This is a genomic window from Micromonospora sp. NPDC049004, from assembly GCF_040649315.1.
GTDB lineage: Bacteria > Actinomycetota > Actinomycetes > Mycobacteriales > Micromonosporaceae > Micromonospora.
Genome location: NZ_JBEZFG010000006.1, coordinates 119,732 through 176,465, shown reverse-complemented (window position 1 = coordinate 176,465; position 56,734 = coordinate 119,732). Strand labels below are relative to the sequence as shown.

The 56,734-nt window shown below is 72.9% G+C and carries 48 protein-coding genes and 2 pseudogenes; 26 read left to right on the top strand and 24 right to left on the bottom strand.

The genetic code is table 11. The features are described from left to right. Window positions 1-183: 183 nt before the first annotated feature. From mmsA to AB0B97_RS19520, 4 genes are all read left to right on the top strand, one after another. A complete protein-coding gene (mmsA, locus tag AB0B97_RS19535; protein WP_357495212.1) occupies window positions 184-1,731 on the top strand; it encodes a multiple monosaccharide ABC transporter ATP-binding protein in 1,548 nt (515 codons plus the stop codon). After that, complete coding sequence (gene mmsB / locus AB0B97_RS19530) at window positions 1,728-3,026, top strand: multiple monosaccharide ABC transporter permease (protein ID WP_357495210.1); 1,299 nt, start codon at window positions 1,728-1,730, stop codon at window positions 3,024-3,026. The genes mmsA and mmsB overlap by 4 nt, the downstream gene beginning before the upstream one ends. A gap of 54 nt (window positions 3,027-3,080) precedes the next feature. Continuing rightward, complete coding sequence (locus AB0B97_RS19525; RefSeq protein ID WP_357495208.1) at window positions 3,081-4,184, top strand: sugar-binding protein; 1,104 nt, start codon at window positions 3,081-3,083, stop codon at window positions 4,182-4,184. A 171-nt stretch (window positions 4,185-4,355) separates the two neighbouring features. Continuing rightward, complete coding sequence (locus AB0B97_RS19520; protein WP_357495692.1) at window positions 4,356-5,546, top strand: ROK family transcriptional regulator; 1,191 nt, start codon at window positions 4,356-4,358, stop codon at window positions 5,544-5,546. Between the two features lie 90 nt (window positions 5,547-5,636). Here AB0B97_RS19520 and AB0B97_RS19515 read toward each other — a convergent pair whose 3' ends face one another. Genes AB0B97_RS19515 through AB0B97_RS19505 form a run of 3 tightly spaced genes read right to left on the bottom strand, consistent with a single transcriptional unit; the run spans window position 5,637 to window position 7,932 of the window. Continuing rightward, window positions 5,637-6,617 carry a transporter gene (locus AB0B97_RS19515; RefSeq protein ID WP_357495206.1) on the bottom strand — a complete coding sequence of 327 codons (981 nt, stop codon included), beginning with the start codon at window positions 6,615-6,617 and terminating at the stop codon, window positions 5,637-5,639. Then, the gene (locus AB0B97_RS19510; protein ID WP_357495204.1) at window positions 6,614-7,504 is read right to left on the bottom strand and encodes an ABC transporter ATP-binding protein; all 891 of its coding nucleotides are present in this window, start codon (window positions 7,502-7,504) and stop codon (window positions 6,614-6,616) included. Before AB0B97_RS19510 ends, AB0B97_RS19515 begins: the two co-directional genes overlap by 4 nt. Before the next feature lie 20 nt (window positions 7,505-7,524). Next, window positions 7,525-7,932, bottom strand: a complete 408-nt coding sequence (locus tag AB0B97_RS19505) for a GntR family transcriptional regulator (RefSeq protein WP_007457663.1) — start codon at window positions 7,930-7,932, stop codon at window positions 7,525-7,527. Window positions 7,933-8,111: 179 nt separating this feature from the next. On the opposite strand from AB0B97_RS19505, the gene AB0B97_RS19500 reads away from it, so the two are divergent. Continuing rightward, window positions 8,112-9,380, top strand: coding sequence for an Nramp family divalent metal transporter (locus AB0B97_RS19500; RefSeq protein WP_357495201.1), 1,269 nt, complete (start codon window positions 8,112-8,114; stop codon window positions 9,378-9,380). Window positions 9,381-9,518: 138 nt separating this feature from the next. On the opposite strand, the gene AB0B97_RS19495 is transcribed toward AB0B97_RS19500, so the two are convergent. The 8 genes and pseudogenes from AB0B97_RS19495 to AB0B97_RS19460 form a co-directional block, all read right to left on the bottom strand. Then, on the bottom strand, window positions 9,519-9,791 hold the full coding sequence (locus AB0B97_RS19495; protein WP_357495199.1) for a hypothetical protein: 273 nt from the start codon (window positions 9,789-9,791) through the stop codon (window positions 9,519-9,521). A 117-nt stretch (window positions 9,792-9,908) separates the two neighbouring features. After that, complete coding sequence (locus AB0B97_RS19490; RefSeq protein ID WP_357495197.1) at window positions 9,909-12,761, bottom strand: hypothetical protein; 2,853 nt, start codon at window positions 12,759-12,761, stop codon at window positions 9,909-9,911. Further along, entirely contained in the window at window positions 12,758-13,870 is a 1,113-nt protein-coding gene (locus AB0B97_RS19485) for an AAA family ATPase (RefSeq protein ID WP_234582269.1), read from the bottom strand. The genes AB0B97_RS19490 and AB0B97_RS19485 overlap by 4 nt, the downstream gene beginning before the upstream one ends. 14 nt (window positions 13,871-13,884) lie before the next feature. Further along, window positions 13,885-14,967: pseudogene (locus AB0B97_RS19480) on the bottom strand (VWA domain-containing protein); the annotation flags it as partial. Between the two features lie 153 nt (window positions 14,968-15,120). Beyond that, a pseudogene (locus AB0B97_RS19475) lies at window positions 15,121-15,366 on the bottom strand (VWA containing CoxE family protein); the annotation flags it as partial. Beyond that, window positions 15,363-16,754: a hypothetical protein gene (locus AB0B97_RS19470; protein ID WP_357495195.1), complete on the bottom strand. Its 1,392-nt coding sequence runs from the start codon at window positions 16,752-16,754 to the stop codon at window positions 15,363-15,365. The gene AB0B97_RS19470 and the pseudogene AB0B97_RS19475, both read right to left, overlap by 4 nt. After that, entirely contained in the window at window positions 16,754-17,221 is a 468-nt protein-coding gene (locus tag AB0B97_RS19465; RefSeq protein ID WP_234582301.1) for a hypothetical protein, read from the bottom strand. Before AB0B97_RS19465 ends, AB0B97_RS19470 begins: the two co-directional genes overlap by 1 nt. A gap of 123 nt (window positions 17,222-17,344) precedes the next feature. Further along, the gene (locus AB0B97_RS19460; protein ID WP_357495193.1) at window positions 17,345-17,467 is read right to left on the bottom strand and encodes a hypothetical protein; all 123 of its coding nucleotides are present in this window, start codon (window positions 17,465-17,467) and stop codon (window positions 17,345-17,347) included. 85 nt (window positions 17,468-17,552) lie between these two features. On the opposite strand from AB0B97_RS19460, the gene AB0B97_RS19455 reads away from it, so the two are divergent. The 5 genes from AB0B97_RS19455 (at window position 17,553) to AB0B97_RS19435 (ending at window position 22,899) form a co-directional block, all read left to right on the top strand. Further along, a complete protein-coding gene (locus AB0B97_RS19455) occupies window positions 17,553-18,662 on the top strand; it encodes a lectin (protein ID WP_357495191.1) in 1,110 nt (369 codons plus the stop codon). Window positions 18,663-18,830: 168 nt separating this feature from the next. Continuing rightward, entirely contained in the window at window positions 18,831-19,952 is a 1,122-nt protein-coding gene (locus AB0B97_RS19450) for a hypothetical protein (protein ID WP_357495189.1), read from the top strand. An 84-nt stretch (window positions 19,953-20,036) separates the two neighbouring features. Next, window positions 20,037-21,086 carry a nitronate monooxygenase gene (locus tag AB0B97_RS19445; protein WP_357495187.1) on the top strand — a complete coding sequence of 350 codons (1,050 nt, stop codon included), beginning with the start codon at window positions 20,037-20,039 and terminating at the stop codon, window positions 21,084-21,086. A gap of 67 nt (window positions 21,087-21,153) precedes the next feature. Continuing rightward, entirely contained in the window at window positions 21,154-22,251 is a 1,098-nt protein-coding gene (locus tag AB0B97_RS19440; protein ID WP_357495185.1) for an SRPBCC domain-containing protein, read from the top strand. A gap of 15 nt (window positions 22,252-22,266) precedes the next feature. Next, window positions 22,267-22,899, top strand: a complete 633-nt coding sequence (locus AB0B97_RS19435) for a hypothetical protein (RefSeq protein ID WP_357495183.1) — start codon at window positions 22,267-22,269, stop codon at window positions 22,897-22,899. A 40-nt stretch (window positions 22,900-22,939) separates the two neighbouring features. On the opposite strand, the gene AB0B97_RS19430 is transcribed toward AB0B97_RS19435, so the two are convergent. Further along, entirely contained in the window at window positions 22,940-24,976 is a 2,037-nt protein-coding gene (locus tag AB0B97_RS19430) for a glycosyl hydrolase family 28-related protein (RefSeq protein ID WP_357495181.1), read from the bottom strand. Window positions 24,977-25,195: 219 nt separating this feature from the next. Here AB0B97_RS19430 and AB0B97_RS19425 point away from each other — a divergent pair, with 219 nt between their 5' ends. Then, window positions 25,196-26,299, top strand: a complete 1,104-nt coding sequence (locus AB0B97_RS19425; RefSeq protein ID WP_234582260.1) for an NYN domain-containing protein — start codon at window positions 25,196-25,198, stop codon at window positions 26,297-26,299. A 113-nt stretch (window positions 26,300-26,412) separates the two neighbouring features. Continuing rightward, window positions 26,413-29,079, top strand: coding sequence for an AAA family ATPase (locus AB0B97_RS19420; RefSeq protein WP_357495178.1), 2,667 nt, complete (start codon window positions 26,413-26,415; stop codon window positions 29,077-29,079). A gap of 65 nt (window positions 29,080-29,144) precedes the next feature. Here the strand turns inward: AB0B97_RS19420 and AB0B97_RS19415 are convergent, their stop codons facing one another. Continuing rightward, window positions 29,145-30,107, bottom strand: coding sequence for a hypothetical protein (locus AB0B97_RS19415; RefSeq protein WP_357495176.1), 963 nt, complete (start codon window positions 30,105-30,107; stop codon window positions 29,145-29,147). Window positions 30,108-30,111: 4 nt separating this feature from the next. On the opposite strand from AB0B97_RS19415, the gene AB0B97_RS19410 reads away from it, so the two are divergent. From AB0B97_RS19410 to AB0B97_RS19395, 4 genes are all read left to right on the top strand, one after another. Then, window positions 30,112-31,179 carry a hypothetical protein gene (locus AB0B97_RS19410; RefSeq protein WP_234582257.1) on the top strand — a complete coding sequence of 356 codons (1,068 nt, stop codon included), beginning with the start codon at window positions 30,112-30,114 and terminating at the stop codon, window positions 31,177-31,179. Between the two features lie 158 nt (window positions 31,180-31,337). Continuing rightward, complete coding sequence (locus AB0B97_RS19405; protein ID WP_030335934.1) at window positions 31,338-31,559, top strand: hypothetical protein; 222 nt, start codon at window positions 31,338-31,340, stop codon at window positions 31,557-31,559. A gap of 250 nt (window positions 31,560-31,809) precedes the next feature. Continuing rightward, complete coding sequence (locus AB0B97_RS19400; RefSeq protein WP_357495174.1) at window positions 31,810-32,040, top strand: winged helix-turn-helix domain-containing protein; 231 nt, start codon at window positions 31,810-31,812, stop codon at window positions 32,038-32,040. A gap of 129 nt (window positions 32,041-32,169) precedes the next feature. Further along, window positions 32,170-32,328 carry a hypothetical protein gene (locus tag AB0B97_RS19395; RefSeq protein WP_234582256.1) on the top strand — a complete coding sequence of 53 codons (159 nt, stop codon included), beginning with the start codon at window positions 32,170-32,172 and terminating at the stop codon, window positions 32,326-32,328. 50 nt (window positions 32,329-32,378) lie between these two features. Here the strand turns inward: AB0B97_RS19395 and AB0B97_RS19390 are convergent, their stop codons facing one another. The 4 genes from AB0B97_RS19390 to AB0B97_RS19375 all read right to left on the bottom strand — a co-directional run bounded on the left by AB0B97_RS19390 (window position 32,379) and on the right by AB0B97_RS19375 (window position 36,207). Next, window positions 32,379-32,906 (bottom strand): DUF1062 domain-containing protein, encoded by a 528-nt coding sequence (locus AB0B97_RS19390; RefSeq protein WP_357495171.1) that lies wholly within the window; start codon window positions 32,904-32,906, stop codon window positions 32,379-32,381. A 196-nt stretch (window positions 32,907-33,102) separates the two neighbouring features. Then, complete coding sequence (locus AB0B97_RS19385) at window positions 33,103-34,164, bottom strand: Gfo/Idh/MocA family oxidoreductase (RefSeq protein ID WP_357495169.1); 1,062 nt, start codon at window positions 34,162-34,164, stop codon at window positions 33,103-33,105. A gap of 100 nt (window positions 34,165-34,264) precedes the next feature. Then, window positions 34,265-34,930 (bottom strand): response regulator transcription factor, encoded by a 666-nt coding sequence (locus AB0B97_RS19380; RefSeq protein WP_234582253.1) that lies wholly within the window; start codon window positions 34,928-34,930, stop codon window positions 34,265-34,267. Next, a complete protein-coding gene (locus AB0B97_RS19375; RefSeq protein ID WP_357495167.1) occupies window positions 34,918-36,207 on the bottom strand; it encodes a sensor histidine kinase in 1,290 nt (429 codons plus the stop codon). The genes AB0B97_RS19380 and AB0B97_RS19375 overlap by 13 nt, the downstream gene beginning before the upstream one ends. Window positions 36,208-36,370: 163 nt before the next feature. On the opposite strand from AB0B97_RS19375, the gene AB0B97_RS19370 reads away from it, so the two are divergent. From AB0B97_RS19370 to AB0B97_RS19350, 5 genes are all read left to right on the top strand, one after another. Then, on the top strand, window positions 36,371-37,066 hold the full coding sequence (locus AB0B97_RS19370) for an SDR family oxidoreductase (protein ID WP_357495165.1): 696 nt from the start codon (window positions 36,371-36,373) through the stop codon (window positions 37,064-37,066). Continuing rightward, a complete protein-coding gene (locus AB0B97_RS19365; protein WP_357495163.1) occupies window positions 37,060-38,694 on the top strand; it encodes an MFS transporter in 1,635 nt (544 codons plus the stop codon). The genes AB0B97_RS19370 and AB0B97_RS19365 overlap by 7 nt, the downstream gene beginning before the upstream one ends. 96 nt (window positions 38,695-38,790) lie before the next feature. Then, a complete protein-coding gene (locus AB0B97_RS19360) occupies window positions 38,791-39,333 on the top strand; it encodes an SRPBCC family protein (RefSeq protein ID WP_357495161.1) in 543 nt (180 codons plus the stop codon). Next, window positions 39,330-40,505: a zinc-dependent alcohol dehydrogenase gene (locus AB0B97_RS19355; protein ID WP_357495159.1), complete on the top strand. Its 1,176-nt coding sequence runs from the start codon at window positions 39,330-39,332 to the stop codon at window positions 40,503-40,505. Before AB0B97_RS19360 ends, AB0B97_RS19355 begins: the two co-directional genes overlap by 4 nt. A 94-nt stretch (window positions 40,506-40,599) precedes the next feature. Further along, window positions 40,600-41,367, top strand: coding sequence for a TetR/AcrR family transcriptional regulator (locus AB0B97_RS19350; RefSeq protein ID WP_357495157.1), 768 nt, complete (start codon window positions 40,600-40,602; stop codon window positions 41,365-41,367). A 15-nt stretch (window positions 41,368-41,382) separates the two neighbouring features. On the opposite strand, the gene AB0B97_RS19345 is transcribed toward AB0B97_RS19350, so the two are convergent. Continuing rightward, window positions 41,383-42,213 (bottom strand): helix-turn-helix transcriptional regulator, encoded by an 831-nt coding sequence (locus AB0B97_RS19345; RefSeq protein WP_357495156.1) that lies wholly within the window; start codon window positions 42,211-42,213, stop codon window positions 41,383-41,385. Window positions 42,214-42,345: 132 nt separating this feature from the next. Here AB0B97_RS19345 and AB0B97_RS19340 point away from each other — a divergent pair, with 132 nt between their 5' ends. Together AB0B97_RS19340 and AB0B97_RS19335 are read left to right on the top strand one after the other, a co-directional pair. Then, window positions 42,346-43,296: an SDR family NAD(P)-dependent oxidoreductase gene (locus AB0B97_RS19340; RefSeq protein ID WP_357495155.1), complete on the top strand. Its 951-nt coding sequence runs from the start codon at window positions 42,346-42,348 to the stop codon at window positions 43,294-43,296. An 8-nt stretch (window positions 43,297-43,304) separates the two neighbouring features. Further along, a complete protein-coding gene (locus tag AB0B97_RS19335; protein ID WP_357495154.1) occupies window positions 43,305-45,452 on the top strand; it encodes a hypothetical protein in 2,148 nt (715 codons plus the stop codon). Between the two features lie 17 nt (window positions 45,453-45,469). On the opposite strand, the gene AB0B97_RS19330 is transcribed toward AB0B97_RS19335, so the two are convergent. From AB0B97_RS19330 to AB0B97_RS19320, 3 genes are all read right to left on the bottom strand, one after another. Beyond that, window positions 45,470-45,865: a hypothetical protein gene (locus tag AB0B97_RS19330; RefSeq protein WP_357495153.1), complete on the bottom strand. Its 396-nt coding sequence runs from the start codon at window positions 45,863-45,865 to the stop codon at window positions 45,470-45,472. Then, window positions 45,862-46,311, bottom strand: coding sequence for a hypothetical protein (locus AB0B97_RS19325; RefSeq protein WP_234582242.1), 450 nt, complete (start codon window positions 46,309-46,311; stop codon window positions 45,862-45,864). The genes AB0B97_RS19330 and AB0B97_RS19325 overlap by 4 nt, the downstream gene beginning before the upstream one ends. Window positions 46,312-46,642: 331 nt before the next feature. Continuing rightward, a complete protein-coding gene (locus AB0B97_RS19320; RefSeq protein WP_357495152.1) occupies window positions 46,643-47,521 on the bottom strand; it encodes an alpha/beta hydrolase in 879 nt (292 codons plus the stop codon). A 137-nt stretch (window positions 47,522-47,658) separates the two neighbouring features. On the opposite strand from AB0B97_RS19320, the gene AB0B97_RS19315 reads away from it, so the two are divergent. The 3 genes from AB0B97_RS19315 (at window position 47,659) to AB0B97_RS19305 (ending at window position 54,190) form a co-directional block, all read left to right on the top strand. Next, entirely contained in the window at window positions 47,659-51,063 is a 3,405-nt protein-coding gene (locus AB0B97_RS19315; RefSeq protein WP_357495150.1) for a BTAD domain-containing putative transcriptional regulator, read from the top strand. Between the two features lie 72 nt (window positions 51,064-51,135). Further along, a complete protein-coding gene (locus AB0B97_RS19310; protein ID WP_357495148.1) occupies window positions 51,136-52,758 on the top strand; it encodes a Na+/H+ antiporter in 1,623 nt (540 codons plus the stop codon). 136 nt (window positions 52,759-52,894) lie between these two features. Further along, window positions 52,895-54,190, top strand: coding sequence for a hypothetical protein (locus AB0B97_RS19305; RefSeq protein ID WP_357495146.1), 1,296 nt, complete (start codon window positions 52,895-52,897; stop codon window positions 54,188-54,190). Window positions 54,191-54,199: 9 nt separating this feature from the next. Here AB0B97_RS19305 and AB0B97_RS19300 read toward each other — a convergent pair whose 3' ends face one another. From AB0B97_RS19300 to AB0B97_RS19290, 3 genes are read right to left on the bottom strand one after another with little or no spacing between them, the layout of a single operon-like run. Further along, on the bottom strand, window positions 54,200-54,946 hold the full coding sequence (locus AB0B97_RS19300; RefSeq protein WP_357495144.1) for an amino acid ABC transporter ATP-binding protein: 747 nt from the start codon (window positions 54,944-54,946) through the stop codon (window positions 54,200-54,202). Then, window positions 54,943-55,722, bottom strand: coding sequence for an amino acid ABC transporter permease (locus AB0B97_RS19295; protein WP_357495142.1), 780 nt, complete (start codon window positions 55,720-55,722; stop codon window positions 54,943-54,945). Before AB0B97_RS19295 ends, AB0B97_RS19300 begins: the two co-directional genes overlap by 4 nt. A gap of 39 nt (window positions 55,723-55,761) precedes the next feature. Next, complete coding sequence (locus tag AB0B97_RS19290) at window positions 55,762-56,613, bottom strand: ABC transporter substrate-binding protein (protein WP_357495140.1); 852 nt, start codon at window positions 56,611-56,613, stop codon at window positions 55,762-55,764. Window positions 56,614-56,734: the final 121 nt, after the last annotated feature.

Genomic DNA, 56,734 nt, shown 5'->3' with positions numbered 1-56,734 from the left:
CTGCGGGGGCGGCTGTGACGGGCGAATACTCTGCAACGTCGATATTGCCGGATTGTTACATTTTCAACAGGCCCTCGCCTTGCGGATGGCCTGTTCGCCGCAATACGTTGCCGTCAACAACAAAACCAAGTGAAGGTTCAACCTTCCGGAGGCAACGATGACGTTGGCGAGGTGGTACGAGCGATGAACGACGTGCCCACCCTCCTTGAGATGCGCTCCATCACCAAGGAGTTCCCCGGAGTCAAGGCCCTCTCCGACGTCAACCTGGTGGTTCGCGCCGGCGAGATCCATGCCATCTGCGGCGAGAACGGTGCGGGCAAGTCCACGCTGATGAAGGTCCTCAGCGGGGTCTACCCGTACGGAAGCTACGACGGCCAGATCATCTACCAGGGGTCGGAGAGCAGGTTCTCCGACATCCGGGCCAGTGAGAACGCCGGAATCGTGATCATCCACCAGGAGCTCGCGCTCATCCCGGGCATGTCGATCGCCGAGAACATCTTCCTCGGCAACGAGCCGCGCAAGCACGGCGCGATCGACTGGAAGGCCGCGAACCGGATGGCGCTGGACCTGATGGCCCGGGTCGGCCTCCAGGAGGACCCGGACACCCTGATCAAGGACATCGGTGTCGGCAAGCAGCAGCTCGTGGAGATCGCCAAGGCGTTCGCCAAGGACGTGAAGCTGCTCATCCTGGACGAGCCGACGGCGGCGCTGAACGAGGCGGACTCCAAGCACCTGCTGGACCTGCTGCGCGGGTTCCGTTCGCGCGGCATCACCTCGATCATGATCTCGCACAAGCTGAACGAGATCGAGGCGATCGCCGACCAGATCACCATCCTGCGCGACGGCCGGACCGTGGAGACCCTCGACGTCAAGGCGGACGGGGTCGACGAGGACCGGATCGTGCGGGGCATGGTCGGCCGCGAGCTGGGCAGCCGGTTCCCGGACCACACCCCGAAGATCGGCGAGGTCTTCTTCGAGGTCCGCAACTGGAACGTCCGGCACCCGATCTCCGCCGAGCGCCAGGTCTGCAAGAACGAGAGCTTCGTGGTGCGCCGCGGCGAGATCGTCGGCTTCGCCGGCCTCATGGGCGCGGGCCGCACGGAACTCGCGATGAGTGTCTTCGGCCGCTCCTACGGGGTGTACGAGTCGGGCACGATCATCAAGGACGGCAAGGAGATCGTCCTGAAGTCGGTCGCGGACGCGATCGACAACGGGCTCGCGTACGTCAGCGAGGACCGCAAGGCGATCGGCCTCAACCTGCTCGACGACATCAAGGCGTCGACCGTCGCCGCCAAGCTGTCCAAGATCTCGCACCGCGGCGTCCTGAACGAGGTCGAGGAATACCAGGCGGCCGAGGCGTACCGCAAGGAGTTGCGGACCAAGGCCCCGACTGTCGACGAGAGCGTCTCCAAGCTCTCCGGCGGCAACCAGCAGAAGGTCGTCCTGGCGAAGTGGATGTTCACCGACCCGGACCTGCTGATCCTCGACGAGCCGACGCGCGGTATCGACGTGGGCGCCAAGTACGAGATCTACGGCATCATCCAGCGGCTCGCCGACCAGGGGAAGGGCGTCGTCGTCATCTCCTCGGAGCTGCCTGAGCTGATCGGGCTCTGCGACCGCATCTACACCGTGTTCGAAGGCGCCATCACGGGTGAGATCGCCCGGGCGGACGCCACCCCGGAAAACCTCATGAAGCAGATGACCTCGACGAAGAAGATGGCCACACGATGAGCCGATTGAAGGACCTTCAGAAGAATTTGTTCGGAGGTACCACCTCCAACGCGCGCCAGTTCGGGATGATCTTCACCCTGGTGGCGATCGTCGTCCTGTTCCAGATCCTGACCGACGGCCTCACCCTGCGGTCGGACAACCTGATCGCGCTGTTCCAGCAGAACTCGTACATTCTGATCCTGGCCATCGGCATGCTCATGGTGATCGTGGCCGGGCACATCGACCTCTCGGTCGGCTCCGTCGCCGCCTTCGCGGGCATCCTGGTCGCCAAGTCGATGGCCGAGTGGAACCTGCCCTGGCCTGCCGCCATCCTGTTCGGTCTCGTGATCGGCGCGGCGATCGGCGCCTGGCAGGGCTTCTGGGTGGCGTACATCGGGGTGCCGGCGTTCATCGTCACCCTGGCCGGCATGCTGCTGTTCCGCGGCGGCAACCAGTTCATCGGTAACGCGCAGAGCATTCCGGTGCCCGAGGGCTTCCGGGAGATCGGCGCCGGCTTCCTGCCGGAGTTCGGCCCGAACACCGGCTACAACAACGCGACGCTGCTACTGGGTCTGGCCGCGGCGGTGGCTGTGGTGTGGCGCGAGCTCCAGGCCCGCAAGACCCGTCGGGAGATGGACGCCGACCCGGCGCCGATGTGGATCTCGATCCTGCGGATGGCCATCATGGTCGGGGTCATCGCCTTCGCGTCGCTGCGCTTCGCCAGCGGTCGCGTCGGCACCAGCTTCCCGATCTCCGGGATCATCCTGCTGGTACTCGTGATCGCGTACTCCTTCTACACCCGCAACACGGCCGGTGGCCGGCACATCTACGCGGTGGGCGGCAACTCCCGGGCGGCCGAGCTGTCCGGCGTGAAGCTCAAGCGGGTCAACTTCTTCGTCATGATGAACATGTCCGTCCTGGCCGCGCTGGCCGGCATGATCTTCGTGGCCCGGTCGGCGGCTTCCGGACCGCAGGACGGCAACGGCTGGGAGTTGGACGCCATCGCCGCGGTGTTCATCGGTGGCGCGGCGGTCGCCGGCGGCATCGGCACCATCAGCGGCTCGATCGTCGGTGGTCTCGTCATGGCCGTGCTCAACAACGGCCTGCAGTTGATGGGCGTCGGCACCGACCGCGTCCAGATCATCAAGGGCCTGGTCCTGCTGCTGGCCGTCGCCATCGACGTCTACAACAAGAGCCAGGGGCGCTTCTCCATCATCGGGAGCCTGATGCGGCCGTTCCGCCGCGACGACTCCGCCCCACCCGCCTCACCGCCGGACGCGGAGCGCAAGCCCGCCACGGCAGCGGTGTCCGGCTGACGGCCACCGACTCTCTCCACCCGGTTCCACCTTCCAGAAAGGCAAGTCCTCACCATGCGTAAATTCTTCGGCACGTCGGTGGTCGCGGTCAGCGCCGCCGCCATGCTGGCCCTCGCTGGCTGCGGCTCCGGCCGCGACGGCGACTCCGGTAGCTCCGGTGGCGAGGCCAAGGGCTTCGCGGCGAACTCCCTGATCGGTGTCGCCCTGCCGGCCAAGACCTCCGAGAACTGGGTTCTCGCCGGTGACCTGTTCACCAACGGTCTCAAGGAGGCCGGTTTCCAGGGTGACGTGCAGTACGCCGGCGCGTCGACCACCGTTGCCGACCAGCAGGCCCAGATCACCGCCATGGTGACCAAGGGCGCGAAGGTCATCGTCATCGGCGCGACCGACGCCGCGCAGCTGTCGACCCAGGTCGCCGCGGCGCACCAGGCCGGCGTGAAGGTCATCGCCTACGACCGTCTGATCAAGAACACGCCGGACCTCGACTACTACGTCGCGTTCGACAACTTCAAGGTCGGCCAGCTCCAGGGCCAGGCCCTGCTGGACGGCATGAAGGCCAAGAAGCCGAACGGCCCGTACAACATCGAGCTGTTCTCCGGCTCGCCGGACGACAACAACGCCGGTGTCTTCTTCGACGGCGCGATGAGCGTGCTCAAGCCGGAGATCGACAAGGGCACCGTCGTCGTCGCCTCGGGTCAGAAGGACGTCAAGCAGACCGCCATCCAGGGCTGGAAGGCCGAGGGTGCGCAGGCCCGCATGGACCAGCTGCTGACCTCCACCTACGGCGGCAAGACGCTGGACGGCGTCCTGTCCCCGAACGACACGCTGGCCCGCGCCATCCTGACCTCGGTCAAGGGTGCCGGCAAGCCGATCCCGGTCGTCACCGGCCAGGACTCCGAGGTGGAGTCGGTCAAGTCGATCGTCGCTGGCGAGCAGTACATGACGATCAACAAGGACACCCGCAACCTGGTGAAGGAGACCATCAACATGGTCAAGGCTCTCCAGGCCGGTAACACCCCGCAGGTGAACGACACCAAGTCCTACAACAACGGCAGCAAGGTCGTGGACACGTTCCTGCTCCCGCCGGTCGCCGTCACCAAGGCGAACGCGGCCGAGGCGTACGCGAACGACCCGAAGCTCGCGCCGCTCACCAAGTAATCACCACACGGTAGGCAGCAACGCCGATGGGTCCCGGGATCTCCTCTTCCGGGACCCATCGTCGTCCGTGCCTCCTCGCCACCCGGCACCGATCCTTAAGGAGGTCTGACCGTGGAGACACCCGTGCGGTCCAGGCCAGCCGGCGCCGGCCGTAACCCTGATTCCCCGCTGCTGCCCCCGCTCCCCGGTGCGAGCCAGGAGGAGATCCGGCGGCAGAACCTCGGCGCCGTGCTGCGCTACGTGCACCTGCACGGGCCGACGTCGCGGGCCGAGCTGACCAGCCGCCTCGGCCTCAACCGCAGCACCATCGGCGCGCTCGCCGCCGACCTGACCGCCAGCGGCCTCGTCACCGAGGAGGTGCCGACCACCGCCCGACGGGCCGGCCGCCCCTCCCTGGTGGTCAGCCCCCGCTCCGAGCGGGTCTACGCGCACGCGCTCAGCATCGACGCGGACCGGCTGCGCGCCGCGCGGGTCGGCCTCGGCGGCCGCATCCTCGACCGGCGCGAGGTCGCCCGTCCCAGCGGCATGTCGGCGGTCGACGCCGTCGGCCCACTGGCCGATCTCGTTCGCGACATGGAACAGGGCGTCGCCCCCGGCGCGCTGCTGGTCGGGGGAGCGGTAGCGGTTACCGACACCACCCGCGACGCGGACGGCCGACTCCGGATCGTCGGCGTCGACGAGGGCCTCAGCGTGGCGCTGGAGGCCGAACTCACCGCCGGCCCGGGGTTCGTGGCCGGCGACCTCGCCGACATCGCGGGCCTGGCCGAACACATCCGGGGCGTGGCTCCCGGCATCGACGACCTCATCTACCTGCACGGAGACCTGGGCATCAGCGCCGGCATCGTCGTCGGTGGCCGCCTGATGATCGGCCACCGGGGTCACAGCGGCAAGGTCGGGCACATGGTCGTCAACCCGAACGGGCTGCCCTGCGGCTGCGGCTCTCGTGGCTGCTGGGAGACCGAGATCGGTGAAGCCGCGCTGCTGCGCCACGCCGGGCGCGACCCTGACGACCGCGCCGCCGTGACCGAGGTGCTGCGCGCGGCGGCGGACGGCGATCCGGCCGCCCGCCAGGCCGTCGAACAGGTCGCCGACTGGCTCGGCTTCGGCGTCGCCAACCTGGTGAACGTGGTCAATCCCGACGCCGTGGTCTTCGGTGGCTCGCTGCGCGACATCTTCATCGCCGGCGCGGACACGGTGCGTCGGCGGCTGGACGCCATGCCGCTGCCGGCCTCCCGCGAGCACCTGCGGCTGCGCGCGGCGGCGCTCGGCCGCGACGCCGTCCTGATCGGCGCCGCCGAGTTGGCCTTCGACAAGCTGTTGGCCGATCCGCTCAACGTCGGTGTCGCCGGCCAGTCGGCGTAATCCGTGATCGTTTGGCGGCTGAGCAGCACGACCATCCGCGTGTCGTGCGGCTCAGCAGCCAACGATCGACTCGACCGTCACCCGTCCGGGCTACGCGATCCGGCGGACCCGACGCACGGCGAGGTAGAGCAGGAGCACGGCGAGGGCGACGAAGATGCCCGTCTCGATGCCCTGGAACAACCAGAACCGGTCCGCCGGCTGGTACAGCTCCCAGTTGTACGCGCCCGGTCCCAGGCCCAGCTCGGCGCCGCAGGTCTGGCCGGTCGGGCCCTTGCCACCGGGCGGGCACTGGATCCGGGTGTTCTCCGCCGCCATCGTTCCGTCCGCGTTGCGGATTCCCACGGCGAGCACCCAGTTGCCCCGGTCTCCCTCCGGAATCCCGGGCCCCTCGATCGGGAAGGTCTGGGTGCGGGCGGGCTGGTAGTGCGGTCGGGCCAGGATCTCCACCGCCGCCCGTACGCCGATGAACCCGGCCAGGGTGATGCCCATGGCGGGCAGCATCCGCTTGAAGATGGTGCCGGCGAAGATGCCGAGCGCCACGGCGAAGAGGGTGTAGCCGATCGGCACGATGCCCTGCAGGTCGAAGACGATCACACCGAGTCGACCCTCGTGCGCGGCCTTGGTGAGCGGGTCGACCCACCACGACACGCCCAGTCCGTAGCCGGCCGCGAGGAGCACGACGGCGCCGCCGACCAGCCCGAACTTCACCAGCGCCCAGCGGGCGCGGCCGACGCCCTGGGTCCAGACGAACCGGTGCGTACCCTGCTCCACCTCGCGAGCCACCAGCGGTGCGCCCCAGAACAGGCCGACCAGCACCGGCAGGGTGATCAGCAGCACCGCCACCAGGTTCAAACTGTCGTACCGGTCGGTGAAACGGCGCAGTCCCACGTCGCAGGTCTGCGCGGCAGCCTCGCTGAGCTCGGACGGACGAAGGCAACCCGCAAGCCCGAGGTCGGCGAAGGTGTGCCGCATCGACAGGCCGATCGGCACCAGCACGGCGGCGAGCACCAGGAACCCCAGGAGGGTGTAGAACGCCAGCTTGCGGTGTTGCCGCCAGGTCAGCCAGATCATGCCGCCACCCCCCACTCGCTGTGACTGGTCTGCGCGACGCCGTCGGCCAGGTAGGCCAGGACGATGTCCTCCAGGCTGACGTCGCGCACCGTCCAGCCGGGGTCGGTGACCGGGCCGTCGGTACGCACCAGCAGCGTGGACTGCCGGTCGGTGTGGCTGGCCCGGACCACGTGCGCGACGCCGCCGATCGGACCGCCGTCGTGCCGCGGGCCGACGAGCTGCCGGTGCGCGGCCACCAGGTCGTCGACCGAGCCAGTGAGCTGCACCTGGGCGGCGTTGAGCACGATCAGGTAGTCGCAGACCCGCTCCAGGTCGGCCAGCAGGTGCGAGGAGAGCAGAACCGTGGTCCCCGAGTCCGCGACACTGCCCATCAGCGACTGGAGGAACTCCCGCCGGGCCAGCGGATCGAGGCTGGCCACCGGCTCGTCGAGCAGCAGCAGCCGGGGTTGCTTGGCCAGCGCCAGGGCGAGCGCCACCTGGGCCCGTTGGCCGCCGGAGAGTTTGCCGACCGGCTTGTCGGGCGGTATCCCGAGCTGCGCCAACCGGGTCCGGGCCAGCGCCGCGTCCCACCGCCCGTTCAGCTTGCCGCCGGCGATGACCAGCTCGGCGGCGGTGAAGTCCCGGTACAGCGGGGTGTCCTGGGCGACGAACCCGATGTCGGCCAGCCCGTCCGTGTCGCCGTACGGCGACCTGCCGAACACCCGCACCGCGCCCTCGTCGGGCTTGAGCAGCCCGACGGCCAGGTGCAGCAACGTGCTCTTGCCCGCGCCGTTGGGCCCGACCAGCGCGGCGATCCGGCCGGCGGGAAGGTGCAGCGAACAGTCCCGTAACGCCCACGTTCTGCCGTACCGCTTGCCCAGCCGGTCGGCCTCCAAGACCATCTCCATCCTCTGTCCTCTCGTACCGCTCACGCGGGTTCCTTCTGTGGGGTGTCGTCGGTGAGGGTGGCGCGCAGCGTGGTCTCCACCAGGGCGACGACGTCCTCGGCCGTCAGACCGGCTGCCTGTGCCCGGTGCAGCCACGCCACGAGGTCGTCGCGCAGCTCGGCCTGATTGGGCAGGGACGCGCCGGCGAGGGTGCGCTGGACGAACGTGCCCACCCCCGGTCGGCCGCCGACCAGGCCCTCGATCTCCAGCTCCCGGTACGCCTTCAGCACCGTGTTCGGGTTGATCGCCAGTGACTGGGCGACGTCCCGGACCTTCGGCAGCTGGTCCCCGGGTGCGAGCAGACCGACGCGCAGCGCCTGCTTCACCTGCTGCACGAGCTGCATGTAGGTGTTCACCTTCGACCGGCTGTCCAGCACGAACTCGATCACTCGTGATGATCCTTCCTGTTGTCCTACGACAGTAGGACTAATAGACAGCTTGGTGGGACGCGGGACCCCTGTCAAGCGGCTGACCCACCTGTCACCGCGGGGCCAGCGATTGGCACCGACGGGCCAACCGGCCGGGAAGGGAACAGGCACGCGATCCGTGCGCAAGGGGGAGGTGCTCGGTGGTCACCAACGAACTCACGACGACGAGGGCGACGCCGTTGCAGGTCGCCCGCGCCCGGGGTCGCGTACGCGGGCGGCTGATCCTGCTCGGCCCGGCGTTCGTCGCCGCCGTCGCGTACGTCGACCCGGGCAACTTCGCCACCAACTCGGCTGCCGGCGCCCGCTACGGCTACCTGCTCGTCTGGGTAGTGGTCGTGGCCAACCTGATGGCCATGCTGGTGCAGACCCTCACCGCCAAGCTGGGCCTGGCCACCGGCCGTAGCCTGCCCGAGTTGTGCCGCGAGCGCCTGCCCCGCCCGGTGAACGGGATGATGTGGGTGCAGGCCGAACTCGTCGCGATGGCCACCGACCTGGCCGAGGTGATCGGCGGCGCGGTCGCCCTGTACCTCCTCTTCGGCATCCCGCTGCTGCCCGGCGGGCTCATCATCGGAGCCGCCGCCTTCGTCGTGCTCGCCCTGCGCTCGCGCGGATTCCGCGCGTTCGAGATCGCCATCGCCGTGCTGCTCGGCGTCATCGTCCTGGCCTTCGCGGCCAACCTGCTCGCCGCCGGCGCCGATCCGGGCTCCGCCCTGGCCGGCCTGGCGCCCCGACTCCAGGGCACCGACAGCGTGCTGCTGGCCGCCGGCATCCTCGGCGCCACAGTCATGCCGCACGTCATCTACGTGCACTCCGCGCTGACCCGCGACCGCATCCCCGCGACCGACGACGTCGAGCGTCGGACCCTCTTTCGTGGCCAGCGCACCGACGTGCTGCTGGCCCTGACGGCGGCCGGCGCGGTCAACCTCGCCATGCTGCTGATCGCCGCGGCCAGCTTCCGGGGCGGCGGTCCGGTGGGGGCCGACAGCCTCCAGGGGGTGCACGCCGGCCTCGGTCAGAGCATCGGCACCGCCGCCGCGTTCGGGTTCGCGGTCGCGCTGCTCGTCTCCGGGCTCGCCTCCACGAGCGTCGGCACCTACGCCGGTGAGGTGATCATGCAGGGCTTCCTGCGCCGCCGGGTGCCGCTGCTGCTGCGTCGGCTGGTTACCCTGGCACCCGCGCTGGCCGTGCTCGCCATCGGCCTCGACCCCACCCGCGCCCTGGTACTGTCGCAGGTCATCCTCAGCTTCGGCATCCCGTTCGCGCTGATCCCGGTGGTCGCCTTCACCCGCCGCCGCGACCTCATGGGCAACCTGGTCAACCACCCGCTCACCACCGCCGCCGCGGCCCTGGTCGCCGTTTTGGTCGTCGCGCTCAACGCGTTCCTGCTGTGGCAGGTCGTCGCCGGCTGAGCGGGCCGGCCGCCTGGGTCCGGGCACTCCTGCGAGCGTGATGCCTGTGAGTCATCTTGATGACCCACAGGCATCACCGGCAACGCCGTCTCGGGCCGGCTGTGGCGGGGGCGGCTACCTGGACGGGAACGGGAAGGGTCAGGTGCGACGACCCTCGTCGCGGGCCGGGATGTCCTGGCGCTGTTCGAGGGCGTCCGCCGCGTTGGCGTCGGCCGGTAGCGACGTCACCTCCTCGAGCGTGCCCGCCGGGAAGGCGCCCTGCTCGGCAAGGTCCGCCTCGGCCGCCTCCGGGTCGACGTCACCAGACACCCGGTCCGGCGGGCCGACGTCGAACGCGTCCTGTCGTTGCTCAAGGGCGTCCGCCTCCGGAGGAGGAATCGTTGCGCCCTGTTCATCCCGGTACGTGCTCATCGGAGCCTCCACCCGGCGGGTGTCGACAGGCCGCCGGGCCGCTGCCTACCCGCCGTCGCGGCACTCACGCCTCGCCCCGCCATCCACGCCTCAGCCGTGGCATGCGCCGGGAGGCGGTCACACCCCCAGGAGAACGGACACCGCGGCAGCGGTCTCGGGATGCCCGGTCAGCAGGGCGGACGATCCGGACCGGTCGACGGGCGGGTCGGGCATCGGCTGCCACCGGCCGTCGTGACCGAGCAGGGCGGCGACCGCGTCGACCGCCTCCGGGTGGGCGGCGAGCAGCACGCCCACGCGCCGCCGCGGCACGGAGACGGCGGCTGCTGGCACCGCGGACGGAGGCGCGGGGGACGGAGGCGCCACCCACGGGGGCACCCAGGAATCCAGCTCCGGCAGCGCCTCCGGAAAGGTCCGCCCCGCCTCGCGGATCAGCAACGGGACCAGCTCCGGCCCCTGGTCCCGCAGCGTCGTGATCAGGGTCGGCAGCCACGGCAGCAGCACCGGATCGGGCAGCCGGGCAAAGGCGGTCGACATCGTCTCGACGACGAACGGCGCCAGCGTGGGCACCGGCTCCAGCGCGTGCACGAAGCCCGCCAGATACTGCGGGAAGGCCGGCACCACCAGCGGGTTGGCCAGCAGCTCGGCACACCGGGCCCGCAACTCGGCAAGCGGCAGCAGGCCGAGCTGGTGTCGGGCCGCCCAGAGCAGGGCGACCTTCGCCGGCGCCGTCGGGTGCGACTGCCCGACCGCCAGCTCCAGCTGAGAGCGGTCGCAGCCCAGCGACAGCGCCAGGCCCTCCATCGAGAACAGGAAGCCGAGCATCGCGCCGACCTGCCGGACGCCCGTCTCCTCGGCGGTGATGGCGGTCGGCAGCAGGGTGCAGTAGTGCGCGTACCCGGTGGTCACGAAGGCCGCGCACCAGCTCGGGAGGGTCGGCGCGGTGGCCCGGTAGTGGGCCAGCAGGCGCCGGATGCGGCGCAGCACGTCCGGGGCGTCGTCGACGGTGCGCTCGGCGGCGAGCAGGTCCACCGCGCGCGCCCCCAACTCGTCCACCAGGCGAGGGCTGTCGAGCAACCGGATGGCGTCCTCGACCGCGGCCAGCGCACCCGCGGCGGTGGCGTCGGGGCCGCGTACCGCACGCCGCAGTCGCTGCTCCAGGACCTGCTCGACCGTCACGCCCTCGTAGCCCAGCTCGATCAGCGCCCGCTGGTGGCGGCCGAGCGCCAGGTCCCAGCTCTCCTGGACCGAGCGGTGCCCGAGCCGCCGCTCGCCCATGATCGGGCGGACCGCGGCCGGGGGCAGCAGGTGCCGCAGGATCCACAGCAGGTCCGAGCAGCGGCCCAGCTCCGGCTGGGCGGCCAGATCCAGCAACGCCCGCTGCACCGTCCGCTTCTCCAGGGCCAGGCCGAGGGGCTGGAGCCGATCGAGCACGTCGCGGGCCAGCGGCGGGAGGGCGTCGTAGCCGACCTGACCGATCCGGTCGCCGCCCAGCAGGATCTCGCAGAGCCGCCGGACGTCGCGCCGGCCGGGCACCACGTCCTTCTCGATGCAGGTGACCGCGGCGTCGGCGAAGTCATACGGGGTGGGCCGGGCCCGGTTGCGCATGCCGGCCAGCAGGACCGAGGTCTCGAAGACGGCGATCGCGTCGGCGGTGCTGGCCAGGTATCCGTTGCGCCGGGCCAGTCGGACGATGTCCACGCACCAGCCGCGCAGCTCCGCCTCGTCCAGGCCGTCCAGGTCGGGCGCCGCGGCGAGGAAGCCGGTGAGCCGGTCACTGACCGGCCCGGTGGGGACGGGCGCCGTCGGTGCCCGGCCCCGCCGCCCCCGGCTGGTTTCGGTGCGCTGGCCGTCCAGCCGGTACGGGGACAGTTTGTGCCGGCTCACCGCCTTCGTCCAGGTCGCCGCGGCGATCGACACCGAGCCCGGTGCCAGCCCGAACTGGGCCTCGATCGCGGAATGGCTGGACGGGATCAGCCCGTACCGCCAGCGGGTGTCGGTGCGCGGGGTGATCTCGAAGTCGGGCGCGGCGGAGCCCAGCCCGAACTGCTCGACCCGGCTGGCGGCGTGGAACGCGCCGCAGACGTAGAGGCAGTCGGCCGGATCGACGCCGGAGGTGGCGAGGTGCTGGCGCATCCTCGTCCACATGTACCGCTCGCGATCCTCGTCGCGGTCCAGCCGATCCTCGCCGGCCGGGCGCAGCCGCCGGAACAGGCTGCCGATCAGCACCATCACCTGCCGGTAGGTGTCGTGGTCGGCGTCGGCAAGCGGGCGTTCCACGTACTGGTCCCACCACTCCGACCAGTGCCGCACCTTGCCGTGGTGCAGCAGGTACGCCTCCAGCTCCGCGAACCGCGGCCGCAGGTCGCCGATCTCCACCCCGACGGCGTCACCGTGCAGCCCGGACTCCTCGCCGGTGGCGGTCGGACCGGCCGTGCCACCCCCGTCGGTAGCCCCGGCCGTGCCGCCCCCGTCGCTCGGTCGATCGCGCGGCGACCACTGGAAGACGTGGTCGGTGGAGCGGTCCACCAGCACCAACTCCACGCCGGGGGTCTCCAGCGCGTACGCGATGGCCTGGTATTCCGCCGACGCCTCGGTGACGGGCGCGACGACACTGAGCGGCCCCCAGTCGGCGGGAAAGCCGGACAGCTCCGACGCGAACGCCTGCACCGCGACGGGCAGACGGCAGTTGCGCAGCTCCCCGAGCAGCGGCTGGAGATCCTCGCACAGCTCCAAATAGATCACCCGGGGCTGCTTGGCCCGCAACCGGCGCACCATGGCCAGCGCGGAGGCCGGTGAGTGGTGGCAGACCGGGAAGATCTCCAGCCGCTCGCCGAGTGCCCGGTCGACGTCGTCGACCATGCCGGCGAGGATCGCGCCGAGCGCGTCGGCGGAGCCCGCGAACGCTGCCGCCGCGTCGCTGAGCTGCTCGCGGAGCGCGCCGAACGGGCCGGCGACGGTGGGCGCGGTCACGACAGGGACGCGATCGCCTGACGACCGCCGTCGAGGAAGCCCGCCCACCCGTCGTCGTCCTTGCGGGCCCGGGGCTCCACCACACCGTGCAGGTACTTGTTGAGGATCGCCAGGTCCTCCGGACTGCGCCGGGCCAGCGACCCGACCAGCGACCCGGCGAGCGTCGCCGCGCGCAGCGTACGGTCGCCGAAGAACTGGCTGTGCAGGATGGCGTCCTCCAGCACACCGATCTGCTCGGCGGTGGACAGCGCCGACTCCAACTTCTCGTCGTCGCTGGTCGCGGCGGCCGCACCGGCGCGCAGGTCGGCGAAACTCTGCAACAGGATGTCCAGGAGGGTCGGCGGGACGTCCAACTCGATGCGGTGCCGGCGTAGCAGCTCCTCGGTGCGGAACCGGACGATCTCCGCCTCGCTGCGCTTGTTGGTCACCACCGGGATCCGCACGAAGTTGAACCGCCGCTTGAGTGCCGAGGAGAGGTCGTTGACGCCCCGGTCGCGGCTGTTGGCGGTCGCGATGATCGAGAAGCCGGGTTGGGCGAAGACGATGTTGTCCTGGTCCAGTTCGGGGATGGCGACGTACTTCTCGGACAGGATCGAGATCAGGGCGTCCTGCACGTCGCTGGTGGAGCGGGTCAACTCCTCGAAACGCCCGACCACGCCACGTTCCATCGCCGTCATGATCGGTGAGGGGATCATCGACTCGCGGGACTGGCCCTTGGCGATCACCATGGAGACGTTCCACGAATACTTGATGTGGTCCTCCGTCGTGCCCGCGGTGCCCTGCACGACGAGTGTCGAGTTGCGGCAGATCGCGGCGGCCAGCAGCTCGGCCAGCCAGCTCTTGCCGGTGCCGGGATCGCCGATCAGCAGCAGGCCCCGGTCCGAGGCGAGGGTGACGATGGCCCGTTCGACGAAACTGCGGTCGCCGAACCACTTCTGCGGGATCTCGCGGGACAGGCCGTCGGCCCGCTCCGAGCCGAGGACGAACAGCCGGACCATGCGCGGGCTCAGGCGCCACGAGAACGGCTTCGGGCCGGTGTCGACCGACTCCAGGAAATCCAGCTCGTCGGCGTACGTGACCTCGGCGGGGGCGCGCAGCATCTCGGACATGAGGGGTTGCTCTCCTAGGTGAGGAAGTTCTTCAGCTCGACGACGAGCTTGCGGATGTGACCGGAGATGACCGGGGTGCCCTGGTCCTTCAAGCGTTGCCGGAACCAGGGGTTGACGCTCTGCTGCCCGGAGCTGCTGACCGAGCCGACCGGAATGACCTTGACGCCGGAACGGTGTACGGCCTGGAGCCCGTCGAACACCGCCTGGTGGTTGACCTCGTAGAAGTCGGAGATCCACACCAGCACCGTGTTCTTCGGCTCGGCGATCTTGGGCCGGGCCAGCGTCAGCGCCGCCGTGCCGTCGGTGCCGCCGCCCAACTGGGTACGCAGCAGCACCTCGAACGGGTCGTGCACCCACGGGGTGAGGTCCAGTGCCCGGGTGTCGTACGCGACGAGGTGCACGTCGACCTTCGGCAGCCCGGCGAAGATCGAGGCGAGGATCGTGCAGTTGACCATCGCGTCGACCATCGAACCGGACTGGTCGACAACGACGATGAGCCGGGACGGCGTCGTACGCCGCGCGGTGTGCCGGTAGTAGAGCCGGTCGACGTAGAGCCGCTCGTCGTCCGGGCTCCAGTTGGTCAGGTTCTGCCAGATGGTCCGGTCGAGGTCCAGGTTGCGGAACACCCGCTTGGGCGGCACCGACCGGTCCAGTGCGCCGACACTTGTCTGTTGCACCTGCGTGCGGAGCACCTCGGCGACCTCGTCGACGAAGCGCCGGATCAGCGCCTTCGCGTTGGCCAGCGCCACCCCGGACAGGTTGGCCTTGTCGCGCAGCAACTGCTCGATCAGCGACATGCTCGGGGTCAGCTGGCTGGCCAGCGCGGGATCGGCGAGCACCTCCCGCAGGTGCATCCGCCGGACCAGGTCACCCTCCAGCCCGGCCAGGGTGCCGCCCAGCCCGCCGCCCTGGCGGCGCAGCTCCCCGGGCTCGCACCCGAGGGCCTGCTCGAACCAGCCGGCGTCGGACTGCCAGCGGGCCAGTTGGGTGGCGCTGACCGGACCGGAGCCGGTGGCGAACACGTTCAGCAGCACCTTCGACACCAGCGCCGCCCGGCGCACCTCGGCCGCACCCGGCCGGTAGGTCGCGCTGTCGTCCTCCGACCCACCCGGCCCGGCGCCCTCCGGCTCGGCGGCGTGCGCCTCGGCGCCCTCCGGCCCGGCGGTATCCGGACCGGCGGCGGCGTGCGCCTCGGCGGCGGCCGGGGCTTCGCTGGCGGAAGGCCGCGCTTCGCCGGCGTCCGGCGGGGCGTCGGCGGAGGTGAGCAGGCCGCGCAGCTCCGCCGCGAGCGCCGGGAAGCGCTGCACGATGGTGTCCACCGAGACCGACGGGTCCAGCAGGGCGGCAGGCAGCCCGAGGTCGTCGACAACTGCCACGCTCGCCGACTCCAGGCCGGGCTGCTCGTCGCGGTCGAAGAGGCGGGACAGCAGCCGCCAGTAGAGGACCTGACGGCGGTTGGCGTCGGCGTAACCGCCGGTGGGGATCGGCGCGGTCATCGGCGCAGCAACCGTCCCGCGCGCTCGCGCAGCACGGCCACGGCATCGCCCGCCCGGGCGTCCTCCTTGGCGACCTTCGGATCGGTGACGCCGCAGGCCCAGTCGCCGTTGTGTGCCTGCACCGTCCGCCGCTTCACGGTGGCCCGGACCGCCAGCGGCTGGAGCAGCCAGCGGCCGTCGTCCCAGCGCAGGAGGCCCAGGCAGGCCGACGCGGCGGCGACCAGGGCGGCGGTCAGCGGGCCGGCGGCGGGAAGCCGGTCGACGGCGAGCGCCACCCGTTCGCCGTCCACCTCGATGCCGAGCGTGCCGTCCTCGTCGCGGCTCGCGGGGCCCTCGACGAGCACCGGCTCGGCGATGCCCGTCGGGTGCCGGTCGAGCGGGTTGGTAGCGGTCGTGCTCGCGGCGGGCAACCGCACGCGGGCGGTGGCGAACGGGTCGGCGGGCTCGTCGAGCTGGACCCGGTCGTCGACCCAGCCCAGGTCGCCGCCGCGCAGCGGCAGGTCGGTCACGACCAGCGCCCGCCGCTCGGCCAGCGCGGTGAGCAGCAGCGGGTGTGCCGACAGCAGCCGCCAGATCGCCGGCCCGACGATCGTGTCGACCTTCGCGGCGGCGACCGCCGTGCGGACCAGCAGCGCCGGCCCGCCGTCCGCCGGCTCCAGGACGCCGTGCAGCTGGACCTGCACGGCGGTGTCGTGACTGTGCACGTCCACACCGAGCGGCAACAGCCGCCCGGAGACCGCCGTCGCCTCGCCGGTCGACGGTGCGCCCTCGGTGAGCAGGACGCCCCGGGCCCACAGGTCGGCCCAGCGGCGGGCCGGCACCTGCGCCATGGTGGCGACCGGCACGCAGGCCCGCAGCTCCGCCGCGAGACCGTCGAGCAGCACCGCGATCCGGCGCAGCTCCGGAACGGCCAGGCTGGCCTCAACGACCCCGGCGGCTGCGGAGAGCAGCTCGTGGTCGACGCCGCGCCAGCCGGTGACCGCCACCTCGTGCCACCACGCCCGCGCTCCGGCGAGCGCGGGCGGCGTCTCGGCGGGCCTGCTGGTCGGCGTCGTCCACGGCGACCGGGTGCGGCCCACCGCCTCGTCGAGCTGCCCGAGCAGGGCGTCGTGTGCCGCGCCGAGCAGCGCCGAGCGCGCCCCGGCGAGCGCGGCGAGGTGCTCCGGGGCGACCGACCCGGCGGTGACCGCGTCGATCGCTGCGGTCACCGGGTCACCCAGTGGGGTGCCGGCCAGCGCGTCGGCGAGCGCGGCGAGCGCCGCGGCGCCCCGTTCGCCGATCCGACCGAAGCCGTCGGCGAGGGCGTCGTCGAAGCCCGCGACCACGTCGAGCGCGTCGCTCAACCCGGCCGGGACCGCGTGCAGGCGCGCGACCTGGGCCCCGCGCATCAGCGGCCCGCCCCGGTGGCCGGGAACCAGTGCAGCTCGGGCAGCGCGACAGTGCTGACGGGCAGCTCCAGGTAGGCCAGGTGGCGCAGGAAGCGGCTGAACACCACCGCCGCCGAGGCCGGCTCGGGCTGGCCGTCGAGCCGGGACAGCAGCCCGCTGCCGTCGGCCACCCCGTCGCCGACGTCGACCCGCAGGTAGCGGGCCACCCGGTCGACGCCGTACTGCAGGACGGCCTCGTCGGCGAGCGCGTGCAGGTGCTTGCACGGGATGCCGCGCAGGCCGCCGCAGGGCCGGTTGTTGTTGGTGCTGCACTGGTAGGCGTGGGTGCCGGCGGCGACCGACGAGACGTAGACCCGCTCGACGTCCGATCCGCTGGAGACCACGCCCTGCAACCGCCCGTCGGCAAGCTCGACGAAGGGCACCTTGGCCAGCTTGCGGGGGCGGGCCGGCGGCACCACCGCCACCACGCTGCGCCGCCGCCAGTCGGCTCCGTCGGCGTTCGTCACGTCACGGCCTCCCACATCGAGAAGAATCCAGGATGGTGCGCACGCCGGCCGGTGCCGGTGCCGCTACGACGACACGATCATGGACTACGGGTACGACAGGTCCGGTGGCGGCGCCGGTCCCCGGAAACCGTTCGGCGCAGCCACCACGGCGTTCGGCTCGTGGCCGTGCCGGGCCGGGTCCGGCACACCTGGCTGATAGTCGATCATCGATGGATCGGTTCGGATGTGGTCGCCGTTGGGCGTACGGCGTGCCACGACGATCCCGAACGACCCACGAGGAGAGGGATCAACCATGCGAGGGAACGCACGACGGGCCGCCGCCGCGGCCTTCGGGCTCGCACTGGGTGCCGTACTGGCGCTGGCCCAGGTCGCACCCGCCCAGGCCGAGTCGAACGGCGGGGTACGCGTGCTGCCGCTCGGCGACTCGATCACCGACGGCTTCAACGTGCCCGGTGGGTACCGCGTCAACCTGTGGCAGCGGTTGGCCGGCGGCGGCTACACGGTCGACTTCGTCGGCTCGCAGTTCAACGGGCCGGCCAGCCTCGGCGACCACGACCACGAGGGCCACTCGGGCTGGCGCATCGACCAGCTCGACGCCAACATCGTGACCTGGTTGCGTGCCACCGACCCGCGGACGGTCCTGTTGCACATCGGCACCAACGACATGAACCAGAACTACGACCTGGCCAACGCGCCGGCCCGGCTCTCCGCGCTGATCGACAAGATCAGGGCGACCGCGCCCGAGGCCGAACTCTTCGTCGCCACCATCGTCCCGGAGTCCGACCCGAATCTGGAGGCCCGGGTGCGGACGTACAACGCGGCCATCCCCGGGATCGTGGCGCAGAAGGGCAGCCGGGTGCACCTGGTCGACATGCACGAGGCGTTGAGCACGGCCGATCTCGCCGACGGCGTCCACCCCAACGCCGGCGGGTACGACAAGATGGCCGCCCGCTGGTACGACGCGCTGCGCTCGGTGCCGGGCAGCCTCGTCCCACCGGGCGCTCCGCCGGTCGGCACCCCGGTCGGCCTGGTCAACCCCAACTCCGGGCGTTGCCTGGACGTCTCCGGCGCCAGCACCACCGCCGGCGCCCCGGTCATCATCTGGGACTGCCACGGCGCCGCCAACCAGCGTTGGACCCGCACCGCCGCCGGGGAGCTGCGGGTCTACGGTGACCGCTGCCTGGACGTGCCGGGCGGCGCGAGCGCCGACGGCACCAGGGTGCAGATCTGGACCTGCAACGGCGGCGCCGCCCAACGGTTCACCTTCCGATCCGACGGGGCGATCATGCTGACCAGCGTCGGCAAGTGCGTCGATGTGGCATCGGCCGGCACGGCCAACGCGACAGCCGTCCAGCTCTGGACCTGCAACGGCGGCGGCGCGCAGCGCTGGTCCACGAGGTAGCGGTCCGGCGCCGGTCCACCTCGTGCCCCGGTGGACCGGCGCCCGATCCTTTGCGCCCGGTCGGCCGCGCGGATGTCGTCGGGTCCGCGCGGATCGTCGCCGCCGCTGGTCGCGATCGGCCAGGATGGGCGGGGCGGCCGGGCCACGGCCGCGGCGAGGAGGCGGGCGATGCGGGTACGCGGCTGGGTGGACCGGGGGCGGTACGCCGGCGCGGCGGCGACACTGGCGGCTCTCGTCGCCGGCGCGGTGCCGCTGGCCGCGGTGCAGTCGCCGGGTCCGGCGGTCGCCGGCGCGGCGTCGGCCGGGGTGAGCGTGTGCCAGGTCCGCGACGACCGGCTCACCGAGATCTCCGGGATGGTCGCCACCGACGACGGGTACGTCGTGGTCAACGACGGCGCCGACGACGAGGCCCGCCTCCGGATCTTCTTCCTGGACCGGCGCTGCGCGGTGGAGCGGACGGTCAGCTACCCCTCCCGGCCCCGCGACACCGAGGACCTGGCCCTCGGCCGGGACGGCACCATCTGGGTGGCCGACACCGGTGACAACGACCGCAACCGCGAGACGATCGCGCTGTGGCGGCTCGCGCCGGGGGCGGACCAGCCGGTGCTGTACCGGATGAAATACCCGGACAATCCGCACGACGCCGAGGCGCTGCTGCTCGACGCGGCCGGCCGGCCGTTGATCATCACGAAGGGCGGCAGCGGCACCGTCGTGCTGTACTCGCCGACCACCGCGCTGAAGCCGGGGGCCACCACGCCGCTGGCCTCGGTCGGCCGGGTGGTCCTCCCGTCCAGCACCACCAGCAACCCGTTCTCGTTCCTCGGGCGGGGCGTCGTCACCGGGGCGGCGAACGCGCCGGACGGCCGCCGGGTGGTGCTGCGGACCTACGCCGACGCGTTCGAGTACGACGTGACCGGCGGTGACGTGGTCGCCGCGCTGACCGGCGGCACCCCACGGGTCATGCCGCTGCCCGACGAGCCGCAGGGCGAGTCGGTCACCTACAGCCGCGACGGCCGGTCCCTGCTCACCGTCTCCGAGTCCGCCGACCAGCCGGCCGGCAGCCGCCCGACGATCCTGCGGTATCCGGCCCCGACGGCGACGGCCGCCGCCCCGCACCCGGCGGAGTCCACCACGGCGGCGCCACCGTCGTCCCCGCCGGCCCGCCCGGCGGCACAGGCGGCCGGCATCGGGGGCGGTCGGGCCTGGCCGCTGGCCGCCGGCGCCGGGACGCTGCTGGCACTGTTCGCCGTGGCCGGGGTGCTGTGGCGGCGGCACACCGACCGACGCTGACCGACGGCGGCGTGCGCGCCACGGTGTGCGGGCGGGCGTCGCGTCGCGAGCCGCAGGGCCGGCGCGCTGCGGCAGGATGGGCGGATGTCCGTGCTGTCCGAGCTGCGCCACCCGATCGTCGCCGCGCCGATGGCCGGCGGCCCGTCCACCCCGGCCCTCGTGTCGGCCGTATCCGCCGTCGGCGGGCTGGGCTTCCTGGCCGCCGGCATGATCGACACCGCGCGGCTGGTAGCCGACATCGCCGAGGTGCGCGCGCGTACCGACCGGCCGTTCGGGGTCAACGTCTTCCTGCCCGGTGACGACACGGTCGACGAGGCCGCCGTCGGGGAGTACGCGCGGCGGCTCGCCCCGCAGGCCGACCGCTTCGGGGTGCGGTTGGGCGAGCCGGTGGGCGGCGACGACGCGTACCCGCAGAAGCTGGCCGCGCTTCTCGCGGACCCGGTCCCGGTGGTGTCCTTCGCGTTCGGGCTGCCCGACCGCGCCGTGGTGGCCGCCCTGCGGGAGCGCGGCACCGAGGTGTGGGCCACTGTCACCGGCCCGGCCGCCGCCACGGCCGCCGCCGAGCTGGGCGTGGACGCCGTCGTGGTGCAGGGCACCGAGGCCGGTGGGCACCGGGGCGGGATGCCGGACGACGACGACTACGCGCTCTTGCCGCTGCTCCGGCTGGCCGCGGCGCGGTGTGACCGGCCGTTGGTGGCCGCCGGTGGCATCGCCGACGGCCCCGCCCTGGCGGCGGCGCTGGCCGCCGGGGCGCAGGCCGCCCAACTCGGCACCATGTTCCTGCGCTGCCCGGAGGCGGGCAGCTCACCCCTGCACCGCGCGGCGGTGGCCAGCGCCGCGCCGACCGCGTTGACCCGGGCCTACACCGGCAAGCGGGCCCGCGGCGTGGTCAACGACTTCCTGCGTACGCACGACGCCGTCGCGCCGGCCGGCTACCCGCAGGTGCTGCACCTGACCCGTCCGCTGCTCGCCGCCGCCCGGCGCGACGGCGACGCCTCGGTGGTGAACCTGTGGGCCGGGCAGGCGCACCCGCTCGCCCGGGACGTACCGGCGGCCGAGCTGGTCGTCGAGGTCAGCGCCGCTGCCCGGGCCGCGCTGACAGTGGCGGCGCAACGGGCGACCCGCTGGGGCTGACCAGGCGACCTGTCGTCGGTCCGGGCGGGCGGAACGGCCCGGACGCGCAACCCGTTAGAGTCTCGCCGTGATCGAGATCGGCGCGGACGTCGACCTGTCCCACCCACCCGACCGGGTCTGGCTCGCTCTGACGGATCGGGAGCTGCTCGGCCGCTGGTTCGCCGAGGCGGACATGGTGGAGGGGGTGCCGGACCGGCTGCTGCTGCACACGGCCGGCCTGCCCGGCTTCGACACCGACGTCGAGGTCGAGGTGACCGAGCGGCGGGTGCCGGAGCTGCTGGTGTTGCGCTGCGACGAGGCCGGTCGGCTCACGGAGCTGACCTGCGCCGTCACCGCCACCAAGCAGGGCAGCCGGTTGACCGTGCGGGAGGTCCCGACCCACGGTTCGTGGTCGGACGAGCAGCACGGGCCACGCGAACAGCAGCTCCGGCAGGCGTTGACCGTGCGCCTGCCGGCCATCCTCGACTGGCTCGCGTTCCAGCAGGTCGATCTGCGGCGTGGCGTCGCGGGGATGACCACCGAGCTGCCGGTGCTCGGCGCGTCCGGCCCGGCGCCGTCCCGGCGTCGCCGTCGTGCGGCGGTCGCCGGACTGGCCGCGGTCGTGCTGGCGGCAGGGCTGGCGGCGTGGCTGACGCTGCCGGGGGAGCCGGAGCACTCCGCCGCGCCGACTCCCACCTCGACGCCCACGCCGACGACGCCGCCGAGCATGGCGGCGGCGGCGCCGACCGCGCAGCCGACTGTGACACCGTCGGCGCGACCGTCGCGCAGCGTCACGCCGACCACCGCCCGTCCGAGCCGCACCCCGTCGGCGACGCCGTCGCGTACGCCGACTGCGGCGGTGCCACCGCCCCCACCGCCGCTGGCGGCCCGCTACGACACCGACTCGAGCCGGCTGTTCGGCTACACGGGGGAGGTGGTGGTCGACAACCCGGGCCCCGCGCCCGCGGAGCAGTGGGTGGTGGTGGTAACCCTCGCCGAGGGCAGCAGCGTCGACGACGTCGAGGGAGCGGACTGGCGTCAGGACGGGCAGGCCATCACCTTCAGCGGCCTGGCCGTGCCCGCCGGCGGTTCGCGGACGATCCGGTTCGACGTCCGCGACAGTCGGCCGAAGGCCAGGGAGCCGGAGGGCTGCACGGTGGGCGGCAACCCGTGCGCGGGGCTCTGACTAGGCTCCTGAAGCATGGCACTGCTGCACCGGGCGACACTGCGCCCCACCAAGCTCGAACTGCTGACGACCTGGCTGCCCGACCGACAGTGGTGGCAGGGGCCGGCCGGCGTCGACGTCGTGAGTCGGGGGGCGTACCGCTTCGACGACCCGGCCGGCGAGGTCGGCATCGAGACCATACTGGTCGCCGCCGGTGACTCCCCGGTCCACCAGGTCCCGCTCACCTACCGCGCCGAGCCCCTGCGCGACGCCGACGAGTGGCTGGTCGGCACGACCGACCACTCGGCGCTCGGCCGCCGGTGGGTGTACGACGGCTGCGCCGACCCGGTCTACGCGGCGGCGCTGACCCACGCCATCCTGGCCGGCGCCGGGCAGGCGGAGCAGTACTTCGAGGTCGACGGCCGGCGCGAGGTGCGACCGCCGACGATGGCGATCGACGTCAGCGGCGACGGTGGGGCGGTGCCGGCGATCGGCGCCGTCCGGCAGGTCGTCGACGACGTCGACACGGTCATCGTCACCGACGCGGTGGAGCTGGTCGTGGTCCGCCGGCCGGCCGCCGGGGCGGTCGGGGCGCAGGGCGCCGTCCTGAGTGGCGCCTGGGACGGGCAGCCGACGACCGTGCCGCTGGCGTACGCCCGGAGGCGGTGACTGCGGTGGGCGGCCCGACCGATCGGGCCGCCCACCGCGTTCACCACTGGGCCGGAGGCGGCGGTGGTGCCACCGGCGGCCGGTCGTCGCAGGTGATGGTGTTGGGCAGCAGCCACGGGGCGAGCCAGCCGCCGTCGTTGCCGCCCAGGTCGGTGAGGGTGAATTCCGACCCGGCGGGGGTGAAGTGGAACGACCCGCAGTTGTTCACGCCCACCGCTCCCACGTTGCGGGCGTCCACGTTGGCGAACGAGGCCGATCCGGCCGAGCGGGCGCTGAGCACCGACGTGCCGGTGCCGTCGACCCGGACGTCGCGGAAGCGCACGTTCGTGATCGAGTAGAGGTCCTTCACCGGCCAGTCGCTGACCAGCATGATCGCGTTGTAGGTGCTGTCCAGGTACGCGTCGCCGGTCACCTCGACGTTCGCGTCGATGCTGCGGTCCAGCGCGAACATCCAGATGGCGCCGAGCCCGATGTTCCAGTTCAGCTCGTACGTCCCGGCGCGGGCTGTGGTGTTGGCGGTGAACCGCAGGTAGCCGGCGAACGGCTCCGCGCCGAAGCGCGCCCCGGCGTGCAGCCCGCTGCCCTCGCGGACCGGGTCGGCGACGAGGTTGTTGGAGACGGTGGCGTCGGTGCCGCCGTAGATGGCAATGCCGTTGGCGAGCGTCGGTGACTGCACGGTGTTGTGGTCGAACGTGTTGCGGGCGTTTGCCGTCTTCTCCGACCACATCGCCAGGCCGTCGTCACCCGTGTTGCGCACGAAGGTGTGCGCGACGAGGGAGTCGGTCACGCCGGTGTGGAAGTTGAGCGCGTCGGCGATCTGGTCGACGACGATGGTGTTGGTGACGCGGACGTTGCGCATCGGCCCGTCGAACCACAGACCCGCCTTGGTGTGCCGCAGGTGCAGCCCGTCGATCGTGGAGTCACTCATCGCACCGCCGATCGCGTTGACCTGGTCGGTGTCGATGCGCTCGCGTACGTCGCCCTCGATGCCGAAGCCGGAGAGATGCACGTTCCGGCTGCCACCGTCGGCGGCGTCGCGGCCGTAGAAGCCGACGCCGGTGTGCACCGAGCCGTCCGGCGCGGGCGTGGACAGGGCCACCTCGCGGCCCTTGAAGACCGTGTACCAGTTGCCCGCACCCTCGATGGTCACGTCGTCGACGATGATGTGCCGGTTGACCTGGTACGTCCCCGGCGGGACGTAGACCTTCAGGTGGGTACGCCGGGCGAAGGCGACGGCCTTGTCCAGGGCGTCGGCGGAGTCCCGGCGACCGGTGGGGTCGGCGCCGAACGCCAGCACGTTCGCGGCGAGCAGCCGTACGCGCGGCGGTGCGACCAGTTCGGAGTCGAGCAGGTCGATGACCGTCCACGCGGCGGCGCTGCCGGCCGGCGCGGTGAGCCGGACCGTGTCGCCGGCCCGGTAGGTGCGCCCGAGCAGCAGCCGCTGTTCGTCGTAGAAGTGGGTGGGCCGGAACGGCGTGCTGATGCTCGGGTACGGCGTGGTGGCCGACGGCACGCACTGGCACTCGGTGATCCACCAGTCCGGGTGCAGCAGCCCGGCCTGCGGGTCGTTGGTGAACGGGTACTGGTTGTAGAGCCACGAGTACTGCGAGGTCAGCGTCATGGTGTGGACGTTCCTGCCGTTGACGGCCACCCGCAGCGGCGCGGTGATCCCGCCGCCGGCGGGCGCGTCCGGGATGCTGTACCGAACGGTGATCCCGTTCGCCGCGCTGGGCAGGACGAACTCGACGTACTCGCCGGGGGTGAGCCGGACGGCGCGGCGGCCGGACGCCTCGGCGGGCAGCGTGTAGGCGGACCGGTCGGGGCCGATGACCTCGCCGTTGGTCCGGGCGTTCTCGGCCTCCTGTTCGACGAAGTCGACGTCGGCCCCGCGTCCGGCGACCAGCGCCGGGTCGAGCGCCGCCCGGGTGACGACCGGCTGTGCGCCGGACGAGCCGGGTGGGCCGGCGGCGGCCACTGTGGGCCCGGCGACCAGCACGGCGAGGCCGGTCGCGAACGCGACGGCGGTGGCGACCGGGCGGCCCGGGCGTCCCCGTGCCGGCAGGATGCTGCGAAACATCGGTGACCCTCCTGGTGGGTGGTGGTGGAGGTCCGCCCGGCGTACCCCCGGACGCCCGACATTGATCGTCATGATGCAGCACCGCACATCGCACTGCAAGACAACAATCGAAGATTGAAAAGAGTCGACTATAAGGCCGCAAGAAATGGACGGTTGGCGAGTTGAGGTGTCGCGCGTCGCGTGCGCCCTGACCACCCCGGCCGGCGTAGGCTGAGCCGCGTGGATCAAGAAGACCGGATCGCACTGTTCCTCGACTACGAGAACCTGGCGTTGGGGGCCCGCGACCACCGTGGCGGCGCGGACTTCGACTTCCGGCCGATCGCCGACGCGCTGGCCGAGCGGGGGCGGGTCGTGGTGCGCCGGGCGTACGCCGACTGGTCGTACTTCGACGAGGACCGCCGGATGCTCACCCGGTCCCACGTCGAGCTCATCGAGATCCCGCAGCGCATGGGCGCGTCCCGCAAGAACGCCGCCGACATCAAGATGGCCGTCGACGCGATCGAGCTGGCGTTCGAGCGCGACTACATCTCCACCTTCGTCATCTGCAGCGGCGACAGCGACTTCACACCCCTGGTCCACAAGCTCCGCGAACTGAACAAGCGGGTCATCGGCGTCGGGGTCGAGGGGTCCACGTCGGCGCTGCTGCCCCCGGCATGCGACGAGTTCCTCTACTACGACCGGCTGGAGGGTGTGGACATCCCGCCCACCCGCAGCCGGCGCGGTCGCCCGACCCGGCAACCCGGCCCCGACCAGCGTCCGCCCGAGCCGGAACAGCAGCGCGAACAGGAACACGAGCAGGAGGCCGAGGGGCGGCCAGCGGGTGAGGAGCCCGGCCGGGACGTGGACGCCCTCGCCGTACAGGTGGCCCAGACGGTGGCCGGGTTGCAGGGCAGCGCGAGTGGCGAGGTGACCGCCTCCCGGCTCAAGCGCACCCTGCTGCGCAAGGACCCGACGTTCAGCGAGTCCGACTACGGCTTCCGTACCTTCGGTGAGCTGCTGCGCCACCTCGCCGAGCACAACGTGATCGACCTGGCCGAGGGGCCCGCGAAGGGCGACCCCGAGGTGTCCCTGCCCGAGCACGGCGACCGGGAGGTCGCCTTCGGGCTGCTCCGGGGCGTGGTGGGCGAGCTCGGCAGCGCCGGGAATCCGGTCGCGCTCTCCGGTCTGAAGAACCAGCTGCGCCGGGCCCGCCCCGACTTCAGCGAGAAGAAGCTCGGCTACCGCAGCTTCCTGCAGTTCTGCAAGGCCGCCGCCACCAGCGGCGCGGTCGACCTGCGGTGGAGCCCGGAGGCCGACGACTACCTGCTCACCGCCCAGGGGTAAGCGACCGCCTCCGGTAAGGCCCCCGCCGGCCATCGACAGCTGTCGAGCGGAAGTGCCGGGACTGCCCATAGGGTGGACGGCAGGGCTGCCCCGAGGGCGAGGTGACGGTCGGCATGTCGGGACGTGGCGAATGGACACTCGTCGGCCGCGACGACGAGCTGAAGACCATCGAGGACGTCGTGTCGGCGCGGGCGCCCGGCCTGGTGCTGGTCGGCGACGCCGGGGTGGGCAAGACGCGGCTGTTGCGCGAGGCGCTGGCGCGGGCCGCCGAGAACGGCGTGGAGTGTCACTGGGTCTCCGCGACCGGCGCGGCCCGCTCCATCCCGTTCGGGGCGGTCTCGCACCTCATTCCCGCGCCCAAGCGTCCGCGCGTCGACCCGATGGGCCTGGTCGTCACGGTGGAGCGCGACTTCGCCCGCCGCAGCGCCGGCCGCCCCGTCATGATCGGCATCGACGACGCGCACCTGCTCGACGAGCCGTCCGCCGGGCTGCTGCACCAACTTGCCGTACACGGCTTGGCGGTGGCGGTGGCGACGGTCCGCGCGGGTGAACCACTCTCCGACGCTCTCACCTCACTGTGGACCGGCTCGGGCCGGCGGCTGGAGGTACGCCCCCTGCCCGCCACCGCCGTGGACCACCTGCTCGACGAGGCGGCGCCGGGCCCGCTCGACGCGCTCAGCCGCCGCCGGCTGCGCCAGCTCGCCGACGGCAACCCGCTGCTGCTGCGGGAGCTGCTCGCCGATGCGCTGGACACCGGCGGGCTGCGGGAGTCGCGAGGCGTCTGGCGGTGGCGCGGCACCGCGTCGGGCAGCCCTCGGCTGGCCGAGCTGGTCAGCGCCCGGCAGCGCGCCCTGGAACCGGCCGCCCGTCAGGTGCTGGAGGTGGTCGCCTGTGGTGAACCGCTCTCGCTCGCCCTGCTGGAACGGTTCGTCGATCCGGCTGCCATCGAGGCGGCCGAGCGCAGCGGCATGGTGGTCGCGGAGCGCTCCGGCGCGCGGACCGCGCTGCGGATGGCCCATCCGCTCTACGGCGAGGCGCTGCGCGCGAGCATGCCCGCCAGCCGGTCGCGCACCGTCTTCGGGCAGCTCGCCGACGTGCTGGCGAGCATGCCGCTGCGCCGCCGCGACGACGCGCTGGTCGCCGGCGTGTGGCAACTGCGCTCGGGCAGCGTCCGGCATCCGGGCATCGCGCTGGCCGCCGCGCGGCAGGCCATCGACCGGTTCGACATCGACCTGGCCGAGCGGCTGGCCCGCACGGCGTACGACGCCGGGCAGGGCTGGGAGGCGCAGTGGCTGCTGGCCCGGGTGCTGCAGTACCAGGCGCGCAGCCAGGAGGCGTTCGACATGCTGCCACCGGCGCCGCCGCCGGGCAGCAAACACCTCGCAATCTGGGCGATCACCCGAGCCGGGCTGCTCTACTGGGGTCTGGACCGGATCGACGAGGCGCACGAGACGCTGCGGATGGTGCCGGCGGGCTCGCCCGGGTACGACCTGGCCGCGGCCACCCGGTCGTGGGTGCTGTTCTACGACGGCCGCTGCGAGGCGGCGCTGGCGGTGGGCCAGGCCGTGCTGGCCCGGGCCGACACCGGCGTGCGGGCGGCCAGTTGGGCGACGATGGGCGCCGCCTCGGCGGCCGGGATGCTCGGCCGGCTCGGACTCGCGGCGGAGCTGGCCCACAAGGGCCGGGCGGTGCTCGCCGCCGAGCCCGAGCACCTGCCCTGGAACGAGGCACAGGTCGGGCTGGGGCTCTGCTACGCCCGGTACGCCGCCGGCGAGCTGGCCGGTGCCGTCGAGCTGGCCGACGAGGGCTACCGCGCGGCGGTGGCCAGCGACGCGCGGGGGATGGTCGCCGTGTGGGCCGGGTTCCGGGGGATCATCGCCAAGTCGCAGGGGCAGCTCGACGGCGCGGAAGCCGACCTGCGCGAGGCCGTCGCCCTGGTCGAGGAGAACGACCAGTACCACCTGGTGCGGACGTACTGGGCCGAGCTGGCCGGCGTCCGGGCCCTGGCCGGCGACCTGCCCGGCGCCCGCCGCTGGCTGGCCGCGGCGGACGCGCGGGAGCGGACCGCGAACCGGATCTTCCACCCGTGGGTGGAACTGAACCGCGCCTGGGTGCAGGTGGCCGAGGGGGATCTCACCGCCGCCATCCGCACCGCCCGGAATGCCGCCGACCTGGCCCGGGGCAGCGAACAGCCCACGATCGAGGCGGTGGCGCTCTACGAGTGCGCGCGGCTGGGCGCACCGGAGCCGGTGCGGGACCGGCTGACCGCCCTCGCGGACCAGCTCGGCGGGCTCGCGTCGACCCTCGCCACCGCTGCCGACGGTCTGCTCCGCGACGACGGACCGACCCTGGAGGCGGCCGTGGACGACCTCGTCGCCCGCGGCCACACCCTGCTCGCCGCCGAGGCGCTGGGCGCCGCCGCCCGGGCGTACGCCCGCAGTGGTCGACCCCGGCTGGCGGTGGCGCAGCGAGCGGCGACGCTGGCCCGTGCCTGCCACGGCGTCCGCACACCACTGCTCGCCGCGACCGCTCCGGGCGCGGAGCAGGCGACGCTGACCCGCCGCGAACGGGACGTCGCGTTGCTCGCGGTCGACCTGTCCAGCCGCAGCATCGCCGACCGACTCGGGTTGTCGGTCAACACCGTCAACAACAACCTGGCCCGCGTCTTCACCAAACTGGGCGTGCGCAACCGCCGGGAGCTGGCAGTCGTGCTCGGCCACGAGCGGCCGGACGTACGGGCGGCGGGTCACCGCGAGCGATCCAGCCTCGACAGTAGGTAAGGGCGACTGATCTACCGGGTTACCGCACACCTTTCTACCGTGCGGTAACACACCTACCGGTGCACTCAGTCCCTGGAGGACGGCATGAGCCAACTGGATCCAAGCGGACCACCAGGACAGCGACCCACCAGGTCGTTCCACGTCCACAATGTTCTGTTCGCCGCCACGGTGGCGGTGGCGGTCGCCATGGTCACCGCGGTCGTCGCTCCGGCAGCCGGCGGCGCCTCGCCCACCCCGGTGAGCGCCACACCCGCCGCGGTCTCGTACGACGCGCCCCCCTGCACCCGCCAGCTGGAGGGCACGACCTGGCTGCTCGATCCGTGCGTCAAGCCGGGCGGGAAACTTCCGGTGGAGGTCGAGGCGCGGCTCGCGCAGATCCGTACCCAGAACGCGGCTGCCGCCGCCGACTGCCCGGACCCGAGTGGTTCGCCGTCGGCCTCGACGTCGGCGACACCGACCCGGCAGACCCGGCCGCCGGTGACGGCCCAGCCTGTCGCGCAGCGGGCTCCCGCCGCGACCGCCACCGCCCCCACCTCGACGGCGTCGCCCACCGGTTCACCCTCCTCAACGGCGTCGCCCACCGGCTCGCCCTGCCCCTCGGGCAGCGCGTCCCCCTCCGGGAGCGCGTCCCCGTCGGGCAGCTCATCCCCGTCGGGCAGCGCGTCGCCCTCGGGTAGCGCGTCGCCCTCGGGCAGCTCATCCCCGTCGGGTAGCGCGTCGCCCTCGGGGAGCGCGTCTCCGTCCGGTAGCGCATCGCCCTCGGGTAGCGCGTCTCCGTCGGGTAGTTCCTCCCCGTCGGGTAGCGCGTCTCCCTCGGGCAGTTCGTCGCCCTCGGGTAGCGCGTCTCCGTCGGGTAGCGCATCGCCCTCGGGTAGCTCGTCGCCGTCGGGCAGCGCCTCACCCAGCGGCTCGACGTCACCCAGCAACCCGCCCGACCCGACCGACGGGCCGCCCTGGCCCACCGGCGGGCCGACCTCGCCGCCGCCCCCGCCGCCGACCGGCTGCCCGCAGGTCAACGGCAACCCCACACTGGTGGACGCGAACAAGGACCGTATCCGCTGCCGGGAGGTGCAGACCGTCGAGGACGACACCGTCCTGACCCTCACCGGGGACTCGATCAGCTCGTCGCACCACCAGTTCGGCTTCGGCGTGGGGCCCGGCTGTCCGATGACCTCGTTCGACGACCGGGGGATGCCCGGCAACAACGGCGTCTACAGCTACGGCCGGCGCTACTTCGACATGGACGGCAGCATCGTCGACTACGACAACTACGCGCGCACCGGGTACGGCACCGGCGACATCATCGCCGGTCGCGCCGGCCCCGACGCCTGCGGCAACGGATGGGGGCGCGTGGCCAGCCCGCTCGGCCTCGCCACCGCGCGCATCGCCAAGGCCAAGGCGGACGGGCACAACGCGTACCACGCCACCACCGGTGGGGTGAACAACACCAACTGGACCACCGTCCTGACCCGGCTGGGCATGTGCCGGGGCCTGGAGTTCGCGGCAGAGGCCCTGGACCCGTACGGCGTGTTCCGCTTCGAGTGGGCGGCCGTCGGCGGCAAGCAGGGCATCGTCACCAACGGCGGTGGTTGCAACTTCTGGCTCGACCTGCCGGTCGGCGAGGACTACTACATCAACATCGGGGTGCCGCGTTACAACGGCCCCGCGCAGTACGCCGGCATCACCGCAGACGCCACCACCATCGTCAACTCCCTGCTGGGCGCCGGCGCGGACAAGGTGGTGTGGATGCTGTACTACGACATCACCCCGGCGAACATCGACGTCGGCCAGTACGGCTGGGCCAAGCTCAAGTCGCTGCTGCCCACCGGATTGCAGTCCTACCTGCCCTCGGCGCCGGTGTCGACGCTGCAACCGCTCATCGATCCGCTCTGGGTGGGCACCGTGCGGGGTGTGATCAGCGACCTCAACTGGGCCATCCAGCTCGGGGTCCCGTTCGACCCGGCCGTGCGAGTGGCGTTCGCGCCGCCGTTCACTCCGGGTGACATCCAGATCACCGCAGAGGGTGGGTCGCCGCATCCCAGTCCCTCTGGGCAGGACAAGTTGGCCAGCACCCTGGCTGGCGTGCTCAGCGGTATGTGACGGGGGCCTGATTCATCGCTCAGGACGGGGAGGAATCGCCGATGCGGTTCCTCCCCGTCGCCCGCACAGGTGGAACTGTGTCTGAGTTGCGGCTATTAATGCGGTATATGCTCACCTGCGCCGTACCCCCAGCACGAAAATTGCTATACGGTCGGCGAATGAAGGTGGAGGAACACTGGTGGAACGGTGACACGACCCCGCGCGGGCGCCGGGACGTGTATATCCGTACTGACGGGCAGGGTTGGGAGGTCCGCGCCCAGATCGGTGGGGCGTCGGGTCGTGAGCGGGTGCAGCAGTGCCCCAGCCGGGCCTCGGCGGCCATCCTCGCCGACGCCTGGCGCGGTACGCACCCATCCTGGCGCGAGCTGAAGCAGCGCTGATCCGGCACCGGGCCGGGCCGGCAACGCTCCTGGGCTCCCGCCCGGTGCGCTCCCCGGCCCGCCCGGTGTTCGACTCACCCCCCGACCGTCAGCGCGTCCCCCGGTAGCTGTCGGCGATGGCGGTCCGGCTCGTGGGTCACTGCTTCTGGAACATGACCGAGGCGACGTCTGCTACGAATGCCGACGCCCAATCGAGCTGGGGACAGTTGTCGCGGATCCGATGGAAGGTGCCGAACGAAGGAACCTTCACATGCCCATACCAACCAGCGGATACCGCGAAATGGCCGAGGACCTCGCCGCACGCATCAGAAGCGGGGAGTACGCACCGGGTGAGCGGTTGCCCACCTACAACGAACTCTCCGCTATCTACGACGTCAGCGTGACCACGGTCCAGAGGGCGGTCATCGTTCTGCAGACCCGTGGTCTCGTGGTGGGTCTTCAGGGCCGCGGCCTGTGGGTCGCAGAAGAGTTGCCAGCCTGACCAGCGCCGCCCCGCGCGTGCACCACCGCCGGAGTGGAGCGGCCGGTGGCCGGGTCCGCCGAGCGCTTTCCGTGTTCCCCGCGGCAGGCCGGGTACACGGGGGCGGTCCGCGCCCGATGGAGGTCGCCCATGTCGCAGGGTCCCGACGAGGAGAACCCCAGGCTCGACGAGGAGATCCGGGAGGCCGAGCGCCGGCTCGCCGACCTCGCCGCCTCGTCGGACGACGCGCTGACCGACGACGACGCCCGCGTGCCGGACGACGCCCCCTCCGAGCAGGAACCGGAGTAGGGCCTGTCCGGCACTCGAAAACCGGACAGGCCCCGTGCTCCGGGACGGGCTCAGCGCTTGAACGTGAAGGTGAAGTCGCCGGAGAGCTTGCCGCTCAGGCGGACCGCCGAAACGATCTTCCCTTCCTCGCTCAGCCTGTCGACCTCGGCTCGGGAGAGACCGAAGCCCTCGGCGATCAGTCGCGCGGGCCGGACCGGGATTCGTGCGCCGAAGCGGACCGAGACGTCGACCATCTCGCGGTCCAGGTGCGCCGATCCGTTGGTGTCGAGACGCCAGCGGCCGTCCCAGTCCAGGACGAACCGGTTGCGACGCTGCACGCCCGGCTCCTGAAGCAGTTCGGCGATCAGGCGACTGTCGTTGTCGTGCAACCGGTCGAGCAGCTCAGGTCGGATGGTGCGGACCGTCGTCCGTTCCAGGACCGTGAGCTTCACCGTGTCCCCGCACCCGACGCAGAGCGCGAGGAGCCAGATGTCGATGAGCTTGTTGTTGGCGTTGACGCGGAATTTGCCGCTCGGCCGGAGGTGCGGGGACGCGCACACGTGGCAGCGGCGGCGAATGATGGGCAGGCAGGTGGGCACGACGGCCCATTGTGAGAGCACAGAGGTACACCGGTTTCAGTGAGAAGTCCGCAGCAAAAAGGAGCGCGGCGCACAGGCGCGACGCGCGTATCAGCGCTCGGGAGGTCTCACAGGGTGTACAACGGGACGTCCTCGCCTCGACGACAGGTTGAGGCAGGACGCTAACGGCGCGAGCGCCGCCACTCCACCGGTTTTCTCAGGCCGTCGGGACCGGCAGCACCACGCCTTCGGCGGCCGACCGGTGCGCCAGCTCGATCAGCTCGACAGTGGCGACCGAGTCGCGCGGGTCCACCGGCATCGGCGTGCCGTCGCGCAGCGCCGCCGCCACCTGGGCGTAGAAGCTCTGGTACGCCCCGGGCAGGGTAGGCGTCGGACGCAGGTCACCGTCGACGCCGAGCAGGCCGTACCGCTCCGGCGGGACCTCGCCCCAGCCGGGCTGGTCGGGTCGGCCGCCGTCGTGCAGCGCCGCTTCCTGCACGTCCAGCCCGTAGGTCGTGTAGCCGGCCCGGTCGCCCAGCACCCGCAGGCGCGGGCCGAGCTGGGCGGTGATCGCCCCCATCCACAGGTGCGAGTGCACGCCGTTGGCGTGGGTCAGCGCCACGAACGCGTCGTCGTCGACCTCGGCGCCCGCGCGGCGGCGGTCGACCTCGGCGTAGACCCGATCGACCGCGCCGAAGAGCTGCACGGCCTGGTCGATGAGGTGCGCGCCCAGATCGAACAGGGCGCCGCCGGCCTCCTCGGTGCCGGCGAGCTCCCGCCAGCCCGGCTTGATCGCCGGGCGGAACCGCTCGAACCGGGACTCGAAGCGCAGCACCCGCCCCAGCTCGCCCCGCTCGACGAGCCCGCGGGCGGTCAGGAAGTCGCCGTCCCAGCGCCGATTCTGGAACACCGTCAGCGGAACGCCGAGACGGTCGGCCTCCTCGACCAGCGCCCGGGCGTCGGCGGCGGTGGGAGCCAGGGGCTTGTCGACGACGACCGGCAGGCCGGCCGCGAGGGCCGCCCGCGCCATCGGCACGTGCTGCCGGTTCGGCGTCGCGACCACGACCAGGTCCAGATCCTCGGGTGTACGCCACAGCTCGTCGGCGTCGTCGACCAGGCGGGCGTCCGGGAAGTGCTGGTGCGCCTGCTCGCGCCGTTGCGGATCGCGCGTCACGATGGCGTCCAGCCGCAGCCCGGGTGTCGCGGCGATCAGCGGCGCGTGGAACACCCGACCCGCCAACCCGTACCCGAGCAGACCGACCCGCAGCGCCTCCGCCATGCCGTACTCCCATCTCCTGGCCCGCGCCCTGGACCGGCGGCGGTGCCGGTGCTCGAATCTACGCCGCGCGCGGTCGGGCCTGGTCCGGGCCCGGCGTCCCTCAGCCCACCGGGTCGGCGCGCAGATAGGTGAGCACGGCGAGCACCCGGCGGTTGGTGTCGTCGCTGGGTGGCAGGTCGAGCTTGAGCAGGATGTTGCCGACGTGCTTTCCGACGGCCGCCTCGGTGACGTGCAGCCGGCCGGCGATCGAGGCGTTGGAGCGGCCCTCGGCCAGCAGCGCCAGCACCTCCCGCTCCCGGCCGGAGAGCGCGGCGAGCGGGTCGCGGGGGCGGTGCAGCAGTTGCCGCACCACGTCCGGGTCGATGGCGGTGCCGCCGCCGGTGACCCGGCGCAGCGTGTCGACGAACTCGGTCACCTCGGCCACCCGGTCCTTGAGCAGGTAGCCGACCCGCTGGCCGTCGCCGCTGTCCAGCAGCGCCGCCGCGTACCCCGTCTGCACGAACTGGCTCAGGACCACCACCGGCAGGCCGGGACGCTCGGCGCGCAGCGCGACGGCCGCCCGCAGCCCGTCGTCCCGCCGACCGGGTGGCATCCGGATGTCGGTGAGCACCAGATCGGGTTGGTGGGTGCGGGCCGCCTCCAGCAGGTCCGGCGCGGACCCGACGGCGGCGCACACCGTGAAGTCGAAGCGGGTCAGCAGCGCGACCAGGCCCTCGCGCAGCAGCACCTCGTCCTCGGCGAGCACCACCCGGGTCAGCGGCGACATGGCAGCTCCACCCGGACCAGCGTAGGCCCGCCGGGCGGGCTGGCCAGCAGCAGCCGCCCGTCGGCGGCGGCGACCCGGTCGGCGAGACCGGTCAGGCCGGTGCCCCGGGCCGGGTCGGCGCCGCCGCGCCCGTCGTCGGACACCTCGACCACCAGGTCACCGCCGGCCCGGGACAGGCGCACCTCGGCGCGGGTCGCCCCGGCGTGCCGGGCCACGTTGCTCAACGCCTCCGACACCACGAAGTACGCGGTGGTCTCGACGATCTCCGGCAGCGCCCCGTCGACGTCGGCGTGCACGGTGACCGCGACGGGCGCCGCGTCGGCCAGCTCGCGTACGGCCCCGGCGAGACCGAGGTCGGTGAGGCTCTGCGGCCGGATGCCGTGCACCAACTGCCGCAACATCACCATCAGCCCGCGCGCCTGGTCGTGCGCCACGGCGAGCGGCCGGGCGGCGGGGGAGTCCTCGGGTACGTCCAGCCGGGCCAGGCCCAGTTGCAGGGTGAGGCTGGTCAGCCGGGGCTGCGCGCCGTCGTGCAGGTCCCGCTCGATGCGGCGCCGTTCCGCCTCGTACGCGCCGACCAGCCGGGTGCGGGAGCGGGCGACCTCACGCAGCGCCGCCGCGTCGACCGGCGAGCCCAGCGCCCACCGCGCCACGGCGGCCTGACCGGCGGCGAGCAGCCCGACCCCGTAACAGAGCACCGGGAGGAGCAGCACTCCCACGACCGCGTACGGGATGGCTTGGCCGGTGCTCTCGATCGGCCGCCAGATCACGACCGGGTCGGAGTCCCCGGCCAGCCAGGGGCTGGTGACCATCCCGATGTCGAGCAGCACCAGCACCAGGAACACCCAGTACGCGACAGGCACGAAACCGCCCAGCCAGAAGAGGTACGCGACCTCCCGCCAGCCGGCCGCCGTGCGGTAGCGGGCGGCGAGGCCCGGCCACGGTGACGCGGGCAGCGGTCGGCCGTCCACGAGGCTGAGCCGCCACCGTTCGACGGCGGCCACCGGGAAGCTCACGATCGGCGCGAGGGCCACCAGGGTGAGGCTGCCGACGGCCAGGAACAGCATCAGCGGTATCTCCGGCGGCCTGTCGTGCAGTCGCAGCGCGTTGGCGGCGGCCAGAAGGGGTGCGCCGATGACGAGCAGTCCGACGCTGAGCACGCCGGCGATCGGCACGGTGCTCACCAGGTAGGCCAGCGCGCGCCAGGGCCAGGCGGAGATCAACCAGTCGCGTCGGCGCAGCGTCGCGGCCAGGTGGCGGGGGTGTTCCGAGGTCATGCCGCAGACGCTAATCGCCGGTCAGCGGGCGCCCCAGCCGTCCAGATCCCCTTTGCGGGGTATGCCCAGCACTACCGGCCGAGCGGGTGTGCGGGGTCCGGAAACGGGAAGAACGCGCCGTCACGCGATTTGTGTGACACCGGTGGCGGCGGCTGGAGAGACATTGGGTGCCAGAACCTTCGTGGTGGTCGGCGGTACCAGCGGGCTGGGCCTTGCGGTGGCCCGGCTGCTCGTCGACGAGCACCGGGTCGTGGTGTTCGGCGACGTGCCGGCCGAGGTCGCCGCGACTACCGACGAGCTGCGGTGCGACGGCGCGGTCTGCGACGTCTCCTCCCACGAGCAGGTCCGGGACGCGTTCGCCGAGGTGGTGGGGCGCTACGGCACCGTCGACGGGGTGGCGGCGTGCGCGTCGATGTGGGCGGGCGGTGACCTCGGGGACCTGTCCGTGGACCACATCCGGCGGGCCGTGGAGATCAACGTCCTGGGTACGACGTACCTGCTGCGGGAGGCGCTGGAGCACCTGCACCGGCAGGACTACGGAAACGTGGTCTACATCGGCGCGATGGCGCTCGCGGCGCCCCGGCCCGGCATCCCGGTCTACCGGGCGACCAAGAGCTACGGCAGCAGCCTCGTCGAGTCACTGGCCCAGGCCCAGCACAGCAACCGCGTCAAGGTGATGCAGTTGCACCCCGGGCCGATGCCGACCCGCTTGCAGGAACGCGTCGGCGCGGAGTTCCTCGACGAGGTGTACGCCCTGCCCGAGCAGGTCGCCACCGAGGTCGTCCGGCTCCTGCTGCTGCAACCCGACGACCTCTACGTCTCCGGCGAGCGCGTGTTGCGCGCGGACGGGCGGTGGTGACGGCGGCAGCCGGACCGGGGGACCGTCCGGCCTCCGCGTGGGCGCCCCTGCGCGGCGCCGTCTACCGCAATCTCTGGCTGGCCCTGCTCGCCGCGAACATCGGCACCTGGATGCAGACCGTCGGCGCGCAGTGGCTGCTGATCCACCACTCCAACGCCTCCACGCTGGTGGCGCTGGTGCAGACCGCCAGCCTGCTGCCGGTTCTGCTGCTGGCGCTGCCCGCCGGGGTGCTGGCCGACAGCTTCGACCGCCGGCACCTGCTGATCGCCGTGCAGCTGTTCCTGGTGGCGGTGGCGGTGGCGTTGACCCTGCTCACCCTGACCGACCGGATGCCGCCGGCCCTGCTGCTCACCCTCACCTTCGCGTTCGGGGTCGGGCAGGCGCTCACCCTGCCGGCCTGGTCGGCGGTGATCCCGGAGCTGGTGCCGCAGGAGCAGCTGCGGTCGGCGTCGGCGCTCGGGTCGATCAGCGTGAACGTGGCGCGGGCGGTGGGGCCGGCGGTGGCCGGTGTGCTGATCGCCCGGACCGGCGTCGCCCCGGTCTTCGGGCTCAACGCGGTGGCGTTCGCCATCTTCGCGGCCGCGCTGTGGCGCTGGCGGCCGGGCACCGCACGCGCCGTCGAGGTGCCCGAGCGGTTCACCGCCGCGCTGCGGGCCGGCAGCCGCTACGTACGCCACTCGCCGATCGTGCGCCGGCTGCTGCGCCGCGCGCTGGTCTTCGTGATCCCGGCCAGCGCGCTGTGGGCGCTGCTGCCGCTGGTGGCGGCCCGGCGGCTCGATCTGGGCTCCGGCGGGTACGGGTTGCTGCTGGCCGCCCTCGGGGTGGGCGCCATCGCCGGCGGTGTGCTGCTGGCCGTGATCCGCACCCGGCTGTCGGCCAACCAGCTCCTGCTGGTCGCCGGCGCGCTGTTCACAGTCGCGCTGGCGGTGGTCGGCACCGTACGGGTGGTGCCGCTGGTGCTGCTCGCCCTGCTGCCGGCCGGGATGGCCTGGGTGACGGTGCTGGCCAACGTCAACGCCGAGATGCAGCTCTTCCTGCCGAGCTGGGTACGGGCCCGGGGGCTCGCCGTCTACCAGGTGTGTTTCGCCGGCGGGCAGGCCGTCGGCGCCCTCGTGTGGGGTCTGGTGGCCGACATGGGCGGACTGGTCGTCGCCTACCTCGCGGCGGCGGCGTTGATGTTCGTCGGGACCGTGACGAGCCGGATCTGGCCGCTGCCGGACCTGCGCTCGGTGAACCGCGAACCGTCGGCCTACTGGCCGCAGCTGCATCTTGCGCACGAGCCGGACCCGGGCGTGGGACCGGTGCTGGTGACGGTGCAGTACACGGTCCGGCCGGAGCGCACGGGTCCGTTCCTCGCGGCCATGGACGTGGTGCGCGGCGCCCGCCAGCGCACCGGCGCGATGCGCTGGGGGCTGTTCCGACCGGCCGAGACGACGGACCGGTTCGTCGAGGTGTACCTGGTGCCGTCCTGGGACGAGCACCTGCGCCAGCACGGTGGCCGGTTGACGGGTGAGGACCGCGAGGCCGAGGCACGGGCCCGGGAGCTGACCGACGGCGCCCCGGAGGTGCGCCACCTCGTGCCGGCCGCCGCCGGGCCGGCGCTGAGCGACGACCGCGAAGGACTCTGATCTCCGTACGCCCCATCTCGTGGGCGATTTCTTCCCGCGTCATGTGCAGGACGTGACTGTCGGGGTACGTGGTGGCCCTGAGAGGGGAGGGAACCCATGGATCTGCTGGCTACCACGACCATCCGCCGGCCGGTGTCCGACGTGTACGCCTTCTGGCGTCGTCTGGAGAACCTGCCGACGTTCATGGCCCATCTGCAGGAGGTGCGCGCCACCGGGGAGCGTACGAGTCACTGGACGGCAAGCGCGCCGTTCGACCGTAGCGTCGAGTGGGACGCGGAGATCACCGACGAGGTGCCCGACGAGCGCATCGGCTGGCGGTCCACCGGCGAGGCCGACGTGCCGAACACCGGCAAGGTGTGGTTCGTGCCGGCGCCCGACGGCGTGAGCACCGAGGTGCACGTGCTGCTCGTGTACGACATCCCGGGCGGCAAGCTCGGCCAGGCCGTCGCCCGGTACTTCGGCGAGGAGCCGCACCAGCAGCTCGACGACGACCTGCGCCGACTCAAGCAGGTCATGGAGACCGGCGAGGTGATGCGCTCGGACGGCGCACCGTGGGGCAAGCGCGCCCGCCGGGAGTTCCCGCAGCGGCCGGCGCAGCCGCTGTCGAGCGACGAACTGGCGAAGGGGGAGGCGGCATGAGGGCGAACACCTGGGCCGGCCGGAACAAGGTCGAGGTCCGCGATGTGCCGGACCCGAGCATCCTGAACCGGCGCGACGCGATCGTGAAGGTCACCTCGACCGCGATCTGCGGGTCCGACCTGCACCTGGTCGACGGGTACGTGCCGACCATGCAGGACGGTGACGTGCTGGGCCACGAGTTCATGGGCGAGGTGGTGGAGGTCGGCGCCGGCGTCGACCCGGGTCGGCTGCGGGTCGGCGACCGGGTCGTGGTGCCGTTCCCGATCGCCTGTGGCGCGTGCGCGGCGTGCGCCGCCGAGCTGTGGTCGTGCTGCGAGAACAGCAACCCCAACGCCGGGATCGCGGAGAAGATGTTCGGCCACCCGGTCGCCGGCATCTTCGGCTACTCCCACCTGACCGGCGGGTTCGCCGGCGGCCAGTCCGAGTACGTGCGGGTGCCGTTCGCCGACGTGGGGCCGCTGAAGATCGAGTCGGACCTGACCGACGAGCAGGTGCTGTTCCTGTCCGATATCCTGCCGACCGGCTACATGGGCGCCGAGATGTGCGACATCCAGCCCAGCGACGTCGTCGCCGTGTGGGGCGCCGGCCCGGTCGGGCAGTTCGCGATGGACAGTGCCCGCCTGCTCGGCGCGGCAACTGTCATCGCGATCGACAAGGAGCCGTACCGCCTGCGGATGGCCGAGCAGGCTGGGCACACCACGATCAACTTCGAGGAGGTGGACGTCCGCTCCCGGCTGTTGGAGCTGACCGGCGGACGCGGGCCGGACAAGTGCATCGACGCCGTCGGCATGGAGGCCAGCCACGGCAGCGCGCACCTGCACGCGTACGACCGGGTGAAGCAGGCCGTGCGGTCGGAGACCGAGCGGCCGCACGCGTTGCGCCAGGCGATCCTGTCCTGCCGCAGCGGTGGCACCGTGTCGGTCATCGGCGTGTACGGGGGCTTGCTCGACAAGTTCCCCTCCGGCGCGTGGATGAACCGGTCGCTGACCCTGCGCACCGGCCAGTGCCACGTCCAGCGCTACATGAAGCCGCTGCTGCGCCACGTCGAGAACGGCGAGCTGGACCCCACCCGGGTGATCACCCACACCCTGCCGCTCCAGGACGCGGCGCGCGGCTTCGACCTGTTCAAGAACAAGCAGGACGACTGCGAGAAGGTAGTGCTGAAGCCCTGACGGGTCGGTGCCGGCGCGGTCGCGAAGGGGCCTCGCCGGCACCGCCGCGCGGTCGACGTACGCCGTACGACCGCGTTGTTAGGATGGCCGCACCATGGCGAGTGAGCGCAAGGCGACCGCGGACCCGGCCCGCAGCCTGGCCATCCTCTGGCGCACCCGGGAACCGACCAGCCGCAGCGCCGGGCAGGGCCTCAGCGTCGACCGGATCGTGCGGGCCGCGATCGACATCGCCGACGCCGAGGGCCTGGACGCGTTGACCATGCGCCGGGTCGGTGAGGCGTTGGGTGTCGGCACCATGTCCGTCTACACCTACGTGCCGGGCAAGGCCGAACTCGTCGCCGTCATGATCGACACCGCGTACGGCGAGATGCCGCGTTCCGCGGTCGAGGGCGACTGGCGGGCCCGGTTGGAGCGGATCGCCCACGACAACCTGGCGCTCTACCAGCGCCACCCGTGGATGCTGCGGGCCGAGACGACCCGCCCGGTGCTCGGCCCGCACCTGGTGGCCAAGTACGACCACGAACTCGGCGCGGTCGCCGACATCGGGCTCACCGACATCGAGATGGACGCGGTGCTCACCCTCGTCCTGGGGCACGTGAAGAGTTCCGCGCGCGCCGCGTCCGAGGTGGTCGACCTGGAGCGGGAGACCGGCATGACCGACGGTCAGTGGTGGCAGTCGCACGCGCCCTGGCTGGAGACGTTCCTGACGGCCGACAGCTACCCCACCGCGTCCCGGGTCGGCACCGCTGCCGGCCAGCAGCACGGCGGGGCGTACGGCCCGGAGTACGCCTTCGAGTTCGGCCTGCAACGCGTCCTCGACGGCATCTCGGTGGTGGTCGCCGAGCGGGCGGCCAGCCGGTAGCTGCGACGGCCGGTGCTATCTGGCCGCCTCCGCCGAGACGGCGGTCCCGAGCCGGGCGAGGGCCCGGGCGGACGCGCTGCCCGGCTCGGCGTGGTAGACGACAAGCGACTGGGTGGTGCCGCTGATCGTGAGCTTCTCGTAGCGCAGCTCCAACTCGCCCACCCGCGGATGGTGGAACGCCCGGAGCCCGCCCCCGGCGCGGACTGTGACATCGTGACGCGCCCACAACCGCCGGAACAGCTCGCTGCCCGTCGTCAACTCCGCGACCAGTTCGGTGAGCCGCGGATCGTCCACCTCGGCCCCCACCTGTGCGCGCAGGCCGGCCACCGCGCTGGCGGCGACCGCCTCCGGCGCCGGATAGAGCGCCGGCACGTCCGGGCCCAGAAACACCGCGCGCGGCAGGTTCACCCCGACCCGGTAGATCGGCGCCAGGGCGGTCGCCATCGGGTTGGCGAAGAGCACGTCCAGGTGCCGGCCGTGCACGAAGGCGGGCGTTTGCGCCCACGAACCCACCAACTGGCGGATGCCCACCGGCACCCGCTCCGGGCGTCGTGCCGGTCGGCCGGTCGGCGCGTGCCCGCCGAGGCGGTGCAGGTGCGCCGTGGCCTCGGCGTCCAGCAGCAGTGCCCGGGCCAGCGCCTCGAGCACCTGGGCCGACGGACTGCGGTCCCGGCCCTGCTCCAACCGCAGGTAGTAGTCCGCGCTGATGCCGGCCAGCAGGGCCACCTCCTCGCGCCGGAGGCCGGGCACCCGCCGGCGGCCGTGTGCGGGCAACCCGACGTCACCCGGCCGGATCAGCTCACGCCGGGCACGCAGGTACTCGCCCAGCGGGCCGGCCGCGCTCACCAGCTCATCGTAGGAGCGCTCGCCGCCGCCCAACCTGGTCCTGCCACTACCAGGAAAACCGGTAACCCGGATATCGCCCGCCGGCCGGGTGACAGTGGGTCACGTAAGCGTGCAGCGAGAGATGGGACAGAGATGACCGAGCGAATCACGACGCCCTTCGGTTTCGCCTCGACCGCCGACGAGGTGCTCGCCGGAGTCGACCTGAGCGGCAAGCGGGCCGTCATCACCGGCGGCGCCGCCGGGATCGGCATCGAGACCGCCCGTTCGCTGGCCGCCGCCGGCGCCGAGGTGGTGCTCGCGGTCCGTCGGGTCACGGCCGGCGAGGAGGCCGCCCGGGACATCGCGGCCAGCATCGGCGCGGACCGGGTCACCGTCCGCGAGCTGGACGTGGCCGACCAGGATTCGGTAGGCCGGTTCGTCGCCGGCTGGGACGGGCCACTGCACATTCTGATCAACAACGCGGGGATCATGGCGCTGCCGGAGCTGGAGCGCACCGCCGAGGGCTGGGAGATGCAGTTCGCCACCAACTTCATGGGGCACTACGCGCTGACCGTCGGCCTGCACGACGCCCTCGCCGCCGCCGGTGGCGCCCGGGTCGTGTCGGTCAGCTCCAGCGGCAACCTCTTCTCGCCGGTGGTCTTCGACGACCTGCACTTCGCGTTCCGCCCGTACGACCCCCTGCTGGCGTACGGGCAGTCCAAGAGCGCCGAGGCCCTGCTCGCCGTCGAGGCCGACCGCCGCTGGTCCGGTGAGAACATCCACGCCAACGCGTTGAACCCCGGCGCCATCGCCACCGGGCTGCAGAAGCACACGGGCGGGCTGCGGACGCCGAAGGAGCGGCAGAAGACCCCGCAGCAGGGTGCCGCCACCTCGGTGCTGCTCGCCGCGTCCCCGCTGCTCGACGGCGTGGGCGGTCGGTACTTCGAGGACTGTGCCGAGGCCCCGGTCCGGACCGAGCGGCCCGCCGACTACAGCGGCGTGGCGGCGTACGCGGTCGACGCGGACAACGCCGAGCGGCTCTGGGAGGTGGCCGCGAACCTCGTCGCCGACGGTGCCGCCGCCCGCCGGCCACGGCACGGGTAGCCGCAGCGATGCCGCAGCACGGCGACCAACCGCGACGCGACGACGTGGTGGAGTTGCGGGTGCACGGCGTGTCGGGGGCGAAACCCTCGGTCATCCTGGGCGCGGAGCGGGTACGCCAGGTCGCGGGCGACGCCTGCGGCGGCTTTCACCGCCGCGACGGGTCCGACGACGCCGACCCGACCGGGGTGACGCTCGAGGCGTACCGCTGGGGTGACCTGCCCTCGGGCACTGTGGCCCGGACGCTCGGCATGGTCTTCCTGCTGCCGTTCATGCTCAGCAACGCGGCGGTGTGGATGCGGCCCACCGGCAGCGGCGCCGCCGGGGTCACCGTGCTGTGCCGGCTCCTCGCGCTGAACCTCACAGTGGTGTACGTGGTGTCCATCGCCGGGGTCGCCCTCGACCTGCTCGCCTGGCGGTGTCTCGGTGCGGTGGCGTGTCGCGCGCCCTTCGACACCCTGGCCGGGCTCGACGACCGACCTGTCGGGCAGCGGCTCGCCGTGCTGGCGCTGCTGCCGATCCTTGCCGTCGCGTTCCTGCGACTGCTGGGAACCCGTCGCCCCGGCCCGGCCGGCAACCCACTGTGGGCGGTGGAGCCGCTGGTGGTGCGGCTGCGGGCGATCCACGTCGCCGCCGCGCTCGCCGTCCTCGACGTCCTGCTCCTCGTGGCCCGTCGCGGTGGCGGCGCGACGCCCGTGACGACGCTGCTGGTGACGCTCAGCGCGGCCGTCCTGGTGGTCTGTGTGGGCCTGCTCGCCGCCCCGGGGCTGATCGACCGGGCCGCGACAGCGCGGACGGCCACGGTGACCGCCCGCGCCACGGGCGTGCTGGCGGCGGGTCTGACCGTGGCGACCCTCGTGGCCGTCGGGAGCGACGAGCGCGGCTGGCCGTCCTCGGGCGGGCTCCCTGGCTACGACGCGATCGCCGGTGGCGCCCTGCTCGGCCAGATGGTCCTGCTGGTGGTGCTCAGCGGCGTGGTGCTGTGGCACCGCGGTCGGTCCAGGCTGCCGCGAGGGCTGGGCGCGGCGCTCATCGCGGCCATCGCGGTCGGTCTGGCCGGCGCGCTCTCCGCCGGTCTCGTCTACCTGACGGGGATCCTGCTCGGTGGCTACCGCGGCGACGGGGGGCCGCCGCTGCCGTACCGCTGGACGCTGCTTGCCTTCTTCCTGCACGTGGCCGCCGCGGTGCTGCTGTGTGGGGCGTTGACAGTCCTGTCGCGGCACCGCCGTCGCCGCGCGGCGGTGGCGATCACCGCCCGCGACTTTCCCGCGCCGCCGCCGGAGGCGGCCGGACAGGTGCGGCGGGTCACGAAGACCGTGGCCCGGGCGCGGTTCACCGAGTGGCTGGGCCTGCTGGCGGCCACGTACGCGGCTCTCGCGGTGGTCGGGCTGGCCACCAGTCTGCTCGGACAGTTCGGGCGTGAACCGGACGAGCTGGCGCGGCAGTCTCTCGGGCTGCCGGCCGGGATCGTCGGGATGGGGCTCGCGGGAGGCACCTACCTCCTCGCCGCGGTGCTCCTCGCGTTGCTGCTGGGTGGTGTCTTCGCCTACCGGACGGCGTGGTTCCGCCGGTACGTCGGGATCCTGTGGGACCTGGGCACCTTCTGGCCCCGGGCCGCCCACCCGTTCGCGCCCCCGAGCTACGCCGACCGGGCGGTGCCGGAGCTGACCGACCGGATCGTCCAGCTGACCGAGCGGCACGCCGGGGTGCTGCTGTGCGGGCACAGCCACGGCTCGGCGTTGCTGGCCCTCGCGGTGCTGCGGCTGCCCCCGGCCGCGCGTCGGCGCGTCGCTCTGCTCACCTACGGCTCGCCGCTGGGCCGCCTCTACGCCCGGCTCTTCCCGGCCTACCTCGACGACAAGACGCTGCGCGAGGTGGGGGAGCGGGTCGGGTGGCGGTGGCTCAACCTCTGGCGGGACACCGACCCGGTCGGCGGTTGGATCTTCGCGGCGCACCGGCCCGGCGATCCGCCGCCGGAAGCGGCCGATCCGGCCGGCCGCGTCGATCGGCGGCTGCGTGACCCGCAGGGCCTGCTGCCGTCACCGGGGCAGCGCCGGCCGCCACCGGTGCGCGGGCATCACCCGGGCGAGTCCGACCCCGAGTTCCGGGCGGCGGTACGCGAGCTCATCGGCCGGCTGCGCCCCACGGACGGCGAATGAGTCGTCAGCGAAACCCTTCACCGGTCCTCGGACAGTCGCTCGGACTCCGCGACCACCGCACGGATCTTGCGCAGGGTGGCGTCGGGGGCGTGCACGGCGGTCCGCCACCGGTCGAGCGTGCGGGTCAGCACCCGGACGACGAACTGCAACTGGTTGACCTGCTCGCGCAGCAGCCCCAGCTCCGATCGCGCGCTGATCGCCTCGCCCTCCAACTCGGTGATCCGCATCTGCAGGGGTTGCACGAGTGTCAGGGCGGCTTCCGTGAGCGTGTCGGCGGCGTCGGCCTTGAACTTGCCCCGCTGCGACACGACAGTGGCGATGGCGGCCAGACCTGTCGTACCGCCGAGGACGCCGAGCAGACTGAGCAGCACCTGAACCCAGTGCGGCGCTTCGGGTGTTGGTGCAGAGATCACGTGACACCTCCGACGACCCGTCGGTGAGCCTCGCACTGGTGGCCGTAGGCCAGGCAGCGCAGGTCGACGGCGATCAGGGCGGCCCGCCAGAAGGCGCCCAGCGGCAGGGCACTGACCAACGAGGCCGCCACGAGGCCCTGCGGACCGGTCACCGCCACCAGTGCCACCGTGTACATGCCGGTGATGGTGCCGAGCACCAGCACGGCCGCGAACTCGATGCCGAGGCCGGTGGAGAGTCGACCGGGCCACAGGATGCCCAGCAGGCCGCCCACGCCGACCACGATCAGTGCGACCTCCCAGCCGAGCTGGATGGGCTCCGGCATGGACAGTTGGACCGACGGTGATCGGATGTCGAGCACGAGCAGCAGGAATCCACAGATGGGCGTCGTGACCAGGGCGGCCACCTCGAACGGCTGGCTCTTGGCCCGGGAGCGGGGATGTCCCACGGCGACTCCTTGGTCGAGACCGGGACCGTTGTCCCGCCACCGGCCGACGTCGTGTCAGGTCGCGCGTACGAACCGGTTCGCGGGCTGCGGTCTTGGGGACGGTCGATGGGCGACTCGCCGTCGTTGGCTGCCGGTATCTGCCTGTGTAGCACCGGTGACCGGTTCTCGTCCACCTGGTGTAACGTCGCCTTTCCGCAGGTCAGAGCTGTTGTGCGGAGCTGGTTGGCCGCCTCCGCGCGAGGGGCCGCCGGAATGCCGGCGACCCCGCGCGGTCGGGACGGAGAGTGTCGGATATCTTACCGTCGGTAAGGTGGTCGTCCGCTCCGGCGGATCACCGCAGGAGCAGATCGCGCAGCGCCCGGACCACCACCGCCGGCGCCTCCTCCGCCATGAAGTGGCCGCAGTTGACCGTCTGGTGCTCCAGGTTCGGAGCCCAGGCCCGCCACACCCCCGCCGCGTCGTAGCCGAGCGCGGCGCCCCAGTCCTGCTGGAGCACCGTCACCGGCATCCGCAGCAGGTTGCCGGCCGCCCGGTCGGCCGTGTCGTGAGCGACATCGATGCCGGCCGAAGCCCGGTAGTCGGCGACGATCGGGGTGACCGCGTTGCGGGACGCCCGCAGGTAAGCCGCACGCACCTCGCCCGGCAGCGCGTCCGGGTCGCGGGTCCAGACGTCGAGGAAGTGACCGAAGAACGCGTCCGGGCTGGCGCCGATCAGCTCCTCGGGCAGGCCCGGCGGCTGCGCCATGAGGTACAGGTGGAAGGCGACCGCGGCGCTGACGCCGTGCAGCACGTCCCACGTGTCCAGGGTGGGCACCACGTCGAGCAGGGCGAGCTGGCTGATCGCCTCCGGGTGGTCCAGGCCGGCGCGGAACGCGACCAGGGCGCCCCGGTCGTGCCCGGCCAGGGCGAAGCGCCCATGACCGAGCGCGCCGGCCAGCGCCACGACGTCGGCGGCCATGGTCCGCTTGGCGTACGCCGTGCCGTCGTCGTCCACGGGCTTGTCGCTGTCGCCGTAGCCGCGCAGGTCGGGGCAGATGACCGTGTGGTCGGCGGCCAGGTCGGCCGCCACGTGCCGCCACATGAGGTGGGTCTGCGGGAAACCGTGCAACAGCACGATCGGTGGCCCGGAACCACCCACGGCGGCGGTGAGCGTCACGCCGTCGGCGACGGTGACGCGCTGGTAGTCGAATCCCTTGATCCTCGGCTGCACGGGAAACCTTCCTGATGAGCGGGGCCGGCGGGCGGGACGCCCGTCGCCGTCGTACGTCATCGAGGCTGCCCGGCAGTGATCAGCGGACGGTCAGCGCCGGATCAGTGCGCGCCGGCACGGCCGCCTAGATTGGTGCCATGACCAGGCAACCGACGCCACCGGTGGAGGTGACGTTCGGCGTGCTCGGCCCGGTGACCGCCACCAGCGCGGGCGGCCCGGTCCCGCTGCGGGGACACCGGCAGCGCCTGGTGCTGGCCCGGTTGCTGATCGCCCACGGCCGCATGGTGCCGGTGGAACGCCTCGTCGACGACCTGTGGGAGGTCCCACCGGACGGCGCGGTGGGCGCGATCCGCACCTTCGTCGCCGATCTGCGCCGGGCCTTGGAGCCCGACCGGCCACCCCGGCAGCCACCCCGCCTCCTGGTCACCGAACCCCCGGGGTACGCGCTACGGGCCAGCCCGGAATCGGTGGACGCCTACCGCTTCGAGGCGGCCGTCGGCGAGGCGGGACAGCTGCTGACCGGGGACCTGCCCGCGCCGGCACTGACCGCGCTGGACGCGGCGCTCGGGCTGTGGCGGGGCCCCGCGTACGCGGACGCCGCGGGCGCGCTCTGGGCCGCCGCGGAGACCAACCGGTTGAACGAACTGCGGATGCTCGCCGTGGAGCGGCGGGCCGAGGCGCTGCTCGCGCTGGATCGTCCGGACGAGGTCGCCACCGACCTGCCCGCCCACCTCGCCAGCCATCCGCTGCGGGAGGACGCCTGGCGGCTGCTCGCGCTGGCCCGGTACCGCGCCGGCCGCCAGGGCGAGGCGCTGGCCGCGCTGCGCGAGGCCCGTGCCGTCCTGGTGGCTGAGCTGGGTCTGGACCCGGGGCCCGAGCTGCGCCGGCTGGAGGCCGACATCCTGGCCCAGGCGCCACACCTGACCCGAGCCCCCGCCGTGGCCGTCCCGGACCGGGCCGGACCCGTTCGGGACGGTGGGTCGAAAACGGCGCCGCGCCGACCGTTCGTCGGGCGGGACGTGGAGCTGGAGCGGCTGCGGCACGCCGCCCAGGTCGCCACCCGGTCCGGCCGGCCCACGCTCGCCCTGCTCAGTGGGGAGCCGGGCGCCGGCAAGACCGCAGTGGCCGAGGCGTTGACCCGACAGCTCGCCGCCGAGGACTGGAGCACGGCGTGGGGCCGCAGTCCCGAGTACGAGGGCGCCCCGGCCGCCTGGCCGTGGACCCAGATCACCGACACGCTCACCGGGCCGTCCGGGGCTGCTGAGCCGCCGGGGGCGGGTGAGCCGGTGGACGACGGCGGCGCGACGGCCGGGACCGGTGGCGCGGGTGACCCCGCCGTGGCCCGGTTCCGACGGCACCGCGCGGTGGCGTCGGTGGTCTCCGCCGCCGCCGGCCGAGGGCCCGTCCTGCTGGTCCTGGACGACCTGCACCGCGCCGACGGCGACACGCTGGACCTGCTCACCGCCCTGGTCACCGGGCCGCAGCCGGCCACCGGGCCGGTGCTGGTCCTGGGCACCTACCGGGCCACCGAGATCAGCCCGGAGCTGACCGCAGCCCTGGCCCGGGCCGCCGCGCTCGAACCGGTGCGCGTGTATCTCGGCGGCCTGTCTCCCGAGGCGACCGGCGAGCTGGCCCGCACCCTCGCCGCACGGGAGCTGGACCCGCCCACCGTCGGGCTGATCCATCACCGCAGCGGCGGCAACCCGTTCTTCGTCCGCGAGCTGGCCCAGCTGTACGCCGGTGCGGGCGGCGCGGCGCTGGCGGCGGTGCCGCCCGGGGTGCGTGACGTCATCCGGCACCGCCTCGCACAGCTGCCCCCGCCGACCCGCACCGTGCTGCGGCAGGCGGCGGTGCTCGGCCGGGACGTCGACCCCGCGCTGCTCGGCGCGCTGACCGGCGACCCGGCGGAGCTGCTGGACGCCGTGGACCGCGCGTTGCAGGCCGGGTTCCTGACCGAGCGGGAGCCCGACGGGCGACTGCGGTTCACCCACATCCTCGTCCGCGACACCCTCTACGCGGACCTGTCCGCGGCGCGTCGCGCGGCCTGGCACGTCGCCGTGGCCGAGGCGTTGCAGCGGCGCCAGCCCGTCGACCCCGCCACGATCGCCCACCACCTGCTGCGCGCCGGCGGCCCCGCCGCCGCCCACCGGGCCGCGGGCTACGCCCGGACCGCCGCCGAGCAGGCCGAACGCGCCGGCAACCCGCACGAGGCGGCCCGGCTGTGGGCGCAGGTCGTCGACGCGTACGACCGGGCCGGGGGGACCGAGCGGCGCGAACGGTTGAACGCGGTGCTGGGCCTGGGGCGGGCTCTGGCGGTGACCGGCCGGTTGGCCGAGGCGCGCGGCCACCGCGCCGAGGCGATCGCCGACGCCGAGGCGGTCGGTGACCCCCGGCTGACGGCGGAGGTGCTGGCCGGTTTCGACGTGCCCGCCATCTGGACCCGCAACGACGACGACAGGCTCTCGGCGCGGATCGTCCGTGCCGCCGAGAACGCCCTGACCGGCCTCGGCCCGACCGGCTCGGCGCAGCGCAGCCGGCTGCTGAGCACGCTCGCGCTGGAGCTGCGCGGCACCACAGGTGAGCGGGGCAGCCAGGCCGCCGCCGAGGCCGAACGGATCGCCCGGACCGTCGCCAACCCCGGGTTGCTCGCCTTCGCGCTGAACGCGCGGTTCATGCACGCGTTCCACCGCGTCGGGCTGGCCGCCGAACGGGCCCGGATCGGCGCGGAACTAATCGACGTGGCCGCCGCGCGCCAGTTGGTGACCTTCGAGGTGCTGGGTCACCTCATCGGAGTCCAGTCGTGCTGCGCGCGAGCCGACCGGACCGGCGCGGACCAGCACGCCCGCGCCGCCGACCGCCTCGCCCAGCGGTACGAGCTGCCGCTGGTCGGCGTCTTCACCGGCTGGTACGCCGCGCTGCGCCGGGCGTTGGACGGCGACCGGGAGGCGGCGGCGACCGCGTACCGGGCGGCAGCCGAACGGCTCCCCGCCGACGCCATGCCGGGCTTCGCCCACGGACTGCTGCCACTCGCCCTGCTCGGTCTGCGCCTGGCCGACGCCGTCAGCGCCGACCCGCTGGCCCACACGCCGACAGGCGCCCGCCGAACGGGCGGCGGGTGGCCGACGGGCCAGCCGCCGATTCCCGGGCCGGACGACGAGGACTGGGCCGGCCTGGACTGGGGACCGCACGAGCCGTGGGTCCGCCCGCTGCTGCTCGCGGCCGAGGGGGACCGCGACGCCGCCGGGGCGGCCCTGCGGGCCCTCCCGGACGGGCCGCACGACCTGCTGCGGGAGGTACGGCTGTGCCTCACCGCCCGGGCCGCCCTCGCCGTCGGCGACCGGCCCACCATGGAGCGCGTCGCCGCCGCGCTCGGCCCGGCGGCCGGCGAACTGGCCGCCGGCAGCGGGGTGCTCACCGTCGGCCCGGTCGCCGGGCACCTCGCCGACCTGGCCACCGCCCTCGGCCGCGACGAGGAAGCCGCCCGACACCGTCGTACCGCCCGCCTGCTCACCGCGCGCCTCCGTACCGCCGACCCGAGCTGACCCGGCCGGGCGCGTGCCCCGCGCCCGGCGACTTGCCCGTTCCTGTGGAACCGGCAACCGGGGTGCGATCAGATGGAACAACCGGCGTTCGTCGTCGGCCGGGGATCGAGGGGGTACGCCGTGCAGGTGCTCGTCCTGATCGTGGTGCTGGGCGTCACCGTCCTGGTCGGCACCACCCTCGGCGGCCGGTACCGGGTGGCGCCACCGGTGTTGCTGATCGGGTTCGGGGTGCTGCTCGGGCTGGCGCCGCCGCTGTCCGAGGTGACCCTGGAGCCGGACCTGGTGCTGTTGATCTTCCTGCCCGCGATCCTCTACCGGGAGAGTCTCACCATCAGCCTGCGCGAGATCCGGGCCAACCTGCCGGTGATCGGGCTGCTCGCCGTGGTGCTCGTGGTGCTCACCATGGTCACGGTGTCCCTGACCGCGCAGGCGTTCGGCGTGAACCCCGCGGCCGCCTGGGTGCTCGGCGCGGTCCTCGCGCCGACCGACGCCGCCGCGGTCACCGGCCTGGCCAAGCGCCTGCCCCGCAAGCTGCTCACCACCCTGCACGCGGAGAGCCTGATCAACGACGGCAGCGCCCTGGTGATCTTCGCGGTGGCCGTCGGCCTGCTCACCCAGAGCGAGAGGCCGGGGGTGCTGGGCATCGGCGAGGAGTTCGTCGGGGCCGGCGTCGGTGGAGTGGTCGCCGGCCTGCTGGTGGGCACCGCCGTGGTGCTGATCCGCAAGCGGCTCGACGACCCGCTGCGCGAGGGGGCGCTGAGTGTGCTGACGCCGTTCGCGGCGTTCCTCCTCGCCGACTCGGTGCACGCCAGCGGTGTGCTGGCCGTCGTGGTGGCCGGCCTGGTGCTGGCGTACGCCGGTCCACGGGTGATCCGCGCCCGGTCCCGGGTGCTGGCGTACGCGTTCTGGGACCTGTCCACGTTCCTCATCAACGGTGGCCTGTTCGTGCTGCTCGGCACGCAGATCCCCCGCGCGGTGCGGGGCATCTCCAGCACCTCGCCGGGCCGGGCACTGGCGATCGTGCTGGTGGTCACCCCGGTCGTCGTCGCCACCCGGCTGCTGTTCGTCTACCTGACGGCCGAGTCGGCGAAGCTGCGCCGCCGCCGGATGATGGATCACGACCAGCCGGCGTCCGACTGGCGGGTGGGGACCGTGGCCGGCTGGGCCGGTTTCCGGGGCGCCGTGTCGCTCGCCGCCGCGCTGGCAGTTCCGACGATGACGGCCGCCGGCACACCGGTGGCCGAGCGCGACCTGATCATCTTCGTCACCGCGCTGGTCATCGTCCTGATCATGCTCGTGCAGGGCACCACCCTGCCGCTGGTGGTGCGCTGGGCGGGGCTGACCGGCGACCCCGAACGCGTCGACGAGGCCCGGCAGGCCCGCCAGCGCGCCACCCAGGCCGGCCTGGAGGCGCTGCCCCGGGTCGCCGCCGAGATCGGCGTCGAGGGGGAGACGGTGAGCCGGCTGCAGGCCGAGTACCAGCGGCACCTGGAGGACTTCAACGACAGCGGTGGGCGTACCGCCGAGGAACGCCGGCTGGACCAGCGCCTGCGCCTCGGCGTCCTCGCCCACAAGCGGCGGGAGCTGACCCGGCTGCGCGACAACCGGGAGATCGACGACCTGGTGCTCCAGGAGCTCCAGGCCGCCCTGGACAACGAGGAGATCCGGCTGCTGGGGCGGGGGCCCAGCGAGTGACACCGGCCGGCGCCGGCGGCCTGACGGATTGGTGACACCGCCCCCGCGCGTGCGGGACGTTCGGGCACGTCGTCGGGGGGTACGGTAAAAACCGGTTCGGCGTCCGTCGATGCGTTAGGCCCGCGAGGGGGTGCCCATGACCACCGGAGGGAGCGAAACCGACCTGCGGACGGTCACCGAGCGGGAGTTCCTCGACGAGCTGGTGGCGGTCACCCGCGAACGCGTCGCCACCCAGTTCCTCTACCTGATGGCGCAGGACGACGCCGTCATCGGGGTCCAGTGGGAGCAGCCCGGCGTGGACCACCTCCGCCGCTACCAGGTCCGCGACGCCTGCCCGCACTGCGTCGTCCTCGATGCGGTGGTGGCGCTGGCGCCGATGCTGCCACTCGACGTGCTGCGCGCCGCGCGCACCGGCCCCCAGTACGAGACGGTGCTGCGCACCGGCCGGCTGCCCCACCTCGCGTTCGCCCGTCCGGCCGACCCACCCGGCGCGAGCTGGCTGGGGGACTGCCACGCGGTCGACGGTGACCCGCACTCCGCCGCCGACTGCCCGAGGCACGCCGTGCCCCGACCCACCGGCGACCCGCTTGAGCTGCGCCTCGGGTCGCTGCCCCGGGCCGTCCGGGAGCTGTACCCGCACGACGACGCCGCGACCGCCGACCTGGCGCAGCGGCTGCGGATCGCCCAGGACTGGCGGGCCGACGCGCAGGCGGTGGCGAGCGGCATCCGCGAGGCGGCGGCGACCTGGGCGTTCCTGCGCACCTCCTGCGTGCTGGGCGTGCCGGTGCCCGGCGTCAACGGTCTCGTGCTCACCCTGCCGCCGGGCCAGGGCCCGGACGACCGGCCCCTGGCCGAGCTGCACGCCGCGACGGTGCGCGCCGTGCCCACCGGTGGCCAGCTGCCCTACCAGGAGCGGGCCTGCCTGCTGCCGGAGCCGACGTCGGGAACGCACCGCATGCCGACGTACGCCGGCGCGGTGGATCTGACCGCCGCGGCGCCGGTGCGCACGCTGCGCCTGCCATCGCCCCGCCGACCGCTGAGCACCACCGGCCGGGGCGTGCTGCTGCTCTACGAGGCCCGGCACGCCATGGGCCGGCACTTCGCGAGCGCGCCGGTGCGCGACGCCGCGTACTGGGATTCCGAGGCGGCGTTGAACGTCTTCGAGTTCACCCTGCTGGAGCGGGTCGCCGGGCGGCACTACCAGGAGGCGGTGGCCGCCTACCTTCAGGCGCTGCGCCGGGAGGGCGACCTGCTCGCCCGCCCGCACAAGGTGCTCGACCGGCGCCGGCGCAAGGCGCTCTCGCTGGCGTTCGGCGGGCTGGACGACGAGGAGCTGCACCTGTGGGCGTCGGTCGCGTACCGCAACGCCATCCTGGAGCTGCTCGGCGACCTGAAGGCGTTCGCGCTGCACCTGCGCATCCAGGCCGGCTGAGCGGCCGTCTCAGAGCACCTGGGCGAGGAAGCGGCGGAGCCGGGGATGCTCGGCCCCCTCGAAGATCCTCTCCGGCGGGCCGGCCTCCAGCACCACACCCCGGTCCATGAAGGCGACGGTGTCGGCGACGTGCCGGGCGAAGCCCATCTCGTGGGTGACCACCACCATGGTCATTCCGGCGGCGGACAGGTCGGTCATCACCCCGAGCACCCCCTTGACCAGTTCCGGGTCGAGCGCCGAGGTGGCCTCGTCGAAGAGCATCACCTCGGGCCGCAGCGCCAGCGCACGGGCGATCGCCACCCGCTGCTGCTGGCCACCGGAGAGCTGCGCCGGCCGGGCATCGGCCTTGCCGGCGAGCCCCACCAGCTCCAACTGGTCGCGGGCGACCGCCACCGCCTCGTCCTCGCCGAGCTTGCGCAGCCGCCGCAGAGCCAGGGTGACGTTGCGCAGCACGCTCATGTGCGGGAAGAGGTTGAACTGCTGGAACACCATGCCCACCCGCTGGCGCAGCGCGTCCGGGTCGTCGCGCAGCACGCTGCGCCCGTCCAGCAGCACGTCGCCCCGGTCGGGCTCGATGAGCCGGTTGAGGGTACGCAGCAGAGTGGACTTGCCCGACCCGGACGGCCCGATCACGCAGGCCGTCCCACCCCGCTGCACGCTCAGGTCGACGCCGCGCAGCACGCGGTTCGGCCCGAAGGCCAGGTGGACGTCGCGCGCCTGGAGGCTCACCGAGGTGGTGGTCGCGGTGGTGGTCATCGCCGGTCTCCTTCCGGGGCCCCGGCCAGCACCGGGTAGTCGTCGTCCTCGTCGTCGGCGGGTGCGGTGGCCGGCCGGCCGTTGCGCAGCCGTCTGTCGATCCAGTTGACGACGTGCGTCAGCGGGACGGTCAACGCCAGGTAGAAGAGCCCGGCGAGCAGCAACGCGGACTCGTTGCCGGTGGTGGCCGCGTAGTCCTGCCCGATGCGGAACAGCTCCCGCTGGCTGGCCACCAGGCCGAGGAAGTAGACCAGGCTGGAGTCCTTGATCAGCGCGATGAGCTGGTTGACCCAGGCGGGCAGCACCCGCCGGATGCCCTGCGGGATGATCACCAGCCGCATCGCGTCGGCCCAGGAGAAGCCGAGCGCCCGCGCGCCCTCCAACTGGGCCGCCTCCACCGACTGGATGCCGGAGCGGAAGATCTCCCCGATGTACGCCGCCGCGATCAGCGACAGCGCGAGGACGCCCAGCGGGTACGGGTCCGGTCCCCAGACCCGCATGCCGAGCGGTGCCAGCCCGACGCCGATCAGCAGGATCGTCGCCGCGGCCGGCAGCCCGCGGAAGACGTCGGTGTAGACGCGCGCCGGCCAGCGCAGCCATCGACTGCGCGAGATGCCGGCCACGGCCAGCAGCAGGCCGAACACCGTGCCGAGCAGGGCGGCGGAGACCGCCAGGATCAGCGTGTTGGGCAGCCCGACGGTCAGCATCTCGGGCAGCGCCTCGCGCATCGCGTCGGCGTCGAAGAAGGTCTCCCACAGGGTGCTCAACGGATCCATCGGTCGCCTCTCCTACCGCCCTGCTCGCTCGTCACCGGTTCAGGACGCAGCCGACGCCGACGCCGACGGCACGGCGGACGCGGACGGCGCCGCCACGGTGCCGCTGCCCGGGGTGAAGTCCGCCGGGATGGGGCGGCCCGGGTAGTACTGGGCCTGCAACCGGCTCCAGGTGCCGTCGGCGATCACCTCGTCGAGGCCCTTGTTCAGCGCCTCGCGCAGCTTGTCGTTGCCCTTGGCCACGGCGTACGCGGTGGGCGCCGGGCTGAGCTGCTTGGCCGCCACGGTGATCTTTCCCTTGCTGTCGGCGGCCGACTTCTCGCCGATCTCCGCCGGGGCGATCCACGCGTCGGCGGTGCCCGCCTTGAGCTGGTTGATCGCGCCGTTGTAGTCCGGCACCCGCACCGGGTCGAGCTGCTTGCCGGTGGCGTAGTCGTCCTGGACGGTGCCCTGGACCACCACGACCCGCTTGCCGGCGAGCTGGTCGAACCCGGTGATCGGCGAGCCGGCCGGCACGTCCAGCCCGAAGTAGCCGAAGTCGTAGCCGTTGCCGAAGTCGACTGTCTTCTTGCGCGCCTCGGTGATCGTGATCGAGGAGCTGCCGACGTCGAACTTGTGGTTGTTGACCTGGGAGAGCAGCGCGGAGAAGTCGGTGCCGACGAACTCGACAGTCAGGCCGAGCTTGCCGGCCACGGCGGTCAGCAGGTCGTTGTCGAAGCCGGTGAACTTACCGTCCTTGAGGTACACGTTCGGCGGGGCGTCGGTGAGCGTGCCGGCCCGCAGCACGCCGGCCTGCGCCAGCCCGTACGGGTTGCCGGCGGCGCCCGACGAGTCGTCGCCACCGCACGCGGCCAACCCGCCGGCAACCAGAAGGGCCGCCCCAACGGCAACCACACGGCTCAGGACAGAAAAAGATCGCACGGGTGTCTCCAAAAGGGTGCATTGACCCGGTCGAGGGTGAAATTGTTTAACCGCCACCCCGGGGGGGCGGGGCCCAACAAAATTAAAGAAGCGC

Bases quoted from the DNA above. Each gene is read 5' to 3' on its own strand.
- AB0B97_RS19360 (WP_357495161.1), top strand. From the start codon at position 38,791: ATGGATCTGCTGGCTACCACGACCATCCGCCGGCCGGTGTCCGACGTG.
- AB0B97_RS19385 (WP_357495169.1), bottom strand. From the start codon at position 34,164: ATGGCGGAGGCGCTGCGGGTCGGTCTGCTCGGGTACGGGTTGGCGGGT.
- AB0B97_RS19470 (WP_357495195.1), bottom strand. From the start codon at position 16,754: ATGCGCGGGGCCCAGGTCGCGCGCCTGCACGCGGTCCCGGCCGGGTTG.
- AB0B97_RS19405 (WP_030335934.1), top strand. From the start codon at position 31,338: ATGAAGGTGGAGGAACACTGGTGGAACGGTGACACGACCCCGCGCGGG.
- AB0B97_RS19355 (WP_357495159.1), top strand. From the start codon at position 39,330: ATGAGGGCGAACACCTGGGCCGGCCGGAACAAGGTCGAGGTCCGCGAT.
- AB0B97_RS19450 (WP_357495189.1), top strand. From the start codon at position 18,831: ATGCGGGTACGCGGCTGGGTGGACCGGGGGCGGTACGCCGGCGCGGCG.
- AB0B97_RS19495 (WP_357495199.1), bottom strand. From the start codon at position 9,791: ATGAGCACGTACCGGGATGAACAGGGCGCAACGATTCCTCCTCCGGAG.
- AB0B97_RS19375 (WP_357495167.1), bottom strand. From the start codon at position 36,207: ATGACCTCGGAACACCCCCGCCACCTGGCCGCGACGCTGCGCCGACGC.
- AB0B97_RS19485 (WP_234582269.1), bottom strand. From the start codon at position 13,870: ATGTCCGAGATGCTGCGCGCCCCCGCCGAGGTCACGTACGCCGACGAG.
- AB0B97_RS19350 (WP_357495157.1), top strand. From the start codon at position 40,600: ATGGCGAGTGAGCGCAAGGCGACCGCGGACCCGGCCCGCAGCCTGGCC.
- AB0B97_RS19335 (WP_357495154.1), top strand. From the start codon at position 43,305: ATGCCGCAGCACGGCGACCAACCGCGACGCGACGACGTGGTGGAGTTG.
- AB0B97_RS19435 (WP_357495183.1), top strand. From the start codon at position 22,267: ATGGCACTGCTGCACCGGGCGACACTGCGCCCCACCAAGCTCGAACTG.
- AB0B97_RS19395 (WP_234582256.1), top strand. From the start codon at position 32,170: ATGTCGCAGGGTCCCGACGAGGAGAACCCCAGGCTCGACGAGGAGATC.
- AB0B97_RS19510 (WP_357495204.1), bottom strand. From the start codon at position 7,504: ATGGAGATGGTCTTGGAGGCCGACCGGCTGGGCAAGCGGTACGGCAGA.
- AB0B97_RS19315 (WP_357495150.1), top strand. From the start codon at position 47,659: ATGACCAGGCAACCGACGCCACCGGTGGAGGTGACGTTCGGCGTGCTC.
- AB0B97_RS19455 (WP_357495191.1), top strand. From the start codon at position 17,553: ATGCGAGGGAACGCACGACGGGCCGCCGCCGCGGCCTTCGGGCTCGCA.
- AB0B97_RS19515 (WP_357495206.1), bottom strand. From the start codon at position 6,617: ATGATCTGGCTGACCTGGCGGCAACACCGCAAGCTGGCGTTCTACACC.
- AB0B97_RS19310 (WP_357495148.1), top strand. From the start codon at position 51,136: ATGGAACAACCGGCGTTCGTCGTCGGCCGGGGATCGAGGGGGTACGCC.
- AB0B97_RS19295 (WP_357495142.1), bottom strand. From the start codon at position 55,722: ATGGATCCGTTGAGCACCCTGTGGGAGACCTTCTTCGACGCCGACGCG.
- AB0B97_RS19445 (WP_357495187.1), top strand. From the start codon at position 20,037: ATGTCCGTGCTGTCCGAGCTGCGCCACCCGATCGTCGCCGCGCCGATG.
- AB0B97_RS19305 (WP_357495146.1), top strand. From the start codon at position 52,895: ATGACCACCGGAGGGAGCGAAACCGACCTGCGGACGGTCACCGAGCGG.
- AB0B97_RS19380 (WP_234582253.1), bottom strand. From the start codon at position 34,930: ATGTCGCCGCTGACCCGGGTGGTGCTCGCCGAGGACGAGGTGCTGCTG.
- AB0B97_RS19525 (WP_357495208.1), top strand. From the start codon at position 3,081: ATGCGTAAATTCTTCGGCACGTCGGTGGTCGCGGTCAGCGCCGCCGCC.
- AB0B97_RS19430 (WP_357495181.1), bottom strand. From the start codon at position 24,976: ATGTTTCGCAGCATCCTGCCGGCACGGGGACGCCCGGGCCGCCCGGTC.
- AB0B97_RS19420 (WP_357495178.1), top strand. From the start codon at position 26,413: ATGTCGGGACGTGGCGAATGGACACTCGTCGGCCGCGACGACGAGCTG.
- mmsA (WP_357495212.1), top strand. From the start codon at position 184: ATGAACGACGTGCCCACCCTCCTTGAGATGCGCTCCATCACCAAGGAG.
- AB0B97_RS19460 (WP_357495193.1), bottom strand. From the start codon at position 17,467: ATGATCGACTATCAGCCAGGTGTGCCGGACCCGGCCCGGCACGGCCAC.
- AB0B97_RS19300 (WP_357495144.1), bottom strand. From the start codon at position 54,946: ATGACCACCACCGCGACCACCACCTCGGTGAGCCTCCAGGCGCGCGAC.
- mmsB (WP_357495210.1), top strand. From the start codon at position 1,728: ATGAGCCGATTGAAGGACCTTCAGAAGAATTTGTTCGGAGGTACCACC.
- AB0B97_RS19340 (WP_357495155.1), top strand. From the start codon at position 42,346: ATGACCGAGCGAATCACGACGCCCTTCGGTTTCGCCTCGACCGCCGAC.
- AB0B97_RS19400 (WP_357495174.1), top strand. From the start codon at position 31,810: ATGCCCATACCAACCAGCGGATACCGCGAAATGGCCGAGGACCTCGCC.